The 56,400-nt window shown below is 71.1% G+C and carries 50 protein-coding genes and 1 pseudogene (1 of these 51 only partly in view); 22 read left to right on the top strand and 29 right to left on the bottom strand.

The window, feature by feature from the left end:
• From MKL01_RS27085 to MKL01_RS27070, 4 genes are all read left to right on the top strand, one after another.
• Window positions 1-1,457: the 3' portion of an ATP-binding cassette domain-containing protein gene (locus MKL01_RS27085; RefSeq protein ID WP_243908273.1), read on the top strand. It extends 61 nt beyond the left edge of the window; 1,457 of the gene's 1,518 nt are visible here — the last part of the coding sequence; the start codon falls outside the window, past its left edge; its stop codon occupies window positions 1,455-1,457.
• Between the two features lie 103 nt (window positions 1,458-1,560).
• Window positions 1,561-2,814: an acyl-CoA dehydrogenase family protein gene (locus tag MKL01_RS27080; RefSeq protein ID WP_243908272.1), complete on the top strand. Its 1,254-nt coding sequence runs from the start codon at window positions 1,561-1,563 to the stop codon at window positions 2,812-2,814.
• Window positions 2,811-3,869, top strand: coding sequence for a phosphotransferase family protein (locus tag MKL01_RS27075; RefSeq protein ID WP_243908271.1), 1,059 nt, complete (start codon window positions 2,811-2,813; stop codon window positions 3,867-3,869). Before MKL01_RS27080 ends, MKL01_RS27075 begins: the two co-directional genes overlap by 4 nt.
• A 2-nt stretch (window positions 3,870-3,871) precedes the next feature.
• The gene (locus MKL01_RS27070; RefSeq protein ID WP_243908371.1) at window positions 3,872-4,654 is read left to right on the top strand and encodes an SDR family NAD(P)-dependent oxidoreductase; all 783 of its coding nucleotides are present in this window, start codon (window positions 3,872-3,874) and stop codon (window positions 4,652-4,654) included.
• A gap of 383 nt (window positions 4,655-5,037) precedes the next feature.
• Here MKL01_RS27070 and MKL01_RS27065 read toward each other — a convergent pair whose 3' ends face one another.
• Window positions 5,038-5,736, bottom strand: a complete 699-nt coding sequence (locus MKL01_RS27065; RefSeq protein ID WP_409566349.1) for a hypothetical protein — start codon at window positions 5,734-5,736, stop codon at window positions 5,038-5,040.
• Window positions 5,737-6,052: 316 nt separating this feature from the next.
• Window positions 6,053-6,536: pseudogene (locus tag MKL01_RS27060) on the bottom strand (transposase); the annotation flags it as partial.
• 437 nt (window positions 6,537-6,973) lie between these two features.
• Between MKL01_RS27060 and MKL01_RS27055 the strand changes: the two are divergent.
• The 3 genes from MKL01_RS27055 to MKL01_RS27045 all read left to right on the top strand — a co-directional run bounded on the left by MKL01_RS27055 (window position 6,974) and on the right by MKL01_RS27045 (window position 11,049).
• Window positions 6,974-7,615, top strand: coding sequence for a class I SAM-dependent methyltransferase (locus MKL01_RS27055; RefSeq protein WP_243908270.1), 642 nt, complete (start codon window positions 6,974-6,976; stop codon window positions 7,613-7,615).
• An 891-nt stretch (window positions 7,616-8,506) separates the two neighbouring features.
• Window positions 8,507-9,277 (top strand): SDR family NAD(P)-dependent oxidoreductase, encoded by a 771-nt coding sequence (locus tag MKL01_RS27050; RefSeq protein ID WP_243908269.1) that lies wholly within the window; start codon window positions 8,507-8,509, stop codon window positions 9,275-9,277.
• On the top strand, window positions 9,274-11,049 hold the full coding sequence (locus MKL01_RS27045; RefSeq protein ID WP_243908268.1) for a class I adenylate-forming enzyme family protein: 1,776 nt from the start codon (window positions 9,274-9,276) through the stop codon (window positions 11,047-11,049). The genes MKL01_RS27050 and MKL01_RS27045 overlap by 4 nt, the downstream gene beginning before the upstream one ends.
• On the opposite strand, the gene MKL01_RS27040 is transcribed toward MKL01_RS27045, so the two are convergent.
• Entirely contained in the window at window positions 11,016-11,579 is a 564-nt protein-coding gene (locus MKL01_RS27040) for a hypothetical protein (protein WP_243908267.1), read from the bottom strand. The genes MKL01_RS27045 and MKL01_RS27040 overlap by 34 nt on opposite strands.
• Window positions 11,580-11,761: 182 nt before the next feature.
• On the opposite strand from MKL01_RS27040, the gene MKL01_RS27035 reads away from it, so the two are divergent.
• Genes MKL01_RS27035 through MKL01_RS27025 form a run of 3 tightly spaced genes read left to right on the top strand, consistent with a single transcriptional unit; the run spans window position 11,762 to window position 14,541 of the window.
• On the top strand, window positions 11,762-12,007 hold the full coding sequence (locus MKL01_RS27035) for a ferredoxin (RefSeq protein ID WP_243908266.1): 246 nt from the start codon (window positions 11,762-11,764) through the stop codon (window positions 12,005-12,007).
• A complete protein-coding gene (locus MKL01_RS27030; protein WP_243908265.1) occupies window positions 12,007-13,278 on the top strand; it encodes an NAD(P)/FAD-dependent oxidoreductase in 1,272 nt (423 codons plus the stop codon). The genes MKL01_RS27035 and MKL01_RS27030 overlap by 1 nt, the downstream gene beginning before the upstream one ends.
• A gap of 9 nt (window positions 13,279-13,287) precedes the next feature.
• A complete protein-coding gene (locus MKL01_RS27025; protein ID WP_243908264.1) occupies window positions 13,288-14,541 on the top strand; it encodes a cytochrome P450 in 1,254 nt (417 codons plus the stop codon).
• Between the two features lie 289 nt (window positions 14,542-14,830).
• Here MKL01_RS27025 and MKL01_RS27020 read toward each other — a convergent pair whose 3' ends face one another.
• From MKL01_RS27020 to bchO, 4 genes are all read right to left on the bottom strand, one after another.
• The gene (locus tag MKL01_RS27020; protein ID WP_243908263.1) at window positions 14,831-15,427 is read right to left on the bottom strand and encodes a DUF1989 domain-containing protein; all 597 of its coding nucleotides are present in this window, start codon (window positions 15,425-15,427) and stop codon (window positions 14,831-14,833) included.
• 8 nt (window positions 15,428-15,435) lie between these two features.
• Window positions 15,436-16,194 (bottom strand): guanitoxin biosynthesis heme-dependent pre-guanitoxin N-hydroxylase GntA, encoded by a 759-nt coding sequence (gntA, locus tag MKL01_RS27015; protein ID WP_243908262.1) that lies wholly within the window; start codon window positions 16,192-16,194, stop codon window positions 15,436-15,438.
• Between the two features lie 297 nt (window positions 16,195-16,491).
• The gene (locus tag MKL01_RS27010; RefSeq protein WP_243908261.1) at window positions 16,492-17,277 is read right to left on the bottom strand and encodes a gamma-glutamyl-gamma-aminobutyrate hydrolase family protein; all 786 of its coding nucleotides are present in this window, start codon (window positions 17,275-17,277) and stop codon (window positions 16,492-16,494) included.
• Between the two features lie 112 nt (window positions 17,278-17,389).
• On the bottom strand, window positions 17,390-18,289 hold the full coding sequence (gene bchO, locus MKL01_RS27005; RefSeq protein WP_243908260.1) for an alpha/beta fold hydrolase BchO: 900 nt from the start codon (window positions 18,287-18,289) through the stop codon (window positions 17,390-17,392).
• Window positions 18,290-18,499: 210 nt separating this feature from the next.
• Between bchO and MKL01_RS27000 the strand changes: the two genes are divergently transcribed.
• On the top strand, window positions 18,500-18,646 hold the full coding sequence (locus tag MKL01_RS27000) for a hypothetical protein (protein ID WP_243908259.1): 147 nt from the start codon (window positions 18,500-18,502) through the stop codon (window positions 18,644-18,646).
• A gap of 18 nt (window positions 18,647-18,664) precedes the next feature.
• On the opposite strand, the gene MKL01_RS26995 is transcribed toward MKL01_RS27000, so the two are convergent.
• The 16 genes from MKL01_RS26995 to bchF form a co-directional block, all read right to left on the bottom strand.
• The gene (locus MKL01_RS26995) at window positions 18,665-20,368 is read right to left on the bottom strand and encodes a magnesium chelatase subunit D (RefSeq protein ID WP_409566359.1); all 1,704 of its coding nucleotides are present in this window, start codon (window positions 20,366-20,368) and stop codon (window positions 18,665-18,667) included.
• Between the two features lie 158 nt (window positions 20,369-20,526).
• Window positions 20,527-21,543, bottom strand: coding sequence for a magnesium chelatase ATPase subunit I (gene bchI, locus MKL01_RS26990; RefSeq protein WP_243908258.1), 1,017 nt, complete (start codon window positions 21,541-21,543; stop codon window positions 20,527-20,529).
• Window positions 21,544-21,717: 174 nt separating this feature from the next.
• Window positions 21,718-22,935, bottom strand: coding sequence for a 5-aminolevulinate synthase (hemA, locus tag MKL01_RS26985; RefSeq protein ID WP_243908257.1), 1,218 nt, complete (start codon window positions 22,933-22,935; stop codon window positions 21,718-21,720).
• Window positions 22,936-23,047: 112 nt separating this feature from the next.
• The gene (gene puhE, locus MKL01_RS26980) at window positions 23,048-23,842 is read right to left on the bottom strand and encodes a putative photosynthetic complex assembly protein PuhE (RefSeq protein WP_243908256.1); all 795 of its coding nucleotides are present in this window, start codon (window positions 23,840-23,842) and stop codon (window positions 23,048-23,050) included.
• A gap of 1 nt (window position 23,843) precedes the next feature.
• Complete coding sequence (gene acsF, locus MKL01_RS26975; protein ID WP_243908255.1) at window positions 23,844-24,932, bottom strand: magnesium-protoporphyrin IX monomethyl ester (oxidative) cyclase; 1,089 nt, start codon at window positions 24,930-24,932, stop codon at window positions 23,844-23,846.
• Window positions 24,929-25,225: a hypothetical protein gene (locus MKL01_RS26970; protein WP_243908254.1), complete on the bottom strand. Its 297-nt coding sequence runs from the start codon at window positions 25,223-25,225 to the stop codon at window positions 24,929-24,931. Before MKL01_RS26970 ends, acsF begins: the two co-directional genes overlap by 4 nt.
• Window positions 25,225-25,740, bottom strand: a complete 516-nt coding sequence (puhC, locus tag MKL01_RS26965; protein WP_243908253.1) for a photosynthetic complex assembly protein PuhC — start codon at window positions 25,738-25,740, stop codon at window positions 25,225-25,227. The genes MKL01_RS26970 and puhC overlap by 1 nt, the downstream gene beginning before the upstream one ends.
• A gap of 12 nt (window positions 25,741-25,752) precedes the next feature.
• Complete coding sequence (puhB, locus tag MKL01_RS26960) at window positions 25,753-26,403, bottom strand: photosynthetic complex putative assembly protein PuhB (RefSeq protein ID WP_243908252.1); 651 nt, start codon at window positions 26,401-26,403, stop codon at window positions 25,753-25,755.
• The gene (gene puhA / locus MKL01_RS26955) at window positions 26,400-27,179 is read right to left on the bottom strand and encodes a photosynthetic reaction center subunit H (RefSeq protein ID WP_243908251.1); all 780 of its coding nucleotides are present in this window, start codon (window positions 27,177-27,179) and stop codon (window positions 26,400-26,402) included. The genes puhB and puhA overlap by 4 nt, the downstream gene beginning before the upstream one ends.
• An 18-nt stretch (window positions 27,180-27,197) precedes the next feature.
• On the bottom strand, window positions 27,198-28,628 hold the full coding sequence (locus tag MKL01_RS26950) for a BCD family MFS transporter (RefSeq protein ID WP_243908250.1): 1,431 nt from the start codon (window positions 28,626-28,628) through the stop codon (window positions 27,198-27,200).
• Entirely contained in the window at window positions 28,625-29,527 is a 903-nt protein-coding gene (bchM, locus tag MKL01_RS26945) for a magnesium protoporphyrin IX methyltransferase (protein ID WP_243908249.1), read from the bottom strand. Before bchM ends, MKL01_RS26950 begins: the two co-directional genes overlap by 4 nt.
• A complete protein-coding gene (gene bchL / locus MKL01_RS26940; RefSeq protein WP_243908248.1) occupies window positions 29,527-30,420 on the bottom strand; it encodes a ferredoxin:protochlorophyllide reductase (ATP-dependent) iron-sulfur ATP-binding protein in 894 nt (297 codons plus the stop codon). Before bchL ends, bchM begins: the two co-directional genes overlap by 1 nt.
• Window positions 30,417-34,148, bottom strand: coding sequence for a magnesium chelatase subunit H (locus MKL01_RS26935; protein WP_243908247.1), 3,732 nt, complete (start codon window positions 34,146-34,148; stop codon window positions 30,417-30,419). Before MKL01_RS26935 ends, bchL begins: the two co-directional genes overlap by 4 nt.
• Window positions 34,138-35,712, bottom strand: a complete 1,575-nt coding sequence (bchB, locus tag MKL01_RS26930) for a ferredoxin:protochlorophyllide reductase (ATP-dependent) subunit B (RefSeq protein ID WP_243908246.1) — start codon at window positions 35,710-35,712, stop codon at window positions 34,138-34,140. The genes MKL01_RS26935 and bchB overlap by 11 nt, the downstream gene beginning before the upstream one ends.
• Window positions 35,713-35,716: 4 nt before the next feature.
• A complete protein-coding gene (locus MKL01_RS26925) occupies window positions 35,717-36,991 on the bottom strand; it encodes a ferredoxin:protochlorophyllide reductase (ATP-dependent) subunit N (protein WP_243908245.1) in 1,275 nt (424 codons plus the stop codon).
• Window positions 36,991-37,494, bottom strand: a complete 504-nt coding sequence (gene bchF / locus MKL01_RS26920) for a 2-vinyl bacteriochlorophyllide hydratase (RefSeq protein WP_243908244.1) — start codon at window positions 37,492-37,494, stop codon at window positions 36,991-36,993. The genes MKL01_RS26925 and bchF overlap by 1 nt, the downstream gene beginning before the upstream one ends.
• 317 nt (window positions 37,495-37,811) lie before the next feature.
• Between bchF and MKL01_RS26915 the strand changes: the two genes are divergently transcribed.
• The 8 genes from MKL01_RS26915 to MKL01_RS26880 all read left to right on the top strand — a co-directional run bounded on the left by MKL01_RS26915 (window position 37,812) and on the right by MKL01_RS26880 (window position 46,904).
• Window positions 37,812-38,708: a B12-binding domain-containing protein gene (locus tag MKL01_RS26915; protein ID WP_243908243.1), complete on the top strand. Its 897-nt coding sequence runs from the start codon at window positions 37,812-37,814 to the stop codon at window positions 38,706-38,708.
• A gap of 29 nt (window positions 38,709-38,737) precedes the next feature.
• Complete coding sequence (gene ppsR, locus MKL01_RS26910; RefSeq protein ID WP_243908242.1) at window positions 38,738-40,183, top strand: transcriptional regulator PpsR; 1,446 nt, start codon at window positions 38,738-38,740, stop codon at window positions 40,181-40,183.
• Window positions 40,184-40,793: 610 nt separating this feature from the next.
• A complete protein-coding gene (gene chlG, locus MKL01_RS26905) occupies window positions 40,794-41,678 on the top strand; it encodes a chlorophyll synthase ChlG (protein ID WP_243908241.1) in 885 nt (294 codons plus the stop codon).
• Entirely contained in the window at window positions 41,678-43,102 is a 1,425-nt protein-coding gene (locus tag MKL01_RS26900) for a BCD family MFS transporter (RefSeq protein WP_243908240.1), read from the top strand. Before chlG ends, MKL01_RS26900 begins: the two co-directional genes overlap by 1 nt.
• Before the next feature lie 4 nt (window positions 43,103-43,106).
• Entirely contained in the window at window positions 43,107-44,366 is a 1,260-nt protein-coding gene (locus MKL01_RS26895; RefSeq protein ID WP_243908239.1) for a geranylgeranyl diphosphate reductase, read from the top strand.
• Between the two features lie 2 nt (window positions 44,367-44,368).
• On the top strand, window positions 44,369-44,866 hold the full coding sequence (locus MKL01_RS26890) for a tryptophan-rich sensory protein (RefSeq protein ID WP_279604920.1): 498 nt from the start codon (window positions 44,369-44,371) through the stop codon (window positions 44,864-44,866).
• A complete protein-coding gene (locus MKL01_RS26885; protein ID WP_243908237.1) occupies window positions 44,866-45,228 on the top strand; it encodes a hypothetical protein in 363 nt (120 codons plus the stop codon). The genes MKL01_RS26890 and MKL01_RS26885 overlap by 1 nt, the downstream gene beginning before the upstream one ends.
• 47 nt (window positions 45,229-45,275) lie before the next feature.
• Window positions 45,276-46,904 carry a cytochrome c gene (locus MKL01_RS26880; RefSeq protein WP_409566348.1) on the top strand — a complete coding sequence of 543 codons (1,629 nt, stop codon included), beginning with the start codon at window positions 45,276-45,278 and terminating at the stop codon, window positions 46,902-46,904.
• Here MKL01_RS26880 and MKL01_RS26875 read toward each other — a convergent pair.
• Window positions 46,829-47,269, bottom strand: coding sequence for a hypothetical protein (locus MKL01_RS26875; RefSeq protein ID WP_243908236.1), 441 nt, complete (start codon window positions 47,267-47,269; stop codon window positions 46,829-46,831). The genes MKL01_RS26880 and MKL01_RS26875 overlap by 76 nt on opposite strands.
• 322 nt (window positions 47,270-47,591) lie before the next feature.
• Here MKL01_RS26875 and MKL01_RS26870 point away from each other — a divergent pair, with 322 nt between their 5' ends.
• Complete coding sequence (locus tag MKL01_RS26870; RefSeq protein ID WP_243908235.1) at window positions 47,592-47,765, top strand: YqaE/Pmp3 family membrane protein; 174 nt, start codon at window positions 47,592-47,594, stop codon at window positions 47,763-47,765.
• Window positions 47,766-48,086: 321 nt separating this feature from the next.
• On the opposite strand, the gene MKL01_RS26865 is transcribed toward MKL01_RS26870, so the two are convergent.
• The gene (locus MKL01_RS26865; RefSeq protein WP_243908234.1) at window positions 48,087-49,625 is read right to left on the bottom strand and encodes a murein L,D-transpeptidase family protein; all 1,539 of its coding nucleotides are present in this window, start codon (window positions 49,623-49,625) and stop codon (window positions 48,087-48,089) included.
• Between the two features lie 150 nt (window positions 49,626-49,775).
• On the bottom strand, window positions 49,776-50,954 hold the full coding sequence (locus tag MKL01_RS26860; protein WP_243908233.1) for an MFS transporter: 1,179 nt from the start codon (window positions 50,952-50,954) through the stop codon (window positions 49,776-49,778).
• 232 nt (window positions 50,955-51,186) lie between these two features.
• On the opposite strand from MKL01_RS26860, the gene MKL01_RS26855 reads away from it, so the two are divergent.
• A complete protein-coding gene (locus MKL01_RS26855; RefSeq protein WP_243908232.1) occupies window positions 51,187-52,092 on the top strand; it encodes a LysR family transcriptional regulator in 906 nt (301 codons plus the stop codon).
• Between the two features lie 183 nt (window positions 52,093-52,275).
• Here MKL01_RS26855 and MKL01_RS26850 read toward each other — a convergent pair whose 3' ends face one another.
• Genes MKL01_RS26850 through MKL01_RS26840 form a run of 3 tightly spaced genes read right to left on the bottom strand, consistent with a single transcriptional unit; the run spans window position 52,276 to window position 54,294 of the window.
• Window positions 52,276-53,007 (bottom strand): DUF1796 family putative cysteine peptidase, encoded by a 732-nt coding sequence (locus tag MKL01_RS26850; RefSeq protein WP_243908231.1) that lies wholly within the window; start codon window positions 53,005-53,007, stop codon window positions 52,276-52,278.
• Window positions 53,004-53,966, bottom strand: coding sequence for an acetyl-CoA carboxylase carboxyltransferase subunit alpha (locus tag MKL01_RS26845; protein WP_243908230.1), 963 nt, complete (start codon window positions 53,964-53,966; stop codon window positions 53,004-53,006). Before MKL01_RS26845 ends, MKL01_RS26850 begins: the two co-directional genes overlap by 4 nt.
• 4 nt (window positions 53,967-53,970) lie before the next feature.
• Window positions 53,971-54,294: a hypothetical protein gene (locus tag MKL01_RS26840; protein ID WP_243908229.1), complete on the bottom strand. Its 324-nt coding sequence runs from the start codon at window positions 54,292-54,294 to the stop codon at window positions 53,971-53,973.
• Between the two features lie 52 nt (window positions 54,295-54,346).
• Between MKL01_RS26840 and MKL01_RS26835 the strand changes: the two genes are divergently transcribed.
• Window positions 54,347-56,400: beta strand repeat-containing protein (locus tag MKL01_RS26835; RefSeq protein WP_243908228.1), on the top strand; the 2,054-nt coding region annotated here is incomplete at its 3' end.

Raw genomic sequence — 56,400 nt, 5'->3', positions numbered from 1 at the left:
AGCCCTGCCTCGCCGTGCGCGGCCTGACCAAGCGCTACGGCGGACTCGTCGCCGTCAAGGACGTCGACCTCGACCTGCGGCCCGGCGAGATCCTCGGCCTGATCGGCCCGAACGGCTCGGGCAAGTCCACCGTGATGAAGCTGATCATGGGCCTGGAGCGGCCGAGCGCCGGCTCGATCCGCCTGGACGGCGCCGAGATCGGCGGGATGCCGGCCCACCGGGTCGCCCGTGCGGGGATCGGGCTCGTGTTCCAGCACGCCCGGCCGCTCCAGCGGCAGACGGTGCTGGAGAACATCAGCCTCGCGCTCCTGCCCGACAGCCTGATCCGGCTGGCGGCCGATCCCCACGTCGCGCGCCGTGCCAGGGAAATCGCCGAGCGGGTCGGCCTCGGCGCCGTCGTCGACCGGCGGCCCGGCACCCTGCCCTTCGCGGACCTGCGCCGGCTGGAACTCGCCAAGGCCATCGCCCGCGACCCCCGGGTGGTTCTGGTCGACGAGCCCTTCGCGGGCCTCACCGGCGGCGAGGTCGCGTCCTTCTCCGAGCTGATCCGGGGCTTTCGCGATGAGGGCAAGGCCGTGCTCCTCGTCGACCACAACGTGAAGAGCGTCTCGGCCCTCGTGGACCGGGTGTTCGCCATGTATCTCGGCGAGCGCATCGCCGAGGGCTCGGCCGAATCCGTGATGGCCGACCCGACCGTGCGCCGGGTCTATCTCGGCGGCAGCATCGAGACCGCCGCCCGGCCCGAGGCGGCGTTCAAGCCGGACTCGCTCCTCACCGTCGAGAACGTCGACGTGCTCTACGGCAAGGCGCAGGCCCTGCGCGGCGCCTCGATCCACGTCCACGAGGGCGAGTTCGTCTCGGTGGTCGGCCTCAACGGTGCCGGCAAGACGACGCTGTTCAACGCCATCTCGGGCCTCGTGCCGCACGGGGGCACGATCCGGTTCCACGGCCAAGACCTCGCCCGGATGAAGCCCGCCGCCATCGCCCGGGCCGGCATCGTCCAGGTGCCGGAGACCCGCGAGCTGTTCGGCGATCTGAGCGTGCGCGAGAATCTCGACCTCGGCGGCCAGCACTTCCCGAAGGCCGAGAGCGCCAAGCAGCGCGACTGGCTCTACGAGCTGTTCCCGATCCTCAAGGCCCGCGAGGGCCAGAGCGCCCGCACCCTCTCGGGCGGCGAGCAGCAGATGCTGACCATCGCCCGGGCGCTGATGATGCGCCCGCGCCTCCTGATCCTCGACGAGCCGACGCTGGGCCTCGCCCCGGTGATCCTGGAGCTGCTGTCGAAGGCGCTGGAGAAGCTGCGCCAGACCACGCCGATCACGGTGCTGCTCGGCGAGCAGAATGTCACCTTCGCGCTGCCGCACGCCGACCGGGTCTACGTGCTGGAGCAGGCCCGGGTCGTCTGGGAGGGCCCGCCGCAGCGTTTCGCCAGCGAGATGGGTTCGGCGTATCTGTGAGGGGGGCTTCCCCTGCCCTGGCGATCCCGGGCCTGCCCGGGATCGCTCGAGCTCGCGGGGAGGAGAGAGGCTCGCGGCAACCGATGTGAGCGGAGCGGACGCCTTGGATTTCAATCTCTCCCGGTCCCAGACGCACTGGCTGACCCGCGTTCGCGCCTTCATCGCCGACGCGATCGTGCCGGCTGCCGCCGCAGTCGCGTCCGAGCGTGCGGAGAGAAGCGGCCCCTCCCCCACCATGGAGCGGCTGAAGGAGACGGCGCGGGCCGAGGGCCTGTGGAACCTGTTCCTGCCGCCCTCCCCCGGGCACGACACGGGGGAATACCATGGCGCCGGCCTGACCAACCTCGACTACGCCCTCTGCGCCGAGGCGATGGGCCGGGTCGGGATCGCGTCGGAATGCTTCAACTGCGCGGCCCCCGACACCGGCAACATGGAGGTGCTGCACCGCTACGGCAGCCCGGCCCAGAAGGAGCGGTGGCTGCGGCCGCTCATGGCGGGCGAGATCCGCTCCGCCTTCCTGATGACCGAGCCGGACGTCGCCTCCTCGGACGCCACCAACATCGCGACGTCGATCCGCCGGGACGGCGACCACTACGTCGTCGAGGGCCGCAAGTGGTGGTCGACCGGCGTCGGCGACCCGCGCTGCAAGATCGCGATCCTGATGGGCAAGACCGATCCGGAGGCGCCCCGCCACCGGCAGCAGTCGCAGATCCTGGTCCCCATGGACACGCCGGGCGTGCGGGTCGCGCGCCTGCTCCCGGTCTTCGGCTACGAGGACGCGCCCAAGGGCCACGGCGAGGTGGTGCTGGAGAACGTCCGCGTGCCGGCCGAGAATCTGATCCTCGGCGAGGGCCGGGGCTTCGAGATCGCGCAGGGGCGGCTCGGGCCCGGCCGCATCCACCATTGCATGCGCACCATCGGGGCGGCGGAAGTCGCGCTGGAGGCCATGGCGCGCCGGCTGGTCTCGCGCGTCGCCTTCGGCAAGCGGATCAGCGAGCAGTCGGTCTGGGAGCAGCGGGTCGCGGAGGCGCGGATCGACATCGAGATGACCCGGCTCCTCTGCCTGAAGGCCGCCGACATGATGGACAAGGTCGGCGCCAAGGGCGCCAAGCTCGAGATCGCCATGATCAAGGTCGCGGCGCCCCGGGTCGCCCTGAAGGTGATCGACGACGCGATCCAGGCCCATGGCGGGGCCGGCGTCTCGGAGGATTTCGGCCTCGCCAAAATGTACGCCCACATCCGCACCCTGCGGCTGGCCGATGGCCCGGACGAGGTGCACAATCGCTCGATCGCCCGGCTGGAATTCGGGCGCTACACCAACGCCCGCCAGGGAGCCGAGGAGACGGAGCGCGCATGAGCGAGCCCGATGTCTTCTCCGGGGTGAAGCCGGTCGAGCCGCGCCACCGGATCGACGAGGCGCGGCTGTCCGCCTGGATGGCCGAGCACGTCCGCGGCTTCGCCGGGCCCCTCGCCGTGCAGCAGTTCCGCGGCGGCCAGTCGAACCCGACCTACCGGCTCGACACGCCGGGCCAGGCCTACGTGCTGCGCCGAAAACCCTTCGGCCCGCTCCTGCCCTCGGCCCACGCGGTGGAGCGCGAGTTCCGGGTGATCGGCGCCCTCTACGGCGAGGGCTTTCCCGTACCCCGCCCCTTCGCCCTGTGCGAGGATCCGGAGATCATCGGCGCGGCGTTCTACGTGATGGAGGCGGTGGGCGGCACCGTCCACTGGGACGGGGCGCTCCCGGGCCTCGATGCCCATGCCCGGCACCGGCACTACGCCGCGATGATCGCGACGCTCGCCCGCCTCCACGCGATCGACCCGGAGGCGGCGGGGCTCGCCGATTACGGACGGCCGGGCAACTACTTCGCCCGGCAGATCGACCGCTGGACCCGCCAGTACCGCGCCGCCGAGGACGGGCGCCTGGAGGCGGTCGAGCGCCTGATCGCGTGGCTGCCCGAGACGGTGCCGGCGCAGCAGGGCGCCGCCATCGTCCACGGCGACTACCGCCTCGACAACCTGATCTTCTCCCCGGACGGCGGCGTCAGCGCGGTGCTCGACTGGGAGCTGTCGACGCTGGGCGATCCGCTCGCCGATTTCAGCTACCTGCTGATGCAGTGGGAATTGCCGGCCGACGGGCGCAGCGGGCTCGGCGGCCTCGACCTGACGGCGCTCGGCATCCCCACCCGGGACGAGGCGGTGGCGCTCTACTGCCGGGCCGCAGGCCGTTCCGACCTGCCGGACCTCGACTGGTACTTCGCCTACAACCTGTTCCGGCTGGTGGGTATCCTGCAGGGGGTGGCCGCCCGCGCGAAGGCCGGCAACGCCGCGAGCGAGCATGCAGCCGCCATGGCGGCGCGGGTCCCGAAGCTCGCGGCGGCGGCCTGGGCCTTCGCCGAGCGGGCGGGGGCGTGAGCATGGACCTCGCGGGCCGCGTCGTCGCCGTCACGGGGGCCGCCCGCGGCATCGGCCGGGCGCTGGCCGGGGCGGCCCGGGCGCGCGGCGCCACCGTCGCCGTCCTCGACCGGGACGGGGCGGGAGCGGGCGCCGTGGCCGAACGGCTCGGCGGCCGCGCCTACGCCCTCGATGTCGCGGATGCCGGGGCGGTCGCCGCCGCCATCGCGGGCATCGAGTCCGAGCTCGGGCCGATCGCCCTGTATTGCTCCAATGCCGGCATCCTGGAGCGCGATCCCGATCCGGGGCTCGCCACCTCGGCCGATCTCGACAGCTGGGCGCGGTCCTGGGCGGTGAACGTGATGGGCCACGTCCACGCGGCGCGGGTGCTCGTCCCGCTCTGGCGCGCCCGGGGCTTCGGCGCCTTCCTGGGCACGGTCTCGGCGGCCGGGCTGCTGAGCCAGATCGGCAGCGCCACCTATTCGGCCACCAAGCACGCGGCGCTCGCCGTCCTGGAACATCTCGCCATCGCGCATGAAGAGGACGGGATCCGGATCGCCGCCCTGTGCCCGCAGGGGGTCGACACCGCCATGCTGGGCGCGGCCAGCGCGGCTTCCCGCGACGGCGTGCTGTCGCCGGAGGCGGTGGCCGAGGCCGCCCTCGACGGCTTGGCGGCCGGGCGCTTCCTGATCCTGCCGCACCCGCAGGTGGCCGCGTATGCGCGCCGCCGGGCCGAGGATCCCGAGCGCTGGCTCACCGGCATGGCGCGCCTGCGCCGGTCGATGCGGGGCGAACACGGGGTTTAACGGTGGTCATCGACCCGCCCCTTCCAACCCGGCCATCCCGGGGCCGCGTAGCGGAGCCCGAGAACTAGACACGCCGCTCAGGTCCGTCCTGCCGCCTCGGCCCCTCCGGGGTACGGGCTCCGCTGCGGCGCCCCGGGATGACGCGGCTGGTTCTGATGGTGCGGCTTTCGCGCTTCGACGGTGAGATGGGCGTGCCGATATCCTTATTCGATCCGATCGAGTGGATCGCACCTGACAGGTATACGTATCGGGACAGCGGTCGGGCGATCACCCGCCATCAGGGTTGAGTCATGCGCTTGGCAGAGAGCACGACTGACTGAAAACGTGGAAACACTACACTTCGAGTCGGCATAACAAGGATAATGTTCTTATACGATCGCACTTCAGAGTTCCCGACGTATCAATTGCGGACTGCTGAAGTATTTTGTAAGCTTTTCGATCTCATGTGACAAATCTCGGCATCGTGGTAGGTGATAAGTCTCAATGTTCCATAAAAAACGATCCCTTGTAACCGTATTTGGATGATCAACGCCTCTTTTATTAAACTCCTCCGGACTCATATTTCTCTTAATCTGAAGCTTTCTAGAAATCATTTCTTCGTTCCGGAATGTATAACCATAATAGAAAATTGCCAAATCGCTCAATGTTGGCGGCTGTGGCCAATGCCTGCCCGCGACCGGATAAATGAGGTCGAAGTTATGAATGCTCCGCGAAGCACGCGCTCCCGTATGAAGCACATTTATTGCATTGGGATTGTCTTTAAAATATCCGAAACTAACCTGATCATATAATGGTATTGCGGGATCTGGATACATGTCTTTCTCCGGATGAACAAAGACATAATTACCAAGGAAGTGTTGCGTTGGCCCGTTGTATTCCTTCAATACGTCGATGCGACCAACAAGAAATTCGGTTACGTTGAGCGCCATGCGCCATCCAGCAACCGTCCCTTCGTAGAAAACGACTTCATCATCGATGATCTGGCTATCAAAAAACTTATTCCTCGTGTCTCGGATCTCCCATTCCGGACAAAGGCTTCTGATGATCTCGCAGCTCCTGTCCGTGGATCTGTAGTCAATCATGATTCCGTGATCAAAAATTCTTCGATGATGCGTCAACCACCATGGAAGTAAATATTCTTCGTTATAAAAATGACAAATGACTGTAGTTTTAGATCGGAAATTTGACTGAATTGTCATGTTCAAATCCATCCGAGACGCGACATCTCATGCGTTGGTTGGCGAACACAAAGAGCGATGTCAAGCATCGTTCACAGTAGATGTGAGACTGCGATTTGGCGATGTAATCGATCGAATATGCGTCCTCATTACGAATACAGAATTGAATTTGTGCTCGATGAAATCAATGATAAGATTTAATTTTATTGGCAAACCGATGATCCGCGGCCGAGGCCTTGGGCAGGCACAGGCGACGATCCATGAAGGCGTGGCCCTGATCCGAGACGTAGGCGGCAAGCCCCCGATCTGGCAGTTGGTGATCTTGCCGGCCGAGCCTGTGTAGTGCCGGCCCACACCGCACGAGGCTTTGCCCTGTTTGAGAAAACCGGTCTCGTCGATCACGAGAACCGCGTCGGGTGAGGCGAGCGTCTCGACGACGTCGTCGCCCACGACATCGCGCAGCGCCTCCGCATCCCGGTGCGTGCGACCGAGGATGGCCTGCTGCCGCCAGGGACCCGGGTCACCGGCGGCTTCGGCGCGCATCCAGCCGGTCTTGCGCCGCTCCCCCCGAACAGGCCGTCCAAGACGGCGCTGGCCGAGGCGGCGACACTCGGGGCGGCAATCAGCGGGTAAATGCGCCGCTTGGCCTGTCGCAGCGTCGCCGACCAGAGCTCCAGCGCGGATTCGAACGAAGCTGAGGACATCGCGCTTTCCCATCCGAAACCTCTCAGATAGGAGCCTCAGCCTGCAACTGTAGTGCTAAGTCCGTGAACCAAGTATCGACGTCGTCGACGTTCCTTATTTCGAGCGGTTCAATAAGGAGTATTCCCCTGAAGGAGTCTGGATGGTCAGTGGTTCGAGGAGATTGCCCAACCGTTAAGCTTGCGAATGCGCTCAGACTGACCAGGTCTCGATGCAATCGGGCTAAAATGCAATATCGAGATAAAACAATGGCACGAAGATTGGATAATGTGCTTTAATGACTGGCAAATTTTGATGTAAAATATGATTTTTTCCGCGTGGAATGTTAAAAAATGGAGATTAACGGTTTATTTTTTCATAATAATCCTAAAGATCTTGGATGACACGCGTTTGAGACCGTGATAGGTGCTCATCATAAGCTATAGTGACGAGGTCGACCATGCCCACGAAAGAAGATAACAGACGAGTTTGGGGCAGAGAATGGAAATGGGAAGGTGATGGTGATGAATTTCATCAATTCGCGACAGAATTCGGTCAAAATTACGACGTATGGAAATCGGCTCTTGTCAAAGAATTCATCGATCCATTTTTTGGGAACGCAACTGCGATAGCGGAAATCGGATGTGGACACGGTCGATGGTCGAACTATTTCGTCGGGCTTGGCAAGCAAATTTTCCTACAAGATCTCGCGCTTGAGTGTGTGGACTATTGCCGGAAGCGTTTCGGACCCGATGCAGCGACATACATCACCAGCGATGGAGATCTGAGCGCGATCCCGGACCAGGGTGTCGATTTTATCTGGTCCTTCGACGTGCTGGTCCATGTCGAGTCAGCCGATGTCGAGCAGTATATGAAAGAAATCGGCCGCATCTTGAAGGTTGGCGGTACGTGCGTGCTTCATCACGCGGATACAAATTCGAAAGGCCATTGGCGATCAGATATGACAGCGTTGCTCATGCGCGATTTCGCTCATCGAAACGGCCTCGTCGTGAAATGCCAGCGTGACAGCTTTGGTGATAAATATCAATACAGCGTAAGATTGGCTGGTGACGTCATTTCCATAATCGAGAAATTTGACTGATAATGATGTCTGCCGATTGATGCGTAGTGGCAATTGCCAAAAATCTGAATGCCGAGGTGCACGGCAGATCAGTTTTGAGGTGGTAACGGGCTTTGCGGGCATTGGGAGCGTATCCGACCTTCGCTCTCGACACGCGATCTGGACCTCACCAGTCTCGCTCGGCCGACACGCGAGGCGGAGATACGAAACCTGCCTGAGCAGCGCTGCATGAGCTGTTCTCGCGCTGCCACTACCGGCGCCGTCGCATTGTCGGCCGTCCGCAGCCTCGACCATCGTGCGCGATACGCGATAGCCTCGACGGCGTGCGACGGGTCTTTCTGCTGGACGGGTCGCTCGGGAGGGGTGTGCATTCCCGGTTCATGGTTCTATTGCGAGCAGGCGTATTCGGGCGTCTGGCAGACACTTTCAGCATGACCGGACGGATCGGACGCAACGCCCGTCGGTCTGCGTCGTGTGTCTTCAAGCTGAGCGCCGGTATGACGGGGATGTCGCAGGTCAGGGCGGCTATGAGCCGAGCCGGCAGGTCGATTGCGCGCACCTTCGGCAAGCTCGGACAGGAAATGCCGCGTTCCCACAATACGGAGGGCCGTCGCCGTTGCTCCGTATCTGCCGGGATGATCCGTGTTACACCACGCGCCAATGCATGACGAATTGAGCTCCGTGACGGTGGACTGATGGGTCTGCTGAGGTCCTATTCCAGATCAGGGCTCATCGCCCGGCCCCTTCCGGGAGGCATCTTTTTCTGGGAACGAGAGCAGCGATGCGCCGCTCCGCGGGCTGTGCGCCACCGGTAAACGCGTGCTTGACTGCTGGTCCTTGCGAAGAAGCCGTAGCCCGTCTCCGCGACGCAGTCGACATCCGCTTTTTCGCCGATCAAAGCATAGCTGAGCCATGTCCCTGTTCGATCTGACCGGCAAGGTCGCCCTCGTCACCGGCTCGTCCCGGGGCATCGGCCGGGCCATCGCCCTGCGGATGGCCGAGCACGGCGCCCGGGTGGTGATCTCCTCGCGCAAGCGCGACGCCTGCGAGGCGGTCGTCGCCGAGATCGAGGCCGCCCACGGGGCCGGCCGGGCCGTCGCGATCCCCGCCAGCATCTCGGTGAAGGCGGAACTGGAGGCCCTCGTCGCCGAGACCGAGACCCGGCTCGGGCCGGTGGACGTCCTGGTCTGCAACGCCGCCAGCAACCCCTATTACGGGCCGCTCGCCGGGATCTCCGATGACCAGTTCAGGAAGATCCTCGACAACAACGTGCTGTCGAACCACTGGCTGATCCAGCGGGTCGCCCCCGGCATGGTCGACCGGCAGGACGGCGCGATCGTCATCGTCTCCTCCATCGGGGCGCTGAAGGGCTCGCCGGTGATCGGCGCCTACAACGTCTCGAAGGCGGCCGACCTCCAGCTCGCCCGCAACTACGCGGTGGAGTACGGGCCGGCCAACGTGCGGGTGAACTGCCTCTGCCCGGGCCTGATCCGCACCGATTTCGCCCGGGCGCTGTGGGAGGATCCCGAGATGCTGGCGTCCACCACCTCCGCGGCGCCGCTGCGCCGGATCGGCGAGCCCGACGAGATCGCGGGCGCGGCGGTGTTCCTGGCCTCCCCGGCCGGCCGGTTCGTCACCGGACAGGCGCTGGTGATCGACGGCGGCGTGACGATCGCCCGATGACGAGCGCCGATCCCCGCATCCCCGCCGGCTGGCCGGCCCTGCCCTTCCGGGACGCCGAGGCGCGGCTCACCGCCCCGGGCGCCCCCTTCGAGATCGCGACGATCGCGATCCGGGGCGTGCCGACCCGGATCTGGGTGAAGGCGCCGCCGACCCTGCGCGACCTGTTCCGGATCGCCTGCGGGCACGGGGAGAAGACCTTTGTGGTCTACCGCGACGAGCGCGTCACCTTCACGGGATTCGCCCGCGCCGCCACCGCCCTGGCGGAGGCCCTGGTGGCCGCCGGGATCCGGAAGGGCGACCGCGTCGCCATCGCGCTGCGCAACCTGCCCGAATGGCCGGTGAGCTACTTCGGGGCGCTGCTCGCGGGGGCGATCGCCACGCCGCTCAACGCGTGGTGGACCGGGCCCGAACTCGCCTACGGCCTCCGGCATTCCGGGGCGCGGGTCCTGATCGCCGACGGTGAGCGCTTCGAACGGATCGCCCCGCACCTGCCCGAATGCCCGGCGCTGGAGCGCGTCTTCACCACCCGGATGCGGCCCGATCCCCGGGCGCACCCGCTCGCCGACGTGATTGGCCCCGCGCAGACGTGGGGCACCCTGCCCGATGCGCCCCTCCCCGACCTCGCCATCGACCCGGAGGACGACGCCACCCTGTTCTACACCTCGGGCACCACCGGGACGCCCAAGGGCGCGGTCGGCACCCACCGGGCGGCCGCCACCACGGTGATGGCCTATCCCTACTCGGCCGCCCGGACCTGCCTGCGCCGGGGCGTGACGCCGCCGAAGCCCGATCCGTCCGCGCCGCAGCGGGTGGCGCTGCTGGTGATCCCGCTGTTCCACGTCACCGGCTGCCACGCCAGTCTCGGCGCGGCGCTCTACGGCGGCCATCGCCTCGTCATGATGCATCGCTGGGACGCGAACGAGGCCCTCGATCTGATCGAGCGGGAGGGCTGCACCAGCGCGGGCGGGGTCCCGACCATCGCGTGGCAGCTCGCCACCGCGGCCCGGGAGGCGGGCCGGAGCCTGCCCAGCCTCGATGCCGTCACCTACGGCGGCGCGCCGGCCGCCGGCGACCTCGTGCGGACGCTCGGGGCGGTCCTGCCGAAGGTCGTCCCCGGCACCGGCTGGGGCATGACCGAGACCTCGGCGACCTTCACCCACCACCAGGGCGAGGATTACCTGGCCCATCCCGATTCCTGCGGGCCGCCCCTGCCGGTCTGCGAGGTGCGGATCGTCGATCCCCTCGGGGATGCGGTGGCACCGGGCTGCGTCGGCGAACTCTGCGTGAAGGGCCCGAACGTGGTCCGCGGCTACTGGGACGATCCCGCGGCCACCGCCGCGGTCTTCTCGGCGGGCTGGCTGCGCACCGGCGACCTCGTCCGCGCCGATGCGGACGGCTTTTTGACCATCGTCGACCGGCTCAAGGACATGCTGATCCGCGGCGGCGAGAACATCTATTGCTGCGAGGTCGAGAACGCCCTCTACGCGCACCCCGACGTGATCGACGCGGTGGTGCTGCCGGTGCCCCACCCGACCCTCGGCGAGGAGCCGGGCGCCATCGTGACGCTGGCGGAGGGGGCGACCACCGGCCCGGAGGCGATCCGCGCCTTCGCGGCGGAGCGCCTCGCGGCCTTCAAGGTGCCGGTGCGCATCGTGATCTGGGACGGACCCCTACCCCGCAACCCGGCCGGGAAGGTCCTGCGGGCGCCCCTGCGCAAGGTCTTCGCCGGGATGTCGGATCAGAACGGCTCGCCCCCGTCGTCGGGGCGGTAGAAGCGCAGGGTCCGGCCGTCCGGGAACTGGACGGTGCGCCGGCGCACCACGAGGTAGCCCGCGGCCTCCGCGCTGCTCAGGCGCTCCAGGCGCTCGTCGGCGTAGCCCGGGCCGTATCCGTAGGCGCGGTAGCGGGCGTCGCCCTCAGGCGGGCCGGCAGGCGGCACGACGGCGACAACCTGCGGTGTGTAGATCCGTCTCGGCCGCGCGGCGACGAAGCGCGGCCGTCTCGGCGCCGCAGCGACCCGTCTGACCGGCTGGGCCGCGCTGCGCGTGATCCGCCGCTCGGGCGGGCGTCGCGCAGCGACCGTCCTGCGCGCGGCGCGGGCAGGCGCCGCCGCGGCGGGCGTCGCGGTGGCGGTCGGCGCCGGAGCGGCGGGCGTCTCGCGCCGGGCCGGCGCCGTCTCGGCGGCCGGCTTGTGGGTCGGCGGATCGGTCCAGGTCGTGCCCGCTGCGGGCTCGGCAGAGGCGCCTCCGACGCCGAGCAGCAGGATCAGGGCGGCGAGTCGCGTTCGTGCGCCGTGCGGCATGGTGCCCTCCTGAGATCGCGGCGCTTCGGGCGGGTCCGCGGGGCGGCGAGACAATAGATCGAACTGCGGCGCAGGGGAATTCGGGTTTATCAATTCTCGGGGGGCGGCGAGAACAGGTCTATACCGGCGCCGCGCGATTGCCGCGCTGCGGAACCCGCGGCCCCGCGCGCGGTTGCCACGCCATGTCCACCCCTGCTGATGCGTCTTCCGGCTCCCGACCCGGCCTGCGGGTGAGCGTCGACCTCAATCTGTGCCAGGCCTACGCGCAGTGCTGCTACGCGGCGCCGCGGCATTTCCGCATCGAGGGGCACGAGGCCCTGTTCTACGATCCGGCGCCCGCCGCCGAGCACCGCGCCGACATCGAACGCGCGCGCGTCGCCTGCCCGGTCCAGGCGATCCGGGTCGAGGATCCGGGGCAGGACGCCTGATGGCGCCGGTGTTCGAGCGCGCCGTCGTCGTCGGCGCCGGCCTCGCGGCCCTGCGCGGCGCCGAGGCGATGCGGGAGGCGGGGTTCGCCGGCCCGCTCACGATCGTCGGCGCCGAGCCCTGTCGCCCCTACGACCGGCCGCCGCTGTCCAAGCATGTCCTCGCCGGTACCGTCCCGGCGGAGGCCACCACCCTGCCGAGCGCCCTCGGTCCCGACGTGGACTGGCGGCTCGGCAGCCCCGCCGTGAGCCTTGACCGGGTGGGCCGCACGGTGCGGCTCGCCGACGGCCGAACCCTTCCCTATGACCGCCTGCTGATCGCCACCGGCACCCGCGCCCGCCCCTGGCCGAACCCGCATGAGGGCCGGCTCGCCGGGGTTTTCACCCTGCGCGGACGGGACGACGCGGCCGCCCTGCGGCGGGCGCTGGCCGCCCGTCCGAAGCGCGTGCTGGTGATCGGCGGCGGCTTCATCGGCTGCGAAGTTGCGAGCCTGTGCCGGCAGCTCGGCCTGCCGGTGACCCTGGTGGAGCCCGGCCCCACGCCCCTCGCCCGCGTCCTCGGCCGCACCGTCGGCGCGTTCATCGGGGCGATCCACGCGGGTCACGGCGTCGAGATGCGGTGCGGCGCCGAGGTCGAGTGGCTGGAGGATGCGGACGGCCGCCTGGTGCGCGCGCACCTCGTCGACGGCACCCGCATCGACGCGGATGTCGCGGTCGTCGCCCTGGGCGCCGTGCGCAACACCGAGTGGCTGGACGGATCCGGCCTGTCGTCTGATCCCGGCGGGATCGATTGCGACGGGGCCGGCTACGTCCTCGATGCGGACGGACGGCCCGACCGGCACATCGCCGCGGCCGGCGACGTGGCGCGGTTCCCCCACCCCCTCTACGACGATCGGCGCGTGGTGCTGGAGCATTGGAGCCAGGCGGTGGCGCAGGGGATCCATGCCGGACGGCTGCTCGTCGGCGCGACGCCCGAGCGGCCCTACGGCGAGTTGCCGACCTTCTGGTCGACGCAGGGCAAGCTCGTGGTCAAGTCCGCCGGTCTGACCGAGGGCGCCGACGCGGTGGCGATCACCCAGGGCGATCCGGCCGCCGGCCGCTTCGTCGCCCTCTACGGCCGAGAAGGGCGCTGCATCGCGGCCGTCGCGGTCGATTCCGCCCGCTGGCTGCCGGCCCATGCCGACTTGGTCGCCGCCCGCGCCCCGTTCCCCCCCGGCGGCACCGCCACGGACCGGCCGAAGGGCGTCGCGGTCTTCGAGCCCGGCTTCGCCTGAGGAGACCGCATGTCCGACGCTACCCTCCTCGGCCAGGTCAAGGACTTCGCCAACCGCGCCAACCCCTACCCGGTCTACGCGAGGCTGCGGCAAAATCCGGTCTCGTGCCAGGACGACGGCACCCCGGAGGGGACCTGGGTCGCGGCGACCCACGGCACCATCGCGAGCCTGCTGCAGGACCCCCGGGTCAGCTCCGAGACCCTCCCCCCGGCCGACCGTCCACGCACCGGCAATCCGCTCACCGACCTGATCGTCAAGCCGCTCAAGGACTGGATGATGGACCGGCACCGGGTCTTCATCTTCCGCGATCCGCCGGACCACGATGCCCTGCGCTCGGCGGTGATGCACCAGTTCAGCCGGGAGCGCGTCCAGGCGATGCGCGCCCGCTCCGACCGGCTGGTCGCCGACCTGCTCGACGAGAAATGCGGCGCCCGGGAGATCGACGCGGTCGACGACCTCGCCTACCCGCTCCCCGTGACGGTGATCTGCGAGCTGTTCGGCGTGCCCCGGGAGGACGAGCCGAAGTTCCACGGCTGGGCGACGCAGCTCGCCACCGCCCTCGAACCCGACAGCCTGTCCGATCCGGAGATCCGCGCGGCAAACAGCCGGACCTTCGACGCCATCGGCGGCTACATGGCCGACCTGATCAAGGACAAGCGCAGGCATCCGCAGGACGACATGCTGTCGGGGCTCGCCAACCACGCCACCCCGGCCGGGGTGAAGATGGGTGATTACGACCTGATCGCCACGGCGATCCTGATGCTGGTGGCCGGCCACGAGACCACCGTGAACCTGATCACCAACGGCCTGCTGACCCTGCTGCGCCATCCGGCGGAACTGGAGCGCCTGCGCCGGGACCCGCTCCGGGCGCCGCGCCTGATCGAGGAACTCCTGCGCTACGAGCCGCCGGTGCAGTTCCGGACCCGCCGGACCCTCAGCGCCATCGACATCGCCGGGGTCACGATCCCCGAAGGCGCCGACCTCGTGCTGCTGCTGGCCTCGGGCAACCGCGACGAGACCGTGTTCCCCGACCCCGACCGGTTCGATCCGGACCGCAGCGGCATCCGCCATCTCGGTTTCGGCGGCGGCCTGCACTACTGCGTCGGCGCGCCCCTCGCCCGGTTCGAGGCCGAGGCGGCGCTGACCGCCCTCGCCGCGCGGCTGAAGGCGCCGCGCCTGATCGAGGACCCGCCGCCCTACCGATCCGGCGCGGCCTTGCGCGGGCCGAAGCATCTGCGGATTGCGATCGACGGGATCGCGTGAGGGCTGGCCTCGCTCGTGCGGTGCCGGATGTTGAAGCGTTTTCTGTCTGAAGCAAATCACGAAGCGCGACGCGCTCTCCTCCCCCCTTGCGGAGAGGCGTTGGAGGTAAGGGTGGCGCAGACGGCACCGCCGAGCCGCACCCGGCACCACCCCCACCCCCTGACCCCTCCCCGCAAGGGAGCGGGGAGGCGCCCCCTCGGGTCGGTTCACGCGGATCCGCTGTCGCGATCGACCACGTGCCCGGCCCGGCCCGCGTCGGCTCCCGGGCCGGCCGGCGTGTCGACCGGCGCTACGCGTCGATCCGGTAGTGGATCGGCTTGAAGCTGCCGTTGTTCGATTGCAGGGCCGAGCAGGCGGTCAGGCCGACGATCAGGTCGGTCTCGGCGACGAACGCGATCCGGTCGCCGGCCCGGCTGAGCGGGGGCTCGACCGTGAGCGCGCCGGTGGCGCCGTCGATCGGCACGTTCATGAAGCAGTTGAACGCCACCGGGATCGCGTCCGGCGCGATGCCGTAGGGGGCGAGCGCGGCGGCGAGGTTGCCGAAGCAGCCCCGATGCGGGTCGGCGTCGCCGTAGATGATCCGGAACGTGTCGGCCGAGCACGGCGTCAGCAGGAAGTCGTGCCGCCCCACCGTGTCCTCGACGATGCGCAGCAGCACGTTCGAGCGGTTCGAGTAGAGCGGGTCGCCGGTGGTCAGGTAGATCCGGCTGGCGTAGTCGAGGGTCCGCCCGGAGGAGATCACCTCGCCCGTGTCGTGGCGGTTGTAGGCCACGAGGTCGGCGACCTGCTCGCCGCGCGGATCGATCACCGTCAGGCGCTGGCCCCGGTCGAGGGTGAAGGCGACGCCGGAGCGCGGTTCGATCCGCTGCACGTCCGCTTCGGTCATGGCTGGTCTCACGCTCCGAAGCCCGGCAGGGTGTGGTCCAGGGGAAGGGCCGGCGGACGCCAGTCGTCCTGCGGGGGCGCCGACGGGCCGTCGGGACGGCCCTGGAGCGGGCAGCGCCACTCCGCGCCCACCACGCGGCCGCTGTACTGGCGGGCCTCCGAGCTGTCGCCGTGGCGCGCCAGCATCGGATTCACGCTGCCGGCGAGCGCCGTGTCCCGCTCCAGGATCGAGGCGCGCAGCTTCTCGTAGCGGCCCTCCGCGCGCAACCGCTCGAACTGCGCGTGCAGGTTGAAGACCAGGACGGGCGAGGAGAAGCGACGCGCCGGCCGGCTCGCGTTCGGGTGCAGGCCGACCACGAAGAAGGCCTCCCCGCCGAAGCTCAGGGAGAAGTGCGGGTTGTCGGGGTCGGTGGCCACCCGGGCATCGTGGGGCTGGCCGAGCCAGGCATCCTTGTCGGTCAGCGACTGCGCCCGCGCCCAGAGATTGTGCTCGAACGCCTCCTCCGACAGGTCGCCGGGCCCCTCGAACACGACCGCGAAGCTCTGGAACAGGTCGGGGGCCTCCCGGTACTGCGCCACGAAAGCGAGCAGCGCCGGGTAGATGCGCATGTCGTCCCAGCCGGAGGTGATGTCCCGGGCGACCACGATCCGCATGCGGCCGCGCGACAGCGCCGACTTGGCGCCGACGCAGGGGAAGGGCGGGTTCCGGATGAACGCCCGGAAGGCCTCGGCCCTCGGGTGCTCTCGATCGTCGCGGGGAAGCTGCATGTGGTCCGTGCCTGAAGTCTGCGCAGGCCTGCTTCGGGTGGAGGCAGGCGCTGTGCGGGACTCCGGCAACCCGGGCATCGGGGCGCCGTTCCGTCCTGCGACAGGTCGTCCGGGGACAAGGTAAATCAGCCGCCCCCGCGACAAGGTTTCGGGGAGGATCCGCAAGATCTCCCGCGGTTCAGGCGTCTGCAAGAAACATAGGTTAAGTCGGCAACGACTCACGAGGCCTCGCATCGGGCTGATCTATGTTGGTGCGGATCGGCGATCGACTGCGATCGCGCCGGGTGCCGCCGGGGATCAGCTCCGGCCGCTGCGCCTTGCGGCGCGATGCGCCGCCGCCGCGCTCCCGAAGGCCTCGAACAGGGCGCGGTTGATCGGGTTCGTCGCGGGATCGTGCTCCGCGTGCCACTGCACGCCCAGGGCGAAGCCCGGAGCCTCGCTGATGCGGATCGCCTCGATCGTGTCGTCCTCGGCGATGCCCTCGGTGACGACCCGGACCCCCGGCTGCAGGATGCCCTGGCCGTGCAGGGAGTTCACCCGGATCGTCTCCCGCTGCAGCAAGGTCGCGAAGGCGCCCCCCGGGGTCAGGTGGACCGCGTGGCGGTCGGCGAAGATCACTTCCAGGTCGGGGTGGATCTCGCCGTTCTCGAGCCGCGGCATCCGGTGATTGAGGCGCCCGGGCAGATCGCGGATCTCCGGGTGCAGGCTGCCGCCGAAGGCGACGTTCATCTCCTGGAAGCCGCGGCAGATGCCGAACAGCGGCACGCCGCGCGCCACGCAGGCCTCGACCAGCGGCAGCGCCACGGCGTCGCGGGACTCGTCGTAGGGTTCGTGGGCCGCGCAGGGCGCCGCGTTGAACCGGGTCGGATGGACGTTGGCGCGCCCGCCGGTGAGCAGGATCCCGTCCACCGTGTCGAGGAGGTCGCCGAGATCGGTGATCGCCGGGGCGGCGGCGAACATCAGGGGCAGGGCGCCGGCCACGGCGGCCACGGCGCGCATGTTGTTCTCGCCGACGATCTGGGCCGGAAACCGGTTATCGATCAGGCGTGCATTGCCGATGACGCCGATCACGGGTCTCGCCATCGTCCTGGCCACTCCTGTCCTGGTCTTGCCGCGCGTTGAAACCCGCGGGAGGCTCTACGACCCAGGCAAGGCCGGCGCCAGTCCCGCAGCCGCCCGCTCCGCGCGGATCCGCTCACAGGATGCCGACGGCCCGCGCCTCCTCGGTCAGCGCCTCCGCCACGCGCACCGGCGCCTCCTCGTGGGCGAGGTGGCCGAGGCCGCGGAGCAGCGCCACCCGGGCATCCGGCAGGCGGTCGCGCACCGCGAAGGCGGTGTCGGGCAGGATCGCCCGATCGTCGCCGCCGACGATCAGCAGGGTCCGGGTCGCCAGACCCGGCAGCGCCCCATGGAGCCCGGCGAGATCCCAGTTCGCCATCATGCCGAGCGCCCCGCGGACATGGCCCGCCCGCGCGAAGAGCCGCCGGTAGAGATCGACGCCCTCGGGATCGAGGCGCGAGCCGGTCCCCTCGATCAGCCGCTTGGCGGCGGACCGGTCCGCCGTCCAGGCGAAGATCCTCGGGGTGAAGGGGTTGAGGAACAGGAGCCGGGCCATGCTGGGAAACAGCAGGCTGGCGGCCCCCGGTAGCGGCGCCAGGGCGCCGTTGAACGCGGCCAGCAGGCGGGGCGCGAGGGTGCCGTCGAGGCACATCCGCGCCAGCACGGCTGCGCCGGCCGAGTGACCGGCCGCCAGCGCCGGAGGCCGCCCGAGCGCCGCCACGAGGCCGCTGACGGCCCGGGCCATGCCGGGGAGCGACAGGTCGGCATCGGGCAGCGGATCGGTGAAACCGTGGCCCGGCAGGTCCGGGGCGATCACGCGGAAATCCCGCGCCAGCAGCGGCGCCAGACCGCGCCACGAATGGGTCGCCGCCCCGGTGCCGTGCAGCAGCAGCAGCGTCGGCGCCTCCGGAGGGCCGAAGTCCTGGACATGCCAGCGCAGGCCCGCCGCCTCGACGAAGCGGCTCGCCTCCCGGTGCGGCCAGTCGCGCCCCTCGACCGCCCAGTCGGGCCGGTCCGGATCGAACGGCGTCAGCATGCACGATCATCCCGCATTGCAGCATTCCCGGCGGCCCCGAGGAACGCCGAGGCGCTATCGTGCAGGAGCGGAAGTATTTCGTAAAGCTGAACAATCCCATGCGGCAGCCGCATGCCACGGCTGAGCGCAGCCCGATTGCTGCGGCGCAACAGGATCGGCATCCTACGCCCGACCAAGAACAAGACACGTCCCCCGACTTCGGAGAAGGCCATGATCCTCTTCACCTCCTCGACCCAGAACATCGCCGCCCCGGCTTCCGGCGCTTGGAACTTCCGCGCCATCGTCCGCGACATGCTGACCGCGTGGCTCGCCCACCACCAGCGCCTCGCCGATCTCGGCGTCAGCGCCCATCTCTGAGATGGCCGGCGGCGGCGCTCAGAGCGCCGCGCGCACCGCCGCGCTGAGCTGACCGGCCTCGGCGCGCGGCAGCTTCAGGTAGCGGGCGCCCATCGCGTCCGCCACCGCCCGGGCCTCCTCGCCCCGGTTCCCGGTATCGACCACGAGGGCGGGCACCCCGGCCGCCCGCGCGGCCCGGGCCGCCCGCAGGGCCTCCGCGCCGGCTTGGGCGCGGCCGCCCTCCCCCGACCGCGCCACGTTGGCGCGCCCGTCGGTGAGCAGCACGATGGCCGGCCGGCTGCCGCTCCGGCGCACGCCCAGCGCCACCGCGACCGCGGCGTCGATCCCCGCCGCGAGCGGCGTGCCGCCCCCGCCCGGAAGCCCCGCGAGGCCGCGTTTGGCCCGGGTCAGCGAGCGGGTCGGCGGCAGGACCAGCTCCGCGCCGCGCCCCCTGAACGCCACCAGCGCCACCCGGTCGCGCCGGATATAGGCCTCGGCCAGCAGCAGCTCGACCGCGCCCTTGGCCTCCGCCAGCCGCTCCAGGGCGGCCGAGCCCGAGGCATCGACGCAGAACACCGTGGTGGTCTCGGTCCGCTGCCGCAGGATCCGGATCCGAAGATCGTCGCGCCGGACCACGATCGGTCGCGGCTCCGCCCCCGCGCGCCGCACGGCCTGCCAGGGCGCCGCCGCCCGCAGGGTGCCGAGCAGGTCGAGGCGGCCCCGCCGCGGGTCGCCCCGCCGGCTGCCCACCGGCCGACCGGTGCGGGACGCCGCCGCCTGCCCGACCCGTCCGGCCTTGGCGGCCGAGAGACGCGGCTGACCCGCCAGCAGCTGATCGAGGAGGTTGGGCGGGATGGCGGCGCGCACCGCCTCCAGAACGACGTCGTCGGGCGTGTCCGCGGCGGCCGGTTCCGCCGCCTCCGCGGGGGGATCCGCCGGCGGCGTCTCGTCGGTCTCCGGGACAGGCTCCTCCGGGGTGGCCTCCTCCGGAGCGGGCAGCCGCGTGGCGCGCGGCGCCAAGACGAGGCGCGCGGCTGCGGTGACCTCCGCCCGGCCGATCGGCCCCTCCCCGGCCAGCGCCCGCGCCACCCGGGCGGCCAGGATCGGCCCGCGCAGCGAGGCGACGCCGAAGGCCTCGGCCAGGGCGCAGAGACTGCCGACCGGGTCGGGCTCCGCGGGGCCGGAGGCGGGTTCCGGCTCCGGCGGATGCGCATCCGCCTCTGCGATCCCGACGGCGCCGAGATCGATCCGGAAGGCGAGACGGTCGGCCAGGGCCTCGGCGACCGTCTCGTCCGCCTCGCCCTCGTCGAGCAGGATCAGGCCGAACCGGGCGTTTCGGTCCGCGACCGTGCCGGTGTCGAGCGCGGCCGCGAGCCGGGACGCGGTGCCGGGCGGCAGGCGCTCCGCCATGGGCGCGACGACGATCCCGCCGTCGGCCTCCGCCAGCAGGCCGCCCCGCGCGACCGGGCGGCCCGCCGCCAGGGTCGCGGCGAGATCGAGGCCGCCGAGCAGGCCGTCGTCGCCGATGCCGGGCGGCAGGCGTCGCCAGGGTGTCGCGGGGGGGAGCATCCCCCGGAAGAGATCGAGCCAGCGCTCGCGCACCGGACCGGGGGCGGCGCGCAGGATTGCGCCTCCGAATGCGGGCGGGTCGGCGGCGAGCAGACGGGCGGCGCGGCGGGCATCGGCCCACAGATCGGGCGCCCTCTCTCCCCCCTCTGCGGGGGAGGGAGGCCCGGCCGTCAGGCCGGGTCGGGAGAGGGGAGCGACGGATCCGGAAAGGTCGCGTCGGGTGCTGAAACCCGCACCGTCGCGTCGCCCCTCTTGCGGGACTTTGTCCCGGCCCGACCCCCTTCGGGGGCCACCCTCCCCCGCAGAGGGGGGAGGGAGAGGCGGTGCCCCCGTCACGCGAAGACCTCCGCCAGGGCGCGTTCCACCCGGGCGGTGGATCCGGATTCGTCGAGCGGGTTCCGGCGCAGGCGGTGGCGCAGGGAGGCCGGGGCGATCCGGCGGAGGTGGTCGTCGGTGACCGCCCCGGCGCCGTCGAGGGCGGCCAGCGCCCGGGCGGTGCGCATCAGGGTCAGCTCGCCGCGCAGGCCGTCGGTGCCGAGCGCCAGGCAGAGCCGGGCCGCCCGCTCCAGGGCGGCATCCGGCACGGTCACGCCCGGCAGGCGCTCCCGCGCCAGCAGGATCCTCTTCCGGATCGCGGTCTCGTCCCGGGCGTGCGCGGCGCAGAAGCCCTCCGGGTCGCGCTCGTAGGCGTCGCGGGCGCGCACCACCGCGATGCGGGTGGGGATGTCCTTCGGGGTCGCGACCTCGCAGGCCAGCCCGAACCGGTCGAGCAGCTGCGGGCGCAGCTCCCCCTCCTCCGGGTTGCCGGAGCCGACCAGGACGAAGCGGGCCGGATGGCGGAGCGACAGCCCCTCGCGCTCGACGGTGTTGACGCCCGACGCCGCCACGTCGAGCAGGAGGTCGACGAGGTGGTCCTCCAGCAGGTTCACCTCGTCGATGTACAAAAAACCGCGGTTGGCCCGGGCGAGCAGCCCCGGCTCGAACGCCTTCACGCCGGCGCCGAGCGCCCGCTCCAGGTCGAGGGTGCCGACCACCCGGTCCTCGGTGGCGCCGAGCGGCAGGTCCACCACCGGCACCGGTTTTTTTTCGGACTTTCTCCGCGCGCCCGGCATGCTCGCGCAGTGCGGGCAGGACTCCGCGGGGCTGTCGGGGTCGCAATTGTACGGGCAGCCGACCACCGCCCGCATCGGCGGCAGCAGGGCGGCCAGCGCCCGGATCGCCGTGGACTTGCCGGTGCCGCGGTCGCCGACGACCAGCACGCCGCCGACGGCCGGGTCCACGGCGGCGATCAGCAGCGCCTGGCGCATCTCGTCCTGGCCGACGATGGCCGAGAAGGGGAAAGTGGGCACGCGATGACTCGATGCTGCGGGGGAATCCAAGCCACCCCCTCATCCTGAGGTGCCGAAGCGCAGCGAAGGCCTCGAAGGAGGCCTCCAGGGCGCGCGCGGCCGGCTGGAGCGCTCCTTCGAGGCCCGCTTCGCGGGCACCTCGGGATGAGGGGGTGGGGAGGAGAAGGGAGCCCCCTACTCCGCCGCCTTCTGCCGCAGACCGATCCGCCCCCAGATCGTGGCGAGCGCCTCGACCAGATGCGCGATGTCGGCATCCGAGTGCAGCGGCGACGGGGTGATCCGCAGGCGCTCGGTGCCGCGGGCCACCGTCGGGTAGTTGATCGGCTGCACGTAGATGCCGAACTCGTCGAGCAGGGTGTCGGAGATGCCCTTGCACAGAACAGGGTCGCAGACCATCACCGGCACGATGTGGCTGTCGTTGGGCATGGTCGGGATGTCGGCGGCCTCCAGCGCCTGCCGGACCTTCGCGACGCGCTCCTGGTGGCGGGCGCGCTCGGCGCCGCTGGTCTTCAGGTGGCGGATCGAGGCCGCTGCGCCCGCCGCCACGGCGGGCGGCAGGGACGTCGTGAAGATGAAGCCGGAGGCGAAGCTCCGCACGAAGTCGCACAGCTTCTCGGATGCCGTGATGTAGCCGCCATGGACCGCGAAGGCCTTGCCCAGTGTGCCCTCGATCACGTCGAGCCGATGGGCGACGCCGTCGCGCTCCGAGATGCCGCCGCCGCGGGCGCCGTAGAGGCCGACCGCGTGGACCTCGTCGAGGTAGGTGAGCGCCCCGTGGGCCTCGGCCACGTCGCAGATCTCGCCGATCGGGGCGATGTCGCCGTCCATGGAGTAGACCGACTCGAACGCCACCAGCTTCGGCCGGGACGGGTCGATCAGGCCGAGCTTGCGGTTCAGGTCCTCCGGGTCGTTGTGGCGGAAGATGTGGCGCTCGGCGCGCGAGAACCGGATGCCCTCGATCATCGAGGCGTGGTTCTCGGAATCGGAGAAGACCGCGCAGTTCGGCAGCCGCGACGCCAGGGTCCCGAGGGCCGCCCAGTTCGACACGTAGCCGGAGGTGAACAGCAGCGCCGCCTCCTTGCCGTGGAGGTCGGCGAGCTCCCGCTCCAGCAGCACGTGGTAGTGGTTGGTGCCGGAGATGTTGCGGGTGCCGCCGGCGCCGGCGCCGCAGCGGTCGATCGCCTCGTGCATCGCCCCGGTGACCGAGGGGTGCTGGCCCATGCCGAGATAGTCGTTGGAGCACCAGACCGTCACGGGCCGCGTGCCGCCGGCGTGGTGATGGGTCGCGTGCGGGAAGTTGCCGGCGTGGCGCTCGAGGTCGGTGAAGACCCGGTAGCGCCCCTCCCGATGGAGACCGGCGATCTCGCCTCCGAAGAAGGTCTCGTAATCCATGTCGCCTCTCCCCGAACAAACCCTGCGGGTTGATCCCGCCTGTGACACCGGATTTCGCACGAGACCAATTCCAAGTTGGTGGACGTGCGTCGCCCGGCTGTGATCCCTCGACCTACACGCGGTCCCGCGGCCGGGCCGCCTCCCCGGACGCCCGGGCCGGCAGGCTCCAGCGCCACAGCTCCGCCGAGGGCAGCGGCAGCATCAGGAACCAGTGCTCCAGGGTGGCGAGCGCGGTCAGCGTCGCCAGGACCGTGAAGCCGATCACTTCGTGCTCCACCAGATCGGCGCCCAGCGCCGCCCGGCCGAGGAGCGCCGCCGCGATGGTCCCGAGGCTCACCGAGACCGGGAACAGCAGGTTCATCGGCTTCCGCGCGAGATAGCAGGCGAGATAGCCGAGATGGTCCGGCAGGAACTCGGCGTGGAGGTTGCGCACCCCGAGGAACAGGTTGAGCCGCGCCGAGAGATTCATCACCACCAGGGCGCCGTAGGTCCACAGGGCGAAGCGGTTTGGGCTGCCCCAGACCAGCGCCAGGATCGCCAAGCCCCCGACCACGATGGCGAATTCGTGCCACAGGCTGGTGGCCAGCGCCGCCAGGAACCGGTCGAACCCGCGCAGACCCGGCGCGCAGGCGGCCGGCTTCGGGCCCGACAGGAAGCCCATGTAGTAGCTCATCTCCTGCCAGCCCCAGACCGCGAGGGCGGCCGTGAACGCCGTGTAGGCCCCCGTGGCGCTCGTGTCCCCGGCGCTGGCGCGGATCGCCACCAGGGCGCCGGCGAGCAGCAGGGTCGCGCAGGCCATGCTCCACGGATGGGTCCGCCGCGGGGCGTGGTCGAGCAGCAGGATCAGCCCGGTGGAGAACCACCAGAGCAGCACCGCGTACACGACCGGGGCGGCGTAGGTCCCCATCCTACCAGACCGGCTGGAGGCGGATATCGGCCGGCAGGGCGTTCGCCTTGACCGGCAAGAGGTAGAGGCGGACGAAGGTGGCGGCCGCCCGGGCGGCGTGGATTGCGTGAAGGGCCTTGCCGACGAGGCCGCCCCGCGCCTTCGCGTCGCCGATCGCCCGGGAGCAGGCGAGCAGCCGGTCGAGCCCCGCCTTGAACTTCGGGTTGTCGAGGTCGAGCTCCAGCGGGAAGGTCTGCTTCGAGATCTCCGAGGTGATCCGGAAGACCTTGAAGTCGTAGTCGCTGGGATCCACCCCCAGAGCCTTGTGGAAGGCCGGGCGGTGATGGTCGCGCACGTACATCGTGGCGAAGACCGCGAGCAGGAAGAACCGGATCCAGTAGCGGTTCACGCCGGTGGTCAGCTTCGGGTTCGCCCGCATCAGGAGCGCGAAGGCCTCGCCGTGGCGGAACTCGTCGTTGCACCACAGCTCGAACCACTTGAAGATCGGGTGGATGCGCCGCTCCGGGTGCCGCTCCAGCTCGCGGAAGATGGTGATGTAGCGGGCGTAGCCGATCTTCTCCGACAGGTAGGTCGCGTAGAAGATGAACTTCGGCCGGAAGAACGTGTACTTTTTGGATTTGGTCAGGAAGCCCAGATCGACGCCGATGCCGAAATCCTTGAGCGTGTCGTTGATGAAGCCGGCGTGGCGCGCCTCGTCGCGGCTCATGAAGCCGAACAGCTCCTTGATGTCCTTGTTCTTGGCCCGCTTGCGCATCTCCGCATAGAGGACGCAGCCGGAGAACTCGGCGGTGATCGACGAGACCAGGAAATCCAGGAATTCCTTCCGCAGCTCGGGCTCCATCTGCGACAGGTCGCAGTCGAACTCCGCGTTGCGGGTGAAGTGGCGCTTGTTCGGGTCGGCGCGCAGCTCGGCGATGAGCAGGTCCCAGTCGCGCCGCACCGGCTCGACGTCGGTGCGGTCGAGCTCCTCGAAATCCGTGGTGTAGAAGCGCGGGCTCAGGAAGGTCGTCTCCTGCGCGGCCTTGGTCGATTCGTTGACCGGGACCTTCGGGAGCGGCTGGCCGGCGGGGGGCGCGACGGGAGCGTTCACAGCTTCCTCCTCTCGGAAAAGCTGACCTCGTAGAGTTCGGTCAGCTCGAGATGGGCGATGAGCTTGGTCCAGGCCCGCTCCAGCGGGCCTGCGCGGGTGATCGTGGCGGTCCGGTTCACGGTGAGCCGCTCGCCGTAGGGCACCGAGGTCGGCGCGTCGTGGACCAGGACCTCGTCGCCGGGCGCGATCTCGAAGCCGCCCGCCAGGGTGACGTGCGCGTGCAGGCTCTCGGGCGTCTGCTCGATCTCGACCGTGCAGGGCACGGTGATGGTCCGGCTGCCGAACAGGCCCATCAGCGCGTCTCCGTGGCGGGAACGCCGGGCTCGGGCAGCAGCCGGGCGAAGGCTCCGGCATTGGTCGGCCCGAAGGCCTCCAGGGGCACGCGGCGGCCGGTGGCCTCGTCGGCCAGGGCGAGGCGGCCGTCGTCGAAGCGGGTCAGGCTGAACGGCTGCTCCGGTCCGAGGCCCCCGCGCTGGCGGGCCTGGGCCAGCCCCCGCAGGGTCCCGCGCAGGAAGCCGTCCTCGCCGGGGCGGATCCACGCGACGATGTGCCGGTCGGCGGCGTTCCGCAGGGCGATGGAGCCGTCGACCTGATCCTCGGCGCGGAATTCGAGCCGTGCCACGGGTTTGGCGGGCGGCAGGGCGACGAGGCCGACATCCTCGCTGCGGCCGATCAGGACCGCCAGCATGGTGAAGCCCATCAGCGCCCCCGCGCCGATCATCAGCAGCGCCGGCGCGGGTCCGGTGGCAGCCCGCGAAGCGGCGGCCTGTGCGGTAGACCGGCCGGCGTTCTGCGCCCGCTCGCCCATCTCAACCCTCCCCTACTCGGCCGCGACGAGGTGGCCGGGATGCTCGTGCGCGCGGCCCAGACGGGCCACCCGAACCGGCGGCGCGGCGCCGTCGGCATGCGCCGCGAGCGCCTGCGCCAGCAACCCCGCCACCGTGTCGGCGTCCGGCACGGAGCGCAGCATGGGCTCCGTCCGGGCAAGACGCCAGGGCCGGGCGTGCGGCCAGAGCTGAAGGTAGGCGATACGGAGGCCCGGCCGCAACCGGAGAGGCAGATCGCCGCTCCCGTCGGTGAAGGAACGCAGACCCGCGGTGTCGATCTGCGCGAAGGGCAGGTTGTGGGTCACCGGCAGGGCGATGCCGGCCTGCAGCACGACCCGGCGGTTGGTGATCGTGTAAAGCGTCGTGCGGTGGGTCAGCCACGCGAGCAGCCAGAGCAGCCCGAGGCCGCCCGCGCCGACCGCCAGGGTCGGTCCCACGATCCGCAGCGCCGCGGTGGGCGTCCCCGCCGCGAGCCCGAAGCCCAGGGCGCAGGCGGAAAACCACGCGATCACCAGGCGGGCGTGGAACACCCGCACCAGCAGCCCCGCGGTGGTCGGCGCCCCCTGCCACAGGATGCGCTCGCCCGCGGGAAGCGGGCCGGGCAAGCCCCGGGGGGTGCCCTCGGGCAGGAAGTCGCCGCTCATATCAGGGGCTCCGCGCGGGCCGGCGTGGCGTAGAGCGTGCCGGCGCCGAAGTAGGACACGATCCGCTCCTCCTCCAGGAAGGTGACGCTGTCGGGGTCGCGGGTCGCCGGGATGTCGGCGAATTGGGCGGCGAGCAGCGCCTCGGACTTCACGGTCTTGGTGAAGCCGCCGGCCCGGCAGAACGTCGTGGGCATCAGCCGGCGGCCGCCCGTGGCCAGCTCGACCTCGTAGTAGCGGATCAGCGACTCGCCGCGGTCGACCCAGACGTCGCTGACGACGCCGGCTACCGCGTTGTCGGTGCCGAACACGGTCATGCCGATCGGGTTCGGCCCGTCCTCATGGACGACGAAGTTCGTCGCCACCCGGAGGGGCACGATGCGGACTTCGTTGTCCCAGGTCCTGTCGTGGACGTCGTGGCGCAGCACCCAGGAGCCGGGGCCGACGCCGGCCTGGAGCGACGTGTCCGTGCGCTCGTAGGGTGCGCCGGGCCAGGGCTCGACCTTGCGGGCGGGGATGCCGGTCTCGATGTCGTCCCGGCCGTGCACCGCCTGCGGCGCGTAGGTCGTCTCGCCGCCCGGCAGGTGGAAGGCCTTGGACCGCGGGATCAGGATCGGATCGACCGTCTTGCGGCGTCCGACGGCCTCGTTCTCCAGCGGGTAGCCCTCCCGCCGGTCCTCGCGGCGCAGCCAGAAGACCAGGCCCCCGAAGAACAGGAAGAACGCGTAGAGCACGACTTGGGCGACGTCGACGTGACCCGTAAGTGCGCCGGTTGGCATGGCTGTCCTCCCCGTGTCTCAGGCTGCTCGGCCGGCGAGGTCGCCGACGATTGGGGCGCCCGTCTGTGCACGCGCGTCCTCACGCACCAGCGGTCCCAGCGCCAGGAGCGCGGCGAACAGCAGGGCGATCTCAATGTGGTAGACGATCAGGTAGCCGATCGCGGGCTCGTTCATGCCCTCGCCGAGCACCCCCGACTGGGCGATGGCGCCGCCGACATCGCGCACGAGGCCGCTGGCGGCGATCGAGAGACCCGCGGCGGTCGCCTGCACGGCGCCCCAGGCGCCGAGGGCGAGGCCGGTATCCTCGGGCCCGGCCCGGTTCATCGAGGCGGTGAGCGTGCCGTGGGCGAACAGGCCGCCGCCGAGCCCGATCAGGCTGACCCCCGCGGCGAACAGGTCGGCCGAGGCGAGCGGCGCGGCGAAGACCACCGCCGAGAAGGCCAGGATGCCGATGCCGACGCCCACCGCCGAGACCCGGAACGGATCGCCGCCGCGCCCGAGCCAGCGGGCGGCGACCAGCAGGCCGAGCCCGCCGCCGGCGGCGAGCAGGGCGGTGAGCGCCGTCGTGGCGCTCACCGACAGGTGGAGGATCTGGCCGCCATAGGGCTCCAGCAGGATGTCCTGCATGGAGAAGCCCGCGGTGCCGAGCCCGATCGCCACGAGGCGGCGCCGGGCGGTGCCCTGCCCCGCATAGGCCTGCCAGGAGGCGCGGAAGTCGCGCCGCGGCGCGGCCCGGGTGCGGTGGGGATCGCGCGGCTCCTGCTTCCACAGGGCGACCCCGTTGAGGATGATGGTGACGAGGGCGGCGCCCTGGATCACCTGGATCAGGCGCACGGCCGAGAAATGCGCGAGGCACAGCCCGAACACCACGGCGCTGGCCATCATGCCGAACAGCAGGGCCGCGCACAGCAGCGCCACGACCTTCGGCCGGGCATGGGCGGGGGCGAGGTCGGTGGCGAGCGCCAGGCCGACGGTCTGGGTCGTGTGCAGGCCGGCCCCGACCAGCAGGAAGGCCAGCGCCGCCGCCACGTCCCCGACCCAGAGCGGGCCGGTGGTGTCGCCCGACAGGATCAGCAGGGCGAACGGCATGATCGCCAGCCCGCCGAACTGGAGCAGCGTCCCGAACCAGATGTAGGGCACCCGCCGCCAGCCCAGCACCGAGCGGTGCGTGTCCGACCGGAAGCCGACCAGCGCCCGCAACGGGGCGAAGACCAGCGGCAGCGCCAGCATCATGGCGACGATCCAGGCCGGAACGCCGAGTTCGACGATCATCACCCGGTTCAGGGTGCCGATCAGCAGCACCGCCGCCATGCCGACGGTGACCTGGAACAGGGCGAGCCGGAGCAGGCGCCCGAGGGGCAGCTCGACGGTGGCGGCATCCGCGAAGGGCAGGATCGCCGGGCCGAGTCGCATCAGGGCGGCGGTGAGCTTTTGGGACGCGGTGCTCATGTTCGCACCCCGGGCGCCGCTGCACCCCCTCCCCCCTCTGCGGGGGAGGGGGGGCCGGCCGTCAGGCCGGGTCGGGAGAGGGGAGCGACGGCGCAGGATATGGCTCCGCCTTCATGAAGGCTCTCGCCTCTTCTGGAAGCCGGGTTCCCCTCTCCCCCCCTGCTGCGCAGGGTACCCTCCCCCGCAGAGGGGGGAGGGGAAGAGCGCGTCAGCGCGATGGCGTTCGACAGGTAGAACCCGCTGTTGATCCGGTGACTCCCGGCCCAGGCGAAGCCGTCGAGGGCCCGCTCCGAGGACATCCGCCGCCGCAGCCCGCCCTCGGTCACCGGCACGATGGCCGGCGAGCGGTCGCCCCGCGGAAAGAATTGTCCGGCGGCGTGCATCACGGTCAGCAGGGCGGTGCGCGGCGCCACCGTGAACAGCACCGAGCCGTCCGTGCGCGCACCCAGCACCGCCAGCGCCCGGGCGATGTCGGCGGCGCGGTAATGGATCAGTGAATCCATCGCCACCACGTGGTCGAAGCGGCCGAGGCCCGGGTCGAGCATGTCGCCGACGCGGAAGTCGATGCCGCCGGGGCCGGAGATCGCCGGCAGGCGCTCCCGGGCGAGGTCGACCAGGGTCGGCGAGACGTCGATGGCGATCACCTCGGCGCCCCGCCGGGCCGCCTCGACGCTGAGCGCCCCGGTGCCGCAGCCGGCATCGAGCAGGCGCAGGCCGGTCATGTCGGCGGGCAGCCAGGACAGCAGCGTCGCCCGCATCGCGTCCCGGCCGGCCCGCACGGTGGCGCGGATCCGGCTCACCGGGGCGTCGGAGGTCAGGCGCGACCACGCCTCGACCGCGGTGCGGTCGAAATAGGTGGTGAGCTCGCCCCGGCGGGCGTCGTAGCTGGCGCTGGCCATCAATCGAACCCCAGAAACTCGAACAGGTCGCGGTCCTTCATGGGCCGCGCCTCGCAGGGCTCACCCCCGGCCCAGAGCGTCTCGGCCAGCCGCATGTACTCGGCCGTGACCGCGTCGAGCTCCGGCGAGGAGTCCATCTCGAACAGGGTCGACTTCTTCAGGCGCGAGCGGCGGACCACGTCGAGATCGGGGAAATGGGCCAGCCGCTTCAGGCCGACCGCGTCGTTGAACCGGTCGATCTCGTCGGTCTTGGCCGAGCGGTTGGCGATGACGCCGCCGAGCCGCACCGGGTAGTTCTTCGACTTGGCGTGGATCGCCGCCACGATTCGGTTCATCGCGAAGATCGAGTCGAAGTCGTTGGCGGTGACGATCAGCGCCCGGTCGGCGTGCTGGAGCGGCGAGGCGAAGCCGCCGCAGACCACGTCGCCGAGCACGTCGAACACGACGACGTCGGTGTCCTCCAGGAGGTGGTGCTCCTTGAGGAGCTTCACGGTCTGGCCGACCACGTAGCCGCCGCATCCGGTCCCGGCGGGCGGGCCGCCGGCCTCGACGCACATCACGCCGTTGTAGCCCTCGACCACGAAATCCTCGACGCGCAGCTCCTCCGAATGGAAGTTCACCGCCTCCAGGGCGTCGATCACCGTGGGGGCGAGGCGCTTGGTGAGCGTGAAGGTCGAGTCGTGCTTGGGGTCGCAGCCGATCTGCAGCACCCGCTTGCCGAGCTTGGAGAACGCCACCGACAGGTTCGACGAGGTGGTCGACTTGCCGATGCCGCCCTTGCCGTAGACCGCGAAGACCTTGGCGGTCTCGATCCTGATGTCCGGATCGAGGTCGACCTGGAGGCTCCCCTCCTCCTTCCGGGCGACGACCGGATTGCGGATGGCGATGTTCATGCGGCGACTCCTGCGGTGACGCCTTCGAGACGGTCTTCCAGCTCCTCCTCGGCCCGGTCGAGGGCGTCGCGCATCTCTGCGTCAGGAGTCCAGAAGCCGCGCCGATGGGCCTCGATCAGCCGCTGGGCGACCTTGGCCGAGGCGGTGGGGTTCAGGGCGGCCATGCGCGCGCGCATGGCCGGGTCGAGGACGTAGGTCTCGGTGATCCGCTGGTAGATCCAGGGCTGGACCGCGTTGGCGGTGGCCGACCAGCCGACCGTGTTGGTCAGGTGGGTCTCGATCTGGCGCACGCCCTCGTAGCCGTGGCCGAGCAGACCCTCGTACCATTTCGGGTTGAGCATCCGGGTGCGCGTCTCCAGCGCCACCTGCTCCTCCAGGGAGCGGACGCGCCCCTCCCCGCGGGTCTGGTCGCTGATATAGATCGGCACGGACTCGCCCTTGGCGCGGGCCACCGCCCGGCCCATGCCGCCCAGGCCGTCGAAGTAATGGTCGACCGAGGTGACGCCGACCTCGACCGAGTCGAGGTTCTGGTAGGCCATGTCGACGGAGGCGAGCACCGCCTGCATCAGCGCCCGCTGCGGCGCCGGGCGGCCGGTGCGGCCGTAGGCGAAGCTCTTGCGGCGCGAGAAGGTCTCGCACAGCTCGGCATCGTCGTCCCAGGCGCCCGAATCGACCAAGTGGTTGACGTTGGCCCCGTAGGCGCCCTCGGCGTTGGAGAAGACCCGCAGGGACGCGGTCTCCAGGTCGCAGCCCTGCTCGACCTGGATCGCCAGGGCGTGCTTGCGCACGAAGTTCTTTTCGACGGGCTCGTCGGCGGTCGCCGCTAGGTACGAGGCTTCCGCCAGGAGCTTCGTCTGGAGCGGCAGCAGATCGCGGAAGATCCCCGACAGGGTCACCACCGCGTCGATGCGCGGGCGGCCCAGGGTTTCCAGCGGGATCAGCTCGGCGCCGCTGAGCCGGCCGTAGCCGTCGAAGCGGGGCGCGGCGCCGATCAGCGCCAGCGCCTGGGCGATCGGGCCGCCCTCGCTCTTGAGGTTGTCGGTGCCCCACAGGACCAGCGCGACGCTCTCCGGGCAGGGCTTCCCGTCCGCCGCGAAGCGCGCGAGGATTCGCTCCACCTGCCGGGTTCCGTCGGCCACCGCGAAGGTGGACGGCAGGCGGTAGGGGTCGAAGCCGTGGAGGTTGCGGCCGGTCGGCAGGATCGCGGGATTGCGCAGCAGGTCGCCGCCGGCCACCGGCGGCACGAACCGGCCGTCGAGCGCCCGCAGCAGGGCCGGGACCTCGTGATCCCGGGCGAGCAGGCTCTCGGACCTGGCGAGCGCCGCGAAGGCGGCGCGGGTCTCGGGGTCCGCGGGCAGCCCGGAGGCCGCCAGAGCCGACTCGACCCCCGCCCCGGCGACGAGGGCGGCGAGGCCGGCCCGGTCCGGCTTCAGCCCGTGCGAGGCCTCGGCCAGGGCGAGCAGCAGGTCGACCCGCTCCTCCGCCGGCACGCCCTGGCCGACCACGTGCAGCCCGTGCGGGATCAGGGTCTGTTCCAGCTCCTGCACGGCGGTCCAGAGGTCGGCGACCCGGACGCCGAGATCGCCGGTCCAGGCCGGCTCGGCGGCCACGAGGTCGACCGCGGCGCCCTGCTGCTGGATCAGTTCGGCGAGGCTGCCGCGCTCGCCGGTCGCGTCCGGCCCGAGCCCGCGCCAGCGCTCCATCGAACTCTTCAGGTCGATCAGCCCGCGATAGAGCCCGGCCGCGGCGAGGCTCGGGGTCAGGTAGCTCACCAGGGTCGCGGCCGAGCGGCGCTTGGCCAGCGTGCCCTCGGACGGGTTGTTGGCGGCGTAGAGGTAGACGTTCGGAAGGGCGCCGATCAGCCGCTCCGGCCAGCACGAATCGGACAGGCCGGTCTGCTTGCCCGGCATGAATTCGAGCGCCCCGTGGGTGCCGAAATGCAGCACGGCGTCGGCGCAAAAGTCCTCGCGCAGGTAGCGGTAGAAGGCCGAGAACGCGTGGGTGGGGGCGAAGCCGCGCTCGAACAGCAGCCGCATCGGGTCGCCCTCGTAGCCGAAGGCCGGCTGCACCCCGACGAAGACGTTGCCGAACTGCGCCCCCAGCACGAAGATGTCGGCGCCGTTGGTCTGGTGGCGGCCGGGCGCCGGACCCCACTGGGCCTCGATCTCCGCGAGGTGGGGTTCCCGGCGCAGATGGTCCTCGGCCGGGATGCGGGCGTGGACGTTGGCCTGGGTGCCGAAGCGCTTGGCGTTGCCCTCCAGGATCGCCGCCCGCAGCGCATCGACGCTCTCCGGCACCTCCACGGCGTAGCCGTCCTCCGCCAGGCCCCTCAGGGTGTTGAGCAGGGACGCGTAGACCGACAGGAACGCCGCGGTGCCGGTGGCGCCGGCATTCGGGGGGAAGTTGAACAGCACCACGGCGAGCCGGCGCCCGGCCTTCGCCGTGCGGCGCAGGGAGACGAGGCGCTCCACCCGCTCGGCGAGCCGCGCGGCCCGCTCGGGATGCACGCGCATGTCCCTCGCGTTGTCGCTGCCCGACGCGGAGGAGCGTCCGCCGAACACCATCGGGGCGGTGGCGCCGTCGAGTTCGGGGATCGCCACCATCATCGTCGCCTCGACCGGCGACAGCCCGCGCTCGCCGGCCTCCCACTGCTCCAGCGTCTGGAATTCCAGGGCCTGGGCGGCGAGGTAGGGCACGTCGAGCCGCGCCAGCATCGACTCCGCGGCCGCCGCGTCGTTGTAGGCGGGCCCGCCGACGAGCGAGAAGCCGGTGAGCGACACCAGCGCGTCGATGCGGGCGCGGCCGTCCCGCATGAAGAAGGCGTCCACGGCCGGGCGGTTGTCGAGGCCGCTGGCGAAGGCCGGCACCACGTCGAGGCCCTTGGCCTCCAGCGCCGCGATGACGCCGTCGTAATGGGCGGTGTTGCCGGCCAGCACGTAGCTGCGCATCAGCAGCAGCCCGACGCGGCCCTTCGCGTCGCGACGGCCCGGCAGCCGCGCCGGATCCGCGCCGATCCGGCCAGCGAGGCGCGGATGGTAGAGCCCGGTCTCGGGGTAATCGAGCGGCGCCGGCGCGGCCGGGCCCTCGCGCCAGGCGGCCCGGGTGCCGGCCGCGTAGCGATGGACCAGGAAGCGCACCAGGGCGGCGACGTTCTCGTCGGAGCCCGCGAGCCAGTATTGCAGGGTCAGGAAATAGGCGCGCACGTCCTGGGCCGAACCCGGGATGAAGCGCAGGATCTTCGGCAGCTTGCGCACCAGGGCCATCTGCCGGCCGGCATTGCCCTGCTGGCCGGGCTTGCCCCGCAGCTTCTTCAGGAAGTCGAGGGCGCTGCGCTTGGTGCCGCTCATGTCGAAGCGGCCGAGCTTGGTGGTCTTCACCACGTCGCTCGCCGAGAGGCAGCCCACCATCGCGTCGCAGGCCTCGCGCCGGGCCGCGAGGGCCGGGAGGATCGCCCGGACATGCTCGTCCATGAACAGCATGGCCGAGAGCACGATATCGGCCTGGGCGATGTCGCTCCGGCAGGATTCGAGGGCTGAGGGGTCGTTGTCCCACTCGGCCGCCGCGTGGAAGCCCAGCACCAGACCGGGCATCTCGGCGCGCAGGCGCAGTCGCGCCCGCTCCACCGCGCTCGCCAGGTGATTGTCGAGGGTGACGATCACGACGCGGATCGGCGGCCGGCGCTGCGCCGAGGCGCCGTCATGGCCGGGGGGGAGCGCTCTAGCGGCCATAATGCGCCTTGGCGTCGTAGAGGGTTTCCAGGGTGATGAGCGGCAGTTGCCGCTCCCGGGCGAAGGTCTCCGTGTTGCTGCGCGCCCTGCCCCGCACGAAGAACGGGATCTTCTTCAGCTCCTTCTCGGCCTCGGGGGCCCAGGGGGCGGCCGGGACCGCGATGGCGGCCTCGACGCGGATCGGCGCGGAGGCCGGGGGCGCCGCGCGGTCGGGCATCGGGGCCGCGACCGGGGCGCCGCCGAGATGCGACGGGCCGACGCCGTCGTGAAATTCCGGATCCTCCCGGAACATGCCGAGGAGGTGCTCCTCGAGACCCATCATCAGCGGATGGACCAGGGTGTCGAACAGGACGTTGGCGCCCTCGAAGCCCATCTGCGGGGCGTAGCGGGCCGGGAAGTCCTGGACGTGGACCGGGGCGGAGATCACCGCGCAGGGGATACCGAGCCGCTTGGCGACGTGGCGCTCCATCTGGGTGCCGAGGACGAGTTCCGGCGCGGCGGCGCGGATCGCCGCCTCGACGTCGAGGTAATCGTCGGTGATCAGCGCCTCGATGCCGTGCTCGGCCGCCTCGGCGCGGACCTCGCGGGCGAATTCGCGGCTGTAGGTGCCCAGCCCGACGACGACGAAGCCGAGTTCCCGGGCCGCGACCCGGGCGAGGCCGAGGGCGTGGGTCGCGTCGCCGAACACGAAGACGCGCTTGGCCGTGAGATAGGTCGAATCGACCGAGCGGGAGTACCAGGGCAGGCGCGAGCCGGGGCCGTCGAGGACGGGCGCCGGGTCGATTCCGGCGAGCGCCGCGACCTCTTCGACGAACCGGCGGGTGCCGCCGACGCCGATCGGCACGGCCTGCGTGAACGGCTGCCCGAAGCTCTTCTTCAGGTATTCCGCCGCGGAGCGCGCGGTCTCGGGATAGAGCACGACGTTGAAGTCGGCGTCCCGGAGCCGGCCGAGATCGGCGGGCGATGCGCCGAGCGGCGCCACGACATTCACCGCGATGCCGAGGGCATCGAGCAGCCGGCGAATCTCGATCAGGTCGTCGCGGTGCCGGAAACCCAGCGCCGTCGGTCCCAGGATGTTGCAGAGCGGGCGCAGGCCGGGCTCCCGCGCCGGACGCGGGGCTGCCGGACCGGCCAGCGCCCGGACCAGCCGGTAGAAAGTCTCCGACGCCCCCCAGTTCTCCTTCTTCTGGTAGGCGGGCAGCTCCAGGGGGATCACCGGGATCGGCAGGTCGAGGGCCTTGGCGAGGCCGGCGGGATCGTCCTGGATCAGCTCGGCGGTGCAGGAGGCGCCGACGATCATCGCCTGCGGCTGGAACCGGGCGTAGGCGGCGGCGACCGAGGTCTTGAACAGCTCGGCGGTGTCGCGGCCGAGATCCTGGGCCCGGAAGGTCGTGTAGGTGACGGGCGGGCGCGCATCCCGCCGCTCGATCATGGTGAACAGCAGATCTGCGTAGGTGTCGCCCTGCGGCGCGTGCAGCACGTAGTGCAGCCCGGTCATCGCGGTGGCGACGCGCATCGCGCCGATGTGGGGCGGGCCCTCGTAGGTCCAGAGGGTGAGCTGCATGGCGCTACACCTCCAGCAAGGCGCGGCGCCGGAGCGGGCGCGCGAACAGCTCGGCGAGGTCGCCGGCCTGCTCGTAGCCCTGCACGGGCGTGAACAGCAGCTCGATCGACCACTTGGTCGACAGACCCTCCGCCTCCAGCGGGTTGGCGAGGCCCAGCCCGCAGACCGTGAGGTCCGGTCGGGCCGCCCGGCAGCGGTCCATCTGGTCGTCGAGGCTCTGGCCCTCGGTCACCCGCGTGCCCGCCGGCAGCAGTTCGATCTCGGCCGCGAGATGCGCCCGGTGCAGGTACGGCGTCCCGACCTCCACGAGCGCCGCGCCGAGTTCCCGGGCGAGGAAGCGGGCGAGCGGCACCTCCAGCTGCGAATCGGGGAAGAAGAACACCCGCTTGCCGCCGAGTTTTTCGCGATGGGGCGTCAGCGCGGTCTCGGCGCGGGCGCGGCCCGGGGCCGTCGCCCGTTCGAACGCGTCCGCGGAGACGCCGAAGGCCTCGGCGGCCGCCTGCAGCCAGCCGGTGGTGCCCTCCGCGCCCAGAGGGAACGGCGCGGGCAGCCGCCGGGCGCCGCGCTCCTCGAGAGCGCGGGCCGTGTCGGCGAGGAAGGGCTGGGCGAGAAGGTAGCGGGTCCCGCGCCCCACGGCCGGCATCGCCCCGGCCCTGCGGGCGGGCAGGAACCGGACATCCGCGAGGCCCATCGCGGCGAAAATCCGAAGAAACTGGTCCTCGACCACGTCGGCCAGCGCCCCGACGATCAGGAGCGACGGCGCCGCGGTGTCGGCCTCGCGCGGCAGGTCCGGCACCAAAGCGGCCAGGCAGGCATCCTCGCCCTGCGTGAAGGTCGTCTCGATGCCCGAGCCCGAATAGTTCAGGACCCGCACGGGGGCGAGGCGCCCCGACAGGCGCTGCGCCGCCCGGGACAGGTCGAGCTTGATCACCTCCGACGGGCAGGAGCCGACCAGGAACAGCAGCTTGATGTCCGGCCGGCGCTCGATCAGCCGGGTGACGACCCGGTCGAGCTCCTCGTTGGCGTCGGCGATGCCCGCGAGGTCGCGCTCGTCGATGATCGCCGTGGCGAAGCGCGGCTCGGCGAAGATCATCACGCCGGCGGCGGACTGGATCAGGTGTGCGCAGGTGCGCGAGCCCACCACCAGGAAGAACGCGTCCTGGATCTTGCGGTGCAGCCAGACGATGCCGGTGAGCCCGCAGAACACCGCGCGCTGCCCGTGCTCCTGATGCAGGTCGATGCCGCCGCAGGGGGCGGGATGGGGGAGCGGCGCGTTCATCACAGCGCCTCCGCGAGGCGCGGGCCGCGGCCGCCGGAACCCTCGAGGCGGGCCGCGCGCAGCTTCAGGAGAAACTGGCCGGCATTGACCAGGTAGGTCGCGTAGGCGGCAAGCGCGAGGAGCAGGAGCGGCCGCTCGGCCAGGGCGCCCGTGACGAGGGCCGCGAGGTAGGCCGAGTGCAGCGCCAGGACCAGCATGCTGACCACGTCCTCCAGGAAGAACGCGGGGGCGAAGAGCCAGCGGCCGAACACGGCCTTTTCCCAGATCGAGCCGGTGATCATGATCGCGTAGAGCGCCAGCGTCTTCGCGACGACCGACATCTCCGCGGCGCCCTGGCCCTGTCCGGTGACGAGCGCGCGCAGCACCAGGACCACGCTCACCAGGAAGATGGCGAACTGCACGGGCGCGAGCACGCCCTGCACCAGCGTCCAGGGTGTCGCGTCGCGCCGCTGCCGCTCGGCGGGCGTGTAGAGCGGTCGTGCCGGTCGGTCCTCGGGACCCATGCCTCCGCCCCCAAATTCGCCCGGCGCCAATGGCCCCGTCGTTGACAGAGGCTAGGTCGGAGGTCCCGGAAGTGTCAAGTGCGCTTGACGGTATCGGTCGATGACAGGGGGCGGATATTTTTTCTTGGACTAAGATCATTGCCAAGTTCGTCAGGAAGCGTATCGTCGCCGCCGCTGTTGGACATTGTGGCGACTTGGCTGGTCGGCTGCGGAACCAACAGAAGACGAAGAACAGACGGGCGAGCAACGCCGAACCCGATGCGCGGGCGGAGCCGCCGGTCCTTTCCGGGCCGGGGCCGCTTCAGGGAGGGATGCCGATGGGAGACTGGAGGCATTTCGGTGAACGTCTGGAATACGGCCCCCCCTCGGCAGGCTGCGGCCCCGCGGGTGAGGGCCTCCCGGTGTTCCGCGACCTGTCGTTCGCGTGGTCGGAGACCAATCGCGCCCTGCCCGACGCGCTCGCGCGGGTCGTCGAGGCGGAGATCCTGCCCCGGCTGATGCTGGCCCATCGTCCCGCCGCCGCCCGCCGCCGCGGCCGGGCCGGGCGCGCCCCGAGCCCGCAGGAGATCGCCCGGTTCAGCGCCCTTCTCCTTGCCCCCGGTCCTGTGGATCTCGACGCGCAGGTGGATGCCCTGCGGGAGGGTGGCCTGCCCCTGGCGCGCCTCCTCCTCGACCTGCTCGCCCCGGCGGCGCGGCACCTCGGCGCCCTCTGGGAGGAGGATGCCTGCGACTTCCTCGCGGTCACGGAGGCCCTCGGGCGGCTGCAGGCGGTGAGCCGCCGCCTCTGCGCCGAGATGGAGAGCGAATCGGTCCCCGCCAACGGCCGCAGCGTCCTGCTGATGCCCTGCCCCGGCGAGACCCATCGGTTCGGCCTGTCGATCGTCGCGAGCTTCTTCCGGGAGGCCGGATGGGACGTGACCACGGCGGTGCCCGGGCCCGGCCTCGATCCCCTGGAACTTCTCGGCGCCGACTGGTTCGACGTCGTCGGCCTGTCGCTCTCGAGCGACGTGCTGACGCCGGCCCTGGCCGGGACGGTGTCGGACATGCGGAGCGCCTCCCGGAACCCGGACATTCGCGTTCTGGTCGGCGGCCCCTACTTCGCCCGCAACGGCGGGGAGGCGGGCATCTTCGGGGCCGATGCCTGCGCGGCGGACGCGTGTTTGGCGCCCGCCGCCGCTGAAGCTTTGCTGGACAGACAGGCATTGGCCTGCTGAAAGGGTCGAAACCCGAACTTCACATTGCGGTGACCGTGACGCCCCAGCCTCGCCCCACACCGCAGCGGCCGCCCGAGGCCCTGCAGCAGGTGGCCGGCCACCTCGACGGCGAGGCGGTCGGGCGGATCGTCGCGGCCTCCGCCGACGTGTCGCTGGTGATCGACGCCGACGGGGTGATTCGGGACGCGACCGTCGGGACCGACCTCGAGTCCGAGAACATCCCCGGCTGGCTGGGCCGGCGCTGGGTCGATACCGTCACGGTGGAGAGCCGGCCGAAGGTCGACGCCCTGTTGCGGGACGCCCGGGCCGAGGGCGTCACCCGCTGGCGTCAGGTCAACCATCCCTCGCCCAGCGGCATCGACCTGCCGATGCGCTACGCCTCGATCCGCCCGGCCGAGGGCGGCCCGATCCTGGTGCTCGGCCGCGACATGCGGGCGGTGGCGGCCCTGCAGCGCCGGTTGCTTGAGACCCAGCAGGCTCTGGAGCGGGACTACGACCGCCTGCGCGCCGCCGAGACCCGCTACCGGCTGCTGTTCCAGATCTCCGGGGAGCCGGTGCTGGTGGTCGATGCCGGGACGCGCCGGGTCGGCGAGGCCAACCCGGCCGCCGCGCGCCTGCTCGGCCGACCGGCGAAGCGCGTCGCCGGTCAGGACGCGGTCGACCTGTTCGACGCCGCCAGCACCCGGGCCCTCGAGGCGCAGTTCGCCGCCCTGCGGGCCACCGGGCAGGCCGCGGAAATCCGGGCGACCCTGCCGCATGGCCGCGGCGAGGTCACGGTCGCGGCCTCGCTGTTCCGCGGCGAGAGCGGCGCCAGCGTCCTGATGCGGCTCGTGGCCGATCCGGCGGTCGCGGAAACCGGGGCCGACCGGGAGGCGCCGACCCGCGCGGTGATCGAGGCGATGCCCGAGGGCTTCGTCCTCACCGATCCGTCCCGGCGCATCCTGACGGCGAACGCCGCCTTCCTGGAGCTGGCCCAGCTCGCCACCGAGGGGCAGGCCCGGGGGCGCAGCCTCGATCAATGGCTCGGCCGGGACGAATCCGAGGTGCAGGCCCTGTTCGCGATGCTCGTCGATCACGGGGCCGTCCGCCGCTTCGCCACCCTCGTCCGGGGCACCTTCGGCGGGACCGAGGACGTGGAGGTCGCCGCCGTCTCGGTGGCCGGCGCCCGCCCCTGCCTGGGCTTCGCCATCCGCCCCGCCCCGCGGCGGATCCCGGAGGGGCGCCTGGCCGGCGGGCGGGATGTTCCGCGCTCGGTCGAGCAGATGGCCGAACTGGTCGGGCGGGTCTCGATGAAGACCCTGGTGCGCGAGACCACCGACCTGATCGAGAAGCTCTGCATCGAGGCGGCCCTGCGCATCACCCGGGACAACCGAGCCTCGGCGGCGGAGATGCTGGGCTTGAGCCGGCAGGGCCTCTACGCGAAGATGCGCCGCTACGGCGTCGGCGACCTGGACGGGCCCGCCGAAGAGGACTGAATCGGGCCTCGGCCGGCCGTCGCGGGACCGCGTGGCGGGGCCGCCGATCCTGCGTCCCGGACGCGGGCCATCTGCGCACTGCTGGAAGTCCAGGGATCCGTTCCCCCGCAGGCTGCCGAGCGCGACGTGGCCCTGCGGTATGGCTTCCGGGATGTCGGTTCCGCGCCCGCATCCGGATGCTTGGCCGCCGTCTCTGCGCGCCGAGCTTACGCGAACCTGCGGGCGCTACCGCTTGCGCTGTCCTGGATCACGTCGCTGCGTGCGTGATGATGAGTGGGGCCGGCCGCCAGGTCGCAATCGCGCTCCCTGCACGGGAGATGCCATGCCGCGCGGCCACAAAGCCGCATCGTCGGGACCTCGCCACGTCGGCCCCTATGACCCATGATGCACCCGGTCAGCCGGCCCCGCGGCGCGCTGCATCAGGCTAGCGCAGGGCGCGATGCGCACGCCTCGGCGCCCCGAAATGAGGGCTCCCCGCGCGCCTGCTGCTGGCTGATCGGATAATGTATTTTCATCCGCTGGCTGTATTCATCCGACAAACGTTTCGCGCAAGCCGGCGTCCGGTGTAAATCTGACTTGACACTTGGGCGGGCCCCGGTAGCCTCCCGGTATGGCCGCCACGCCCGCCCCGAGCGCAGTGATCGAGCTGCTGAAGCCGCTGACGTGGTTCGCCCCGATGTGGGCGTTCGCCTGCGGTGTGATCTCCTCGGGGCAGCCCGCGCACGGTCAGTGGCCGGTGATCGCCGCCGGGGTTCTGCTGGCCGGACCGCTGGTCTGCGCCACCAGCCAGGCCGCCAACGACTGGTTCGACCGCCACGTCGACGCGATCAACGAGCCGAACCGGCCGATTCCCTCGGGCCGGATCCCGGGCCGCTGGGGCCTCTACCTCGCGCTCGGCTGGACCGTGCTGTCCCTGGTGGTGGCCGCCGCGCTGGGGCCCTGGATCCTCGGGGCCGCCCTGTTCGGGCTGGCGCTGGCGTGGATCTATTCCGCGCCGCCCCTGCGCCTGAAGAAGAACGGCTGGTGGGGAAACGCCGCTGTGGCGCTCTGCTACGAGGGCCTGCCCTGGTTCACCGGCGCCGCCGTGATGGCCGCCGCCCTTCCGGATCGGCGGGTGATGCTCGTCGCGCTGCTGTACGCCGCCGGCGCCCATGGAATAATGACGCTCAACGATTTCAAATCGGTGGAGGGCGACCGGCGCATGGGCCTGCTGTCCCTGCCGGTGCAGATGGGCACGGAGCGCGCCGCGCGCTTCGCCTGCCTGGTGATGGCGCTGCCGCAGGTGGCGGTGATCGCGCTGCTGACCGGCTGGGAGCGGTACTGGCATGCCGGCCTCGTGGCGGCGCTGCTCGCCGGACAGTTCGTCCTGATGGTCCGGTTCCTCGACGATCCCCGGGAGCGGGCGGTCTGGTACAACGGCACCGGCACCACCCTCTACGTGCTCGGCATGCTGGTCGCCGCCTTCGCGCTGCGGCCGCTGGTGGGGGGCGCGTGATGGGCGAGCCCGGTTCGCGCGCCGGCAGCGCCACGATCCATGCCCCGTCCGCGGGGGCGGAGATCCCGTGGGGCCCGGAGAGAGCCGGTGCGCCCGAACAGCACCTCGGCTGGCCCCAGATCGTCCGCCTCGGCCTGGTCCAGACCGCCCTGGGCAGCGTCGTGGTGCTGATGACCGCCACGCTCAACCGGGTGATGGTGGTGGAACTTGCGCTGCCCGCCCTCGTGCCCGGCCTTCTGGTCGCCCTGCACTACGCGATGCAGGTGCTGCGCCCCCGCTGGGGCTACGGCTCGGACCGGAGCGGCCGGCGCACCCCCTGGATCGTCGGCGGCATGGCGCTGCTCTGCCTTGGCGGGGTCGGGGCGGCCTGCGGCACCGCGCTCGCCGCCACCCACCTCGTGCTGGGGCTGGCGCTCGCCGCAGGCGCGTTCCTGTGCGTCGGGATCGGGGTCGGCGCCGCCGGGACCTCGCTGCTCGTGCTGCTCGCGGGCGGCGTCGCGCCGGCCCGGCGCGGGGCCGCCGCCACCATCGTCTGGGTGATGATGATCGTCGGGTTCGCCGTCACGGCTCCCCTCGCCGGCCATTTCCTGGATCCGTTCTCCGGCCTGCGCCTCGTGGCGGTCTCCGGCACGGTCTCCCTGGTGGCGTTCTGCGTCGCCGCCCTGGCGGTGGTCGGGGTGGAGCGGCGCCTGGCCCTCCGGCCGCCCGAGCCCGAGCCCGAGCCCGAGGCGGCGCGGCGGCCGTTCTTCGCCGTGCTGGCCGAGGTCCTGGCCGACCCCGTGGCCCGGACCTTCACGCTGTTCGTGTTCGTCTCGATGCTGGCCTACAGCGCCCAGGAGCTGATCCTGGAGCCCTACGCGGGCCTCGTCTTCGCCATGACCCCGGGCGCCACCACGAAACTCGCCGGGCTCCAGCACGGGGGCGTGCTCGCCGGGATGCTGGTGGTGGCGGGGCTGACGCTCATGGCCCGCGGCACCCCCCTCGCCTCTTTGAGACTGTGGATCGCCCTGGGCTGCGCCGGCTCGGCGGCCGCCCTGTTCGCCCTGGCGAGCGGTGCGGCCGGGGGCACCGATTTCCCGCTGCGGCAGACGGTGTTCGCCCTCGGGATGGCCAACGGCGCCTATGCGGTCGCGGCGATCGGCTCGATGATGGCGCTCGCCGGCCGGGGCGACGCGCGCGAGCGCGGCACCCGGATGGGCGTCTGGGGTGCCGCGCAGGGCATCGCGTTCGGGGCCGGCGGATTTCTGGGCGCGGTGGCGGTGGACGCCCTGCGGCTCGTCACCGCCGAACCGGTCCAGGCCTACGCGGCGGTGTTCGCCGCGGAAGGCGGGCTGTTCCTGGTCGCAGTGGTCTTGGCCGCGCGGCTGGAACCCGTCGCGGCGCCGGGCCCGGTGCCGCTCAATTCCGCCCTCGGCGCGAGGTGAAGCCATGGCTCGGTTGGATGATGGCGGCCGCTCTTCCCCCTCCCCCTCTCCGGGGAGAGGCGGCGGCGAAGCGGCCTTCGACGTCGTGGTGGTCGGCGGCGGCCCCGCGGGCGCCACGGCGGCCAACGACCTCGCCCGGGCCGGGCACACGGTGCTGCTCCTCGACAAGCCCGGCCGGATCAAGCCCTGCGGCGGCGCGATCCCGCCGCGGCTGATCCGCGACTTCGCGATCCCCGATTCCCTCCTGGTCGCCAAGATCCGGTCCGCCCGGATGGTGGCGCCGAGCGGCAAGGCCGTGGACATGCCCGTCGGCGAAGGCTTCGTCGGCATGGTCGACCGCGAGCATTTCGACCCGTGGTTGCGCGCCCGGGCCGTGCAGGCCGGCGCCGCCCTGCGCGAAGCCGCCTTCGAAACCATCTCCCGGCCAGATGGCGGGCCGGCGCTCGTCCACTTCACCACCGGCACCGGCGAAACGCTCGCCCGCCACGCGGTCCGGGCGCGCCTCGTCATCGGCGCCGACGGGGCCTGCTCGCCCGTCGGGCGGGCCGAGGTGCCGGGCCACGCCAAGATGCGGCAGGTCTTCGCCTACCACGAGATCCTGCGGGTCCCGGAAGCGGGCGCGCCGGGGGCCGAATCCGTCGAGGCGAGCCGCTGCGACGTCTACTACCAGGGCCGGCACTCGCCGGATTTCTACAGCTGGATCTTTCCCCACGGCGACACGCTGAGCATCGGCACCGGCAGCGCCAAGAAGGGCTTCTCCCTGCGCTCCTCGATCCGGAACCTGCGCGCCGCGACGGGGCTCGACACGGCCGAGACCCTCCGCCGCGAGGGCGCGCCGCTGCCCCTCAAGCCCCTGAAGCGCTGGGACAACGGCCGCGACGTGCTGCTCGCCGGCGACGCCGCCGGCGTGGTCGCGCCGGCCTCCGGCGAGGGCATCTACTACGCCATGCTGGGCGGCCGCCTCTCGGCGGAGGCGGCCGCGGCCTTCCTGGAGACCGGGGATGCCCGGGCGCTCGCCCGCGCGCGGGCGCGCTTCATGAAGCTCCACGGCCGCGTCTTCTGGATCCTCGGGATGATGCAGTGGGTCTGGTACCGCAGCGACGGCCTGCGCGAGCGCTTCGTGGCGATCTGCCGGGACAAGGACGTGCAGCAGCTCACCTGGGACAGCTACATGAACAAGGAGCTGGTCCGGGCCAAGCCCGCCGCCCACGCGCGGATCTTCTTCAAGGACCTCGCGCACCTGTTCCGCTGGGTCTCGCCGTGACGCTGCCTGGGACCGGTACCGGCTGGGAGCCGGCCGCGGTGGCGGCCGCGGCGGCGATCCTCGTAGCGGTGGCGGGCGGCGTCGCCACCACCACGGATGCCTGGTACCGGGCCCTGCGCGTCCCGGTCTGGAAACCGCCGGACTGGGCCTTCGGGCCGGTCTGGACCGTGATCTTCGTGCTCACCACCGCCGCCGGGGTGCTCGCCTGGACCGGCGACCCCGATCCCGGCGCCCGCGGGGTGCTGCTCGCCGCCTACGCGGTGAACGGGGTGCTCAACATCGCCTGGAGCGTGCTGTTCTTCCGCTTCCGCCGCCCCGACTGGGCGCTGGCCGAGGTCGCGGCCCTGTGGCTGTCGATCGCCGTGCTGGTGGCGGTGACCGGCCGGGTCTCGGCCACGGCCGGGCTGATGAACCTGCCCTACCTCGCCTGGGTCAGCGTCGCCGCCTGTCTCAACCTGCGGATCGTGCGCCTCAACGCCCCCTTCCGGGCGACGGCCTGATGGCCGCCCTGTTCGCCTCGGGCCGGATCATCGACGGCATCCTGGCGCTGGTGGTCCTCGAGGCGCTGCTGCTGGTCTGGCTGTGCCGGCGCAGGCGCGTGGTCCCGGGCGTGTTCGCGGACCTGTCCCTGCCGGCGCTCCTCGCCACCCTCGCCTCCGGGGCGGCCTTGATGCTGGCCCTGCGCGCCGCCCTGGTCGGCGCCCCCTGGAGCACGGTCGCCGCCTGCCTGCTCGCCGGGCTCGTCGCCCATCTGGCGGATCTCGGAGTGCGGATCCGCGCCGGCATGGCGCATCGCCGCAGGCCGCCGCCGACAGGAACAACGCCGCGAACGGAGGCGTTCACGCGCGTCAGTACTTTCTAACGACTCTACTTTCCAACGACGACAATTCTCTCAGGGGAGACGTGGTCATGCAGCGCACGAGGCAGCGGACGAATCGCCCCGCGTCTGGATGGGCCGCAGATCCGCGCGTGACGGCTCCGCTGATGACGGTCCCGCTCCTCGCGGGTCTGTTCATGGCCGTGCCGGCCCGCGCGCAGGACAGCGCCGATCCGGTCGAGCGCGGCAAGTACCTCGTCACCATGGGCGATTGCGCCGCCTGCCACACCGCCCCGGGCGGAAAGTTCCTCGCCGGCAACTATGCGCTGAACATGCCGTTCGGCGTGATCATGACGCCCAACCTCACCCCCGACAAGGAGACCGGGCTCGGCGACTACTCTTACGCCGACTTCGAGAAGTCCTTCCGGCAGGGCTACAGCAAGCATGTCGGGTATCTCTACCCGGCCTTTCCGTTCGCCTGGTACACCAAGGTCAGCGACGAGGACACCAAGGCGATCTGGGCCTACCTGCAGTCGATCCCGGCGGTGAGCCAGAAGCGCCAGGAGAGCCAGATCCCGTTCCCGTTCAGCGTCCGCACGGCGCTGGTGACGTGGCGGACCGCCTTCTTCAGCGAGGAGCGCTTCAAGCCCGATCCGAACGCCAGCGCCGAGGTCAACCGCGGCGGCTACCTCGTCGAGGGGCTGGGCCATTGCGCCATGTGCCACAACGAGAACAAGCTCGTCGGCAATTCGAGCTTCGCGGGCCGCTTCGGCGGCGGCGTGATCGACGGCTGGTATGCCCCCAACATCACCCCGGACGGCCACCAGGGCATCGGTGCCTGGACCGACGAGCAGGTGGTGACCTACCTCAAGACCGGCACCGCCCCGGGCGACCGGCCGGGCGTCGCCGCCGGCCCGATGCGCCAGACCATCATGGAATCCCTCTCCCAGGTGAAGGAGGAGGATCTGAAGGCGATGGTCGCCTACCTGCGCACGATTCCCGCCAAGCAGACCTACAAGCCCAAGGACCTCGCGGTCTTCGACACCGCCGGCGCCCCCGGCGCTTCGACCTACCTGACCTACTGCTCCTCCTGCCACCAGCCCGACGGCAAGGGCATCGAGGGCGCGGTGCCGGCGCTCGCCGGCAACACCTCGGTGATGTCGGAGGGCCCCGAGACGGTGCTGCGGGTGATCTACGGCGGCCTCGGCGCCCAGAGCGGCCTCGCCCCGATGGTGGCGATCGGCCAGCAGATGACCGACGTCGAGGTGAAGAACGTCACCGACTACATCCGCAACTCCTGGGGCAACAAGGCGCCGCCGGTGACCGGCGAGAAGGCCTCCGAGGCGCGCGCCGCCACCAAGACCATGCTGGCGGGCACCGCCCCCTGCGCGGAGATCGAGCAGGACACGCTCAAGGCGGCCTTCGACAAGCTCGGCGTGCAGGACGCGCTCAAGGGCGTGAAGCAGCAGGACTTCGTGCCGACGCTGGTCCGGGTGGTGCAGCAGATCAAGACGGCCTCCACGGGGGCCACGGACGACGACGTGGTCAACGCCCTCACCACGGCCTTCTGCAAGGCGGGGCGTGACGACCAGCAATATGCCAGCCCGAGCTGGCCCGCGGTGATCGGCACCTTCGCCAACGTCGCCTACAGCCAAGTGAAGCACCCGGAGAAGCAGGCAGTGAACGTGCCCTCCGCCACCACGGCGCCGATGAAGAACTGACGGGCGCACCGCCGACGGTGCACCCGGTGGGATACGCGGCCGCCGTTCACACGGGGGCGGTCCGATCCGGGGCCGGACCGGCCGCGATCGGGAGATCGTGGGTCAAACGTGAGCGCGATCCGGAGCGCCTGCAGGAGCATCGGGCTGTGCAACAGGGGAACGTCGCTCGCCGCGGTGGCGGCCTCGGACACCGCGGCGTCGTCGCCGAGCCGGGCGATCAGCGTCTCGATCTGAGCCTCGACGGTGGCGTCGGCGTCGGCCTCATGGTGGAGGAGGCCGCGGCGTTCCAGTTCGTCGTTGACCTGCTCGGCGAGTCGCACGAATCCCCGGCCGATATCCTCCAGAATCGTTGCGCGTTCGGCCACAGGATCCATGCAACGTGGCCGTCAAGGCGGCGGTATCCGGAAGCGAGGGGCCTCTCTCCCGTGCGGGCTCCGGAGTCACGGATCCCCTTGAAAAGCGGACCCCGGTATCTCCGAGCGTCTCATGTCGCGTCTCCAAGGCGGAGCTGAGCCGGTTCTCCGCCGGGAGAAAGGGCGCCCGTCGCGCTCCGCTGCCAGCGGGGTGGGCGCTCCGGGCGTGTGAACATGAAGTGGGTTCTGCCGCGCCTCCCGGCAGGGCGGGGAACGGAGACGGCCGCGCGTCGTTTGAGCGTGGACCCCCTCGGACCCTAGCCCCGGAGCTTCCGTGTCCAGCCTCGTCCGCATCCTGCTCGCGATCTTCATCCCGCCGATCGCGGTCCTCGTCACCACCGGTTTCGGCCTGCAGTTCCTGCTCAACATCGTGCTCTGGATCCTGGGCTGGCTGCCCGGCACCGTGCATGCCCTGTGGCTGATGAACCGCGACCGGCCGCTGCTCTGAGCGGCGGCGGCCCGGGACGGTCATCCGACGGCAAGGCGCTTCTCCCCCGGCGCCTCTCATGAGCCTCGCCGCGCCGTCGGCCTACCGGCCAACCGCCGCCTGACCAGGTTGTAAGTTCCCAAGGCGCGGCCGTTCCCGATCCCGACCGTCCACTCGGCCCCATCCAATCCGGCGATGACCGGGATCCCGCCGTTCGGGGCCGACACGGCCGGACTCGTCAGCCTCGGTTGACCGGCCCGCGCCGTCGTCCCGCCGCGGCGGTGCGAGGCGCGGCCACACGTCTGAACGAGGAGCGCGCGGTCGGATGACCCGGACGCTTGCCTACGGCTTGACCTTGTCGCCCTCGCCCTTCCGGAGGGCGGGCTTCGCCTCCGACTTGAGCTCGGCCCTGGCCTCAACCTTGGCCTCGACCTTGGCGGTCTTGGACGCGTGCGGCGGCGTGTGCGCCTTGGCGGCCGGCTTCGGCGCGAGCGGGTCGGCGGCGTGCGCGAGCTTGACCGGTTCGGGCACGATAGCGGCGTCGACCGCCGGGGTCGGTGGGGTCGCCGGGGCCGGATTGTCCTTGGCGAACAGCTTGCCGAACAGCTTCTGATAGCTGCTCGGATCCCCATCCGCATCCGCCACGGTGATCCGGGCCGGCTTCTCGGCGAGGGCCGCCGTGGTGTCGACCTGGGTGTCGACAGCCGCGGCCCCTTGAGCGGCGGGCTCCGCGTGGTTCGCCATGAGGGTCGTGGCGACCGGCTTGGCCGGCCCCCGCGCCCTGCCGTCCGCCTTCGCGGCCTTGGCGGGGGCCGCCGGCTCTGCGGCGGCCATCATCGTGGATTGGCCCTTCGGGCCGACCTCGATCTCCTGCGGGCCGGCCGCCAGGGTCTCGGGGCGGCTCACGTCGCCGAGGTTGTGCCGGCCGTACTCCTTGGCGTCGTAGGGCAGCGTCGTCTCGGTGCCGCCGAGGCTCGCGAACGCGCTGGGGTTCTGTGGACGGAACACCGGGTTCTGGCCGCCGTCCTGATAGACCACCCGCACCGCCGGCGTGCCCTTGGCGACGAGTTCGGCGACCGTGCGCGCGTCGCGCTCGCTCTTCTCCGCCACCAGCGGATCGACCTTCGGCTTGCACGAGCCCGCCGCCGCGTCGGCGCCGCCGAACACGTATCGGGTGCCGCACTGGCCGATCTTGGGCTCCTCGCGCAGGGCCTCGAAATAGTCCGACCCTTCCTTGAGGTTCTGCCAGAAGCCGATGTTCGGGTCGTTGCGGAACTTGGCCATGTTCTCGGCCGTCATCCGGAACGGGTAGGACTGGAACTGGAAGCTGCGCTGCCCGCCGATGAACGCCTCGCGGGCCACCGCGTAGATCTCCGCGATGGTGGCGTCGGTCATGGCGAAGCAGCCCGCGGACGAGCAGGTGCCGTGGACCATCAGGTACTTGCCGCTGCGCCCGTTGGCCCGGTCGACGGCATTCGGGAAGCCTGTATCGAACGAGAGATAGTACGAAGAATTCGGATTCATCAGGCCCGGGGTGATCGTGTAGAACCCCTCGGGCGCCTGACGGTCGCCCTCGCGGGTCTTGGGGCCGAGCTGGCCGGACCAGCGGCAGATCGGGTAGGTCTTGAGCAGGGCGTAGCGGCCGTCGCCGCCCCGCTTCCAGACCTCCATCTCCGCCTCCTTCTTGTAGGCGCGGATCAGGATCGGGTCGGATTGCTGCATGCCCTTGGTCTGCATCAGGGCGACCGTCTGGGGGGCGATCGGCGCGATGCTGCGCGCGCTCGGGCCGTTGATCCCGGATCCGTCCTGGCAGGCGGCGAGGGACAGGGCCAACAGGGATGCGGCCGCCAGCATCCGCGCAGTCGCGAGACGCGCCGTCATGGGGAACCTCAATCGTCCTACGCGCGCCCGCGGGCCTTTTCGGCAACCGTCGGACGCCACTCCCCAACCCAATACGCTCGTTAAGCTTGCACCTTCCTTACCGCAAGGACCCGGGTGCAACACTGGCCCGGCTTACGCCGGGCGCGCGCGCTATCCACAGGTGGCCTCGGCGGGGGCGACCCGCGCCGTGCCGCCCCGGCGCAGCCAGAGCATGAAGGCGAGGCCCAGCGCCGCGAGCCCGGCCCCGGCGAGCGGCACTGCCGGGAGCCGGAGGCCTGCATCGATCACGACACCACCCACCGCCGCCCCGATGGCGTTGCCGAGATTGAAGGCGCCGATATTCATCGCCGAGGCGAGGTTGGGCGCCTCGGCGGCCTTCTCCATCACGCGCATCTGGAGCGGCGGTACGATGGCGAAGCTCGCCACGCCCCAGAGGAAGACCAGAAGCGTCACCGCCGCCGCGTCGCGCATCAGACAGGCGAACAGCACCAGGATGCCGACGTGGGCCGCCAGTGCGGCCAGGATCGTGCCGTCCACGGAGCGGTCGGCGAGGCGGCCGCCGAGCCAGTTGCCGAGGGCGAGGCCGATCCCGTTGACGACCAGCATCGCCGTGACGAACGGCGTCGCTCCCCCGGTCTCGTCCCTCAGGATCGGCACGATGTAGGTGAACACCGTGAACATCGCGCTGAAGCCGACGGTGGTCAGCGCCAGGGCGGCGAGCACGGGCCCGCGGCCGAGCACGCGCAGTTCGGCGCGCATGTCGGATCCAGCCTCGGCCTCGAGCTCCGGCAGGGCGAGGCGCAGAGCGAGCATGGTCACGGCGCCGACCCCCGCGATCCCCCAGAACGCCGCGCGCCAGCCGATCTGCGCGCCCATCCAGGCGGCGAGCGGCACGCCCCCGATCAACGCCACGGTGAGGCCCGAGAACATGGCGGCCACCGCGGCGGCGCGGCGTTCCGGCGGCACGATCCCGGCCGCCACCACCGCGCCGACCCCGAAGAAGGCGCCGTGGTTCAGCGCGGTCACGAGCCGGGCGGCGATCAGCATGGCGTAGCTGTCGGCGACCGCCGCCATGAGGTTGCCGAGGGTGAAGATCGCCATCAGCCCGACCAGCAGGCGCCGCCGGCCCATGCGCGCGGTGGCGAGCGTCATCACCGGCGCCCCGATCAGCACCCCCAGCGCATAGGCGCTGACCACGAGGCCGGCTGCCGGGATCGACACGTTCAGATCGCCCGCGATGAGCGGCAGCATCCCCATCGGGGTGAATTCGGTCACGCCGATGCCGAAGGCGCCGACCGCGAGGGCCAGCAGGGGTGCGTTGAGGGCCATGGGTCTTCCGTCTCCGGTTGTTCCGGAGACGCAGGTGGCCGATTCGCGCTCAGGGAAATAGTCTGTTGCGCGGACCAGGATCTGTGCGCCGGCATCACGAATGCGACCTTGCCGGCGGACGAGACGATGGCATCCTGCGTGGCGGACCTGCGACTCGCTGCGTCCGCGTCGCAGTCCCGCGGGATGCGAGGCGGGCACCGGCAGGCGCCCGCGTATCGAGGGGCAGGCACGCATGTTGCGCGACAGGGCCGATCGGGCCGGCGAGATGGCGGTGTTCGTGGCGGTGGCAGAGGCCGGGAGCCTGTCGGAGGCGGCCCGCCGGCTCGGCCTGACGCCCTCGGCGGTCAGCCGGATCGTCGCGCGAATCGAGGCGCGGCTCGGGGTGCGGCTCCTTGTGAGGACCACCCGGACTTTGCGGCTCACCGCCGAAGGCGAGACCTACGGGCGGGCCGCGCGCCGCATCCTGGCGGATCTCGACGAGACCGAGCGGGCACTCGCCGATCGGGGCTGCCCCCGCGGGCGGGTCCGGGTCAGTGCCGCCACCGCCCATGGCCGGCTCGTGATCGTGCCGCTGCTCGCCGATTTCGGCGAGCGGTATCCGGGCATCACCGTGGAGATCGACCTCAGCGACGAACTCGCCGACGTGCTCGGCGGCCGGGCCGACGTGGCGATCCGGTTTGGTCCCCTGGCCGACAGCCCGCTCACCGCCCGTCGACTCGGCGAGACCGGCCGGACCGTGGTGGCGGCGCCGACCTACCTCGCCCGGGCCGGGACGCCGCAGCGGCCCGCCGACCTCGCCGACCACAACTGTCTGGATTTCAGCTTCCGCCGGGTCGAGCCCGGCTGGCCGTTCCGCGAGGACGAGCGCGACGTCGTCCGGCCGGTCCGCGGCAACGTCGCCGCCAACAACGGCGAGACTCTGGTGCAGCTCGCCCTGCGCGGCGTCGGCATCACGCGCGTCGGCAACTTCCACATCGCCGGGGACCTCGCCGCCGGCCGGCTGGTGCCGCTGCTGGAGCCGTTCAATCCGCAGGACCGCGAGGCGATCCACGCGGTGTTCGTGGGCGGTCCCGCCATGCCGGCCCGGGTGCGGGTGCTGGTGGATTATCTGGCGGACCGGATGCGCCCGGGCCCATGACCTGCCGCGGCTGCGGTGTCGGAGGCTCGTCCGCCGCGACCGGTCGGACCGCAGGCCTTCATCGCGGGCAGGAGGCCACCGGCCTGCCCGAGGATCGAGCCGAGGCGGCGTTCGACATCCGCGCGGGTGATCGGCGCGATCGGTCTCCGGGCGCGCGCCATCGTGGGCGCGATCATCGCCCGCTCAGCCGAACAGATCCGGCCGCCGCCCCGCCTCCGCGCGGATGATCTCCACGAGCCGGGCATCCTCGGCCGGGTCGGCGAGCCGCAGGCCCACCGGCTCCGAGGCCGTCTGCACGGTCAGCCAGCGCAGGGACGGCTTCAGGTCCGCGGCCTCGACGACCGCCACCTCGGGATGCCCGGTCTCGAGCTGCAGGAACGTCAGGTGGTTGCGGCTCGCCCGCTGCGCCAGCAGGGCGTCGATCGCCTCCACGGTCTCCCGGGGCGTGTGCAGATGGGTCATCATCCACAGGCGGTTCTCGGTCCCCGGCGTGTTGAGCGCCACCCGGATCCGGCGCACCCCCTCGGTGAGGAAGGCGTAATCCGCCTCGCGCGCCGCCGGGTCGTGGTGGTTGAACACGCATTCGAGCCCGTGCCGCTCCCGGTAGAGCCGGTGGCGCCCGCGCCAGATGTCGGGACCGCGTCGCTCCGCCTCCGGGATGGTCTCGAGCTGGTCGCGGTCGACGAGCGCGGCGAAGTCGTCGGCGAGGCAGTCCCGGACCATGCCGGGCATGGAGAAGATCCAGTCGAGCGGGCCGGACCAGTGGCGCAGGTCGAGGGTCTTGAGCACATGCGCCATCTGGCAGTTGCAGCCGAGCGAGACGTGGTTGTGCGGACCCGGCTCCCGGGGCTCGCGCCGGCCGAGCAGCCGACCGAGGGCGCCGAACAGACCCCCCGTCGCCCCGGGCTCGCTCACAGGCCCCGGCCGATGGCGAGGAACTTCTCCGCGCGGCGGTCGCGGATCTCGGCCGGGCTGAGGCCGTCGAACAGGGCAAGGGACTCGGCGACGGCCTCGCCGGCCGCGCGGATCGCCGCCTCGCGGTCGCGATGCGCCCCGCCGGTGGCCTCCGGGACGATCCCGTCGATGACGCCGAGCCGCAGCAGATCCTGGGCGGTGATCTTCATGGCGGTAGCGGCGTCGGCGGCGCGGCCCTGGTCGCGCCACAGGATCGAGGCGGCGCCCTCGGGCGAGATCACCCCGTAGATCGCGTGCTCCAGCATCAGCACCCGGTTGGCGGTGGCGAGCGCGATCGCCCCCCCAGAGCCGCCCTCCCCGATCACCACGGCGACGTTGGGCACGCCGAGCGCGAGGCAGGCCTCGGTGGAGCGGGCGATGGCCTCGGCCTGGCCGCGCTCCTCCGCCTCGATCCCCGGATAGGCGCCGGCGGTGTCGACGAAGGCGATGACGGGCAGGCCGAACCGGTCGGCGGTCTCCATCAGCCGGACCGCCTTGCGGTAGCCCTCGGGCCGGGCCATCCCGAAATTGTGCCGGAGCCGCGCCTCCGTGGTGGCGCCCTTCTCCTGGCCGAGCACCAGGACCGGGCGGCCGCGGAAGCGGCCGAAGCCGCCGAGGATCGCCTCGTCCTCGCCGAAGCTGCGGTCGCCGGCGAGCGGGGTGAACTCGGCGATCAGCCCGGCGCAGTAATCGACGAAATGCGGCCGCTGCGGGTGGCGGGCCACCTGGGTCTTCTGCCAGGGGGTGAGGTTGGCGTAGATCTCGGCCAGCGCCTGGCCGGCCTTGGCCTCGAGCCGGCCGACCTCCTCGGTGATCGAGACCGCGCCGTCGCGCGCGCTCACGGCGCGCAGCTCCTCGAGCTTGGCCTCCAACTCGGCCACCGGCTTCTCGAAGTCGAGGTAGGTGCGCGTCACCGCCATCGTGTCACAGGTCTTCCCGGGATCCGCCGCAGCGAGGCGGCGGGCGCGAGGTGTTGGCGATGGCGGGGGTGGTGTCAACCGGCGAGCCGGCGGTCCGGCATCCGCCCCGCGCTCGGCTGAGCCGCCGCTGTTGCGGGCCGGCAACGGACACGGCCGATCTGTCACGGCGAAGATCTTTGGTGAGGGAAAATAATTCGCTCCCGGATCGCCCATTGATCGACACTACCGCATTCATTGCAGCCAAAATTGCTTCAAGGTCCGAAATAAAAATCCAGAAGATACCGTCGTCGTATTTGCAGAATATTATCAAAAAACTTGAAGAAATCACGCTCCGCCCTCCATAACGCCCCGCGAAATCTGAGATCGTTTGGAGCGGTGCAGTGATTCGAGGCCAGTGGGGCGATGCGCGCGCCTGGATGATCTGGCTCGCGGCCGCGGCCTGCGGACATCCGGCGAGCGCGACCGACTATACGGTCTCGGCGACCGGGTCGGATGCGGCCCAGAAGGCCGTGTCCGGCACGGACACGGTGACGGTCGAGGCCGGCGGCAAGCTCTCCGTCAACAAGAAGGCGGCGATCGACTGGAACGACGCGTCCACCGACCTGAAGATCACCAATTCCGGCACGATCGAATCGACCAAGGCGGGCGGCCGGGCGATCGACGCCTCCGGGGGCGACAACGCCCGCACCCTGACCCTGGAGAACAAGAAGGACGCCATCATCCGGTCCGACGGCGACGCGGTCCGCATCAACGTCAACCCGACCGCCGGCACCGTGACGGTGAAGAATGCCGGAACGATCCAATCAACGACAAAGCGGGCGCTGGATTTCGAGGCCGCCGCCAGCGGCGCCGCCACGATCACGATCAACAACACCACCACCGGAACGATCAAGTCCGACGGCGACGACGCGATCCGTCCGGGCCAGGGCGCGACGGTCAACAATCACGGCATTATCCGGACGAATGGCCAGGCCGCCGACAAAGCCGACGGCATCGATTTCAAGGCCGCCACCGCCGGGACCGTCAATAACTACGGCGGCGGCTCGATTTCCGGCGCCCGCCACGGCGTCACCCTCAGCGGCAGCAACGGCGCCGGCTCCGTGACGGTGAACAACGCGGCGAACGCCACCATCACCGGCCGCAACGGCTCGGGCGTCGGCTCCGATGCCGGCGGTACGGTCACGAATTTCGGCACGATCGAAGGGGCCTATTCCGGCAACGGCACGCAGGACGGCGACGGGGACGGCGTCGATATCGACCTTGCTGGCACCATCTTGAATTACGGCACGATCAAGGGCACCGGGGCGGGCGGCTACGATTCGGGCGGCCGGGCCAACAACAGCGAGGGCATCTCGCTCGGCGGCGGCATAATCACCAATGCCGGCACGATCACCGGCGCCGCTTACGGCATCGTGGTCAACAACGACTCGAACGCCGACAACAGCCGCAGCGGCGTCGCCGCGACCATGATCACCAACAACGCCAGCGGTACGATCGAGGGCAAGGGCGGCTACGCGATCCGACTGGAGAACAAGACCCGCACGGCGGCCGACAACGACACGATCGTCAACTGGGGCACGATCATCGGCAACGGCACGATCCCGGACCCGGGCGCGGTGGTGCGTCTGAGGGACGGCAGCGTCGACGGCGGCTCGATCGGTACCCTCGACGGCGTGCGCTACAACGGCACCGGCTCGGCGCGCTTCATCCGCGGCGACGGCGCGGCGATCCAGATGGGCGAGGGCAACGACACCCTCACCAACTACGGCACCATCACCGGCAACAGCGGCCGGGCGATCAGCCTGGAGGGCGGCGACGACACCCTCAACCTCTACACCGGATCGACCATCACCGGCCGGATCGACGGCGGCACCGGCACCGACACGATCAACCTCAGAGACAGCGGCACCGGCACCGGCACGCTGGCGAACGTGACCAATTTCGAGGCGCTGAACGTCCAGGGCGGTCACTGGAGGCTGCTGGACGACCAAGCCTATGCAAACGGCGCGACGATCACGTCCTGGGCGGAACTCACGATCGGCAACGGCGCTACGGCCGGGTCGATCACGGCCAACATCGCCAACAGCGGCTCCCTGGTCTTCGACCGGACGGACGCGACGTCCCACGCCGGCACGATCTCCGGCGCGGGCAGTCTGACCAAGGTCAACACCGGCACGCTGACGCTGTCGCGCGCCAACACCTACACGGGCGGCACGACGATCTCCGGCGGCACGCTCAGCGCTACCAACCTCGCCGCGCTCGGCACCGGCGCTGCGACGGTCGTGAGCGGCGCCACCCTGGACGTGAACGGCGTCACCCTGGCCAACGCCCTGACCCTCGCGGGCTATGGGGCGAACGGTATCGGCGCACTGACCGGCACGGGCGCGGCCGGGATCTCCGGCGCCGTGACGCTCTCCGGCAACGCAGGGCTCGG

Source organism: Methylobacterium sp. J-070 (genome assembly GCF_022829385.1).
GTDB lineage: Bacteria > Pseudomonadota > Alphaproteobacteria > Rhizobiales > Beijerinckiaceae > Methylobacterium.
Note: the sequence above shows the minus strand (reverse complement) of the source record. Positions and strands in the feature narration are given on the sequence as shown.

What these genes read in the sequence shown, in the direction of transcription:
- MKL01_RS27000 (WP_243908259.1), top strand. Translation starts at nt 18,500, where the DNA reads ATGATCCTCTTCACCTCCTCGACCCAGAACATCGCCGCCCCGGCTTCC.
- puhE (WP_243908256.1), bottom strand. Translation starts at nt 23,842, where the DNA reads ATGGGGACCTACGCCGCCCCGGTCGTGTACGCGGTGCTGCTCTGGTGG.
- MKL01_RS27030 (WP_243908265.1), top strand. Translation starts at nt 12,007, where the DNA reads ATGGCGCCGGTGTTCGAGCGCGCCGTCGTCGTCGGCGCCGGCCTCGCG.
- MKL01_RS26845 (WP_243908230.1), bottom strand. Translation starts at nt 53,966, where the DNA reads ATGGCGGTGACGCGCACCTACCTCGACTTCGAGAAGCCGGTGGCCGAG.
- MKL01_RS26865 (WP_243908234.1), bottom strand. Translation starts at nt 49,625, where the DNA reads ATGACGGCGCGTCTCGCGACTGCGCGGATGCTGGCGGCCGCATCCCTG.
- MKL01_RS26900 (WP_243908240.1), top strand. Translation starts at nt 41,678, where the DNA reads ATGGGCGAGCCCGGTTCGCGCGCCGGCAGCGCCACGATCCATGCCCCG.
- MKL01_RS27040 (WP_243908267.1), bottom strand. Translation starts at nt 11,579, where the DNA reads ATGCCGCACGGCGCACGAACGCGACTCGCCGCCCTGATCCTGCTGCTC.
- bchF (WP_243908244.1), bottom strand. Translation starts at nt 37,494, where the DNA reads ATGGGTCCCGAGGACCGACCGGCACGACCGCTCTACACGCCCGCCGAG.
- puhC (WP_243908253.1), bottom strand. Translation starts at nt 25,740, where the DNA reads ATGGGCGAGCGGGCGCAGAACGCCGGCCGGTCTACCGCACAGGCCGCC.
- hemA (WP_243908257.1), bottom strand. Translation starts at nt 22,935, where the DNA reads ATGGATTACGAGACCTTCTTCGGAGGCGAGATCGCCGGTCTCCATCGG.
- MKL01_RS26925 (WP_243908245.1), bottom strand. Translation starts at nt 36,991, where the DNA reads ATGAACGCGCCGCTCCCCCATCCCGCCCCCTGCGGCGGCATCGACCTG.
- MKL01_RS26950 (WP_243908250.1), bottom strand. Translation starts at nt 28,628, where the DNA reads ATGAGCACCGCGTCCCAAAAGCTCACCGCCGCCCTGATGCGACTCGGC.
- MKL01_RS26935 (WP_243908247.1), bottom strand. Translation starts at nt 34,148, where the DNA reads ATGGCCGCTAGAGCGCTCCCCCCCGGCCATGACGGCGCCTCGGCGCAG.
- MKL01_RS27070 (WP_243908371.1), top strand. Translation starts at nt 3,872, where the DNA reads ATGGACCTCGCGGGCCGCGTCGTCGCCGTCACGGGGGCCGCCCGCGGC.
- puhA (WP_243908251.1), bottom strand. Translation starts at nt 27,179, where the DNA reads ATGCCAACCGGCGCACTTACGGGTCACGTCGACGTCGCCCAAGTCGTG.
- MKL01_RS27045 (WP_243908268.1), top strand. Translation starts at nt 9,274, where the DNA reads ATGACGAGCGCCGATCCCCGCATCCCCGCCGGCTGGCCGGCCCTGCCC.
- MKL01_RS26855 (WP_243908232.1), top strand. Translation starts at nt 51,187, where the DNA reads ATGTTGCGCGACAGGGCCGATCGGGCCGGCGAGATGGCGGTGTTCGTG.
- MKL01_RS27010 (WP_243908261.1), bottom strand. Translation starts at nt 17,277, where the DNA reads ATGGCGAGACCCGTGATCGGCGTCATCGGCAATGCACGCCTGATCGAT.
- MKL01_RS27065 (WP_409566349.1), bottom strand. Translation starts at nt 5,736, where the DNA reads ATGATTGACTACAGATCCACGGACAGGAGCTGCGAGATCATCAGAAGC.
- bchM (WP_243908249.1), bottom strand. Translation starts at nt 29,527, where the DNA reads ATGGCCAGCGCCAGCTACGACGCCCGCCGGGGCGAGCTCACCACCTAT.
- MKL01_RS27050 (WP_243908269.1), top strand. Translation starts at nt 8,507, where the DNA reads ATGTCCCTGTTCGATCTGACCGGCAAGGTCGCCCTCGTCACCGGCTCG.
- MKL01_RS27075 (WP_243908271.1), top strand. Translation starts at nt 2,811, where the DNA reads ATGAGCGAGCCCGATGTCTTCTCCGGGGTGAAGCCGGTCGAGCCGCGC.
- MKL01_RS27020 (WP_243908263.1), bottom strand. Translation starts at nt 15,427, where the DNA reads ATGACCGAAGCGGACGTGCAGCGGATCGAACCGCGCTCCGGCGTCGCC.
- MKL01_RS26970 (WP_243908254.1), bottom strand. Translation starts at nt 25,225, where the DNA reads ATGGGCCTGTTCGGCAGCCGGACCATCACCGTGCCCTGCACGGTCGAG.
- gntA (WP_243908262.1), bottom strand. Translation starts at nt 16,194, where the DNA reads ATGCAGCTTCCCCGCGACGATCGAGAGCACCCGAGGGCCGAGGCCTTC.
- MKL01_RS26860 (WP_243908233.1), bottom strand. Translation starts at nt 50,954, where the DNA reads ATGGCCCTCAACGCACCCCTGCTGGCCCTCGCGGTCGGCGCCTTCGGC.
- MKL01_RS26915 (WP_243908243.1), top strand. Translation starts at nt 37,812, where the DNA reads ATGGGAGACTGGAGGCATTTCGGTGAACGTCTGGAATACGGCCCCCCC.
- chlG (WP_243908241.1), top strand. Translation starts at nt 40,794, where the DNA reads ATGGCCGCCACGCCCGCCCCGAGCGCAGTGATCGAGCTGCTGAAGCCG.
- MKL01_RS27025 (WP_243908264.1), top strand. Translation starts at nt 13,288, where the DNA reads ATGTCCGACGCTACCCTCCTCGGCCAGGTCAAGGACTTCGCCAACCGC.
- MKL01_RS26885 (WP_243908237.1), top strand. Translation starts at nt 44,866, where the DNA reads ATGGCCGCCCTGTTCGCCTCGGGCCGGATCATCGACGGCATCCTGGCG.
- bchB (WP_243908246.1), bottom strand. Translation starts at nt 35,712, where the DNA reads ATGCAGCTCACCCTCTGGACCTACGAGGGCCCGCCCCACATCGGCGCG.
- MKL01_RS26880 (WP_409566348.1), top strand. Translation starts at nt 45,276, where the DNA reads ATGCAGCGCACGAGGCAGCGGACGAATCGCCCCGCGTCTGGATGGGCC.
- bchL (WP_243908248.1), bottom strand. Translation starts at nt 30,420, where the DNA reads ATGAACATCGCCATCCGCAATCCGGTCGTCGCCCGGAAGGAGGAGGGG.
- MKL01_RS27055 (WP_243908270.1), top strand. Translation starts at nt 6,974, where the DNA reads ATGCCCACGAAAGAAGATAACAGACGAGTTTGGGGCAGAGAATGGAAA.
- puhB (WP_243908252.1), bottom strand. Translation starts at nt 26,403, where the DNA reads ATGAGCGGCGACTTCCTGCCCGAGGGCACCCCCCGGGGCTTGCCCGGC.
- MKL01_RS26895 (WP_243908239.1), top strand. Translation starts at nt 43,107, where the DNA reads ATGGCTCGGTTGGATGATGGCGGCCGCTCTTCCCCCTCCCCCTCTCCG.
- bchO (WP_243908260.1), bottom strand. Translation starts at nt 18,289, where the DNA reads ATGCTGACGCCGTTCGATCCGGACCGGCCCGACTGGGCGGTCGAGGGG.
- MKL01_RS27035 (WP_243908266.1), top strand. Translation starts at nt 11,762, where the DNA reads ATGTCCACCCCTGCTGATGCGTCTTCCGGCTCCCGACCCGGCCTGCGG.